General features: G+C 38.4%; 47 protein-coding genes, 1 tRNA gene, 1 pseudogene, 1 riboswitch and 1 other annotated feature (1 of these 51 running past the window's edge). Of the genes and pseudogenes, 15 read left to right on the plus strand and 34 right to left on the minus strand.

Translation table 11 applies throughout. The features are described from left to right. Positions 1-12 precede the first annotated feature (12 nt). Positions 13-939: a DUF1028 domain-containing protein gene (locus tag J2S74_RS21715; protein WP_307330038.1), complete on the minus strand. Its 927-nt coding sequence runs from the start codon at positions 937-939 to the stop codon at positions 13-15. Between the two features lie 258 nt (positions 940-1,197). Between J2S74_RS21715 and J2S74_RS21720 the strand changes: the two genes are divergently transcribed. Continuing rightward, entirely contained in the window at positions 1,198-1,437 is a 240-nt protein-coding gene (locus J2S74_RS21720; RefSeq protein WP_307330041.1) for a hypothetical protein, read from the plus strand. Positions 1,438-1,478: 41 nt separating this feature from the next. Here the strand turns inward: J2S74_RS21720 and typA are convergent, their stop codons facing one another. The 7 genes from typA to J2S74_RS21755 all read right to left on the minus strand — a co-directional run bounded on the left by typA (position 1,479) and on the right by J2S74_RS21755 (position 12,190). Then, positions 1,479-3,320, minus strand: coding sequence for a translational GTPase TypA (gene typA, locus J2S74_RS21725; RefSeq protein ID WP_307330044.1), 1,842 nt, complete (start codon positions 3,318-3,320; stop codon positions 1,479-1,481). A 548-nt stretch (positions 3,321-3,868) separates the two neighbouring features. Further along, positions 3,869-4,762 (minus strand): N-acetylmuramoyl-L-alanine amidase, encoded by an 894-nt coding sequence (locus J2S74_RS21730; RefSeq protein ID WP_307330047.1) that lies wholly within the window; start codon positions 4,760-4,762, stop codon positions 3,869-3,871. Between the two features lie 166 nt (positions 4,763-4,928). Next, a complete protein-coding gene (locus J2S74_RS21735) occupies positions 4,929-5,084 on the minus strand; it encodes a DUF1540 domain-containing protein (protein WP_307330049.1) in 156 nt (51 codons plus the stop codon). 99 nt (positions 5,085-5,183) lie between these two features. Continuing rightward, the gene (gene helD, locus J2S74_RS21740; RefSeq protein WP_307330054.1) at positions 5,184-7,535 is read right to left on the minus strand and encodes an RNA polymerase recycling motor HelD; all 2,352 of its coding nucleotides are present in this window, start codon (positions 7,533-7,535) and stop codon (positions 5,184-5,186) included. 255 nt (positions 7,536-7,790) lie between these two features. Further along, positions 7,791-8,963 (minus strand): sporulation protein YhbH, encoded by a 1,173-nt coding sequence (gene yhbH, locus J2S74_RS21745; protein ID WP_307330057.1) that lies wholly within the window; start codon positions 8,961-8,963, stop codon positions 7,791-7,793. Between the two features lie 283 nt (positions 8,964-9,246). After that, on the minus strand, positions 9,247-9,840 hold the full coding sequence (lepB, locus tag J2S74_RS21750; RefSeq protein ID WP_307330060.1) for a signal peptidase I: 594 nt from the start codon (positions 9,838-9,840) through the stop codon (positions 9,247-9,249). 454 nt (positions 9,841-10,294) lie between these two features. Then, positions 10,295-12,190 carry a PrkA family serine protein kinase gene (locus J2S74_RS21755; RefSeq protein ID WP_307330063.1) on the minus strand — a complete coding sequence of 632 codons (1,896 nt, stop codon included), beginning with the start codon at positions 12,188-12,190 and terminating at the stop codon, positions 10,295-10,297. A gap of 181 nt (positions 12,191-12,371) precedes the next feature. Here J2S74_RS21755 and J2S74_RS21760 point away from each other — a divergent pair, with 181 nt between their 5' ends. Next, positions 12,372-14,234, plus strand: a complete 1,863-nt coding sequence (locus J2S74_RS21760) for a transglycosylase domain-containing protein (RefSeq protein WP_307330065.1) — start codon at positions 12,372-12,374, stop codon at positions 14,232-14,234. A 16-nt stretch (positions 14,235-14,250) separates the two neighbouring features. Here J2S74_RS21760 and J2S74_RS21765 read toward each other — a convergent pair whose 3' ends face one another. Both J2S74_RS21765 and J2S74_RS21770 read right to left on the minus strand, forming a co-directional pair. Next, positions 14,251-14,808: a DUF5366 family protein gene (locus J2S74_RS21765; protein WP_307330069.1), complete on the minus strand. Its 558-nt coding sequence runs from the start codon at positions 14,806-14,808 to the stop codon at positions 14,251-14,253. A gap of 43 nt (positions 14,809-14,851) precedes the next feature. Beyond that, a complete protein-coding gene (locus tag J2S74_RS21770) occupies positions 14,852-15,157 on the minus strand; it encodes an antibiotic biosynthesis monooxygenase family protein (protein ID WP_307330072.1) in 306 nt (101 codons plus the stop codon). Between the two features lie 394 nt (positions 15,158-15,551). Between J2S74_RS21770 and J2S74_RS21775 the strand changes: the two genes are divergently transcribed. Continuing rightward, on the plus strand, positions 15,552-16,850 hold the full coding sequence (locus J2S74_RS21775; protein WP_307330074.1) for an acyl-CoA thioester hydrolase/BAAT C-terminal domain-containing protein: 1,299 nt from the start codon (positions 15,552-15,554) through the stop codon (positions 16,848-16,850). A gap of 52 nt (positions 16,851-16,902) precedes the next feature. Here J2S74_RS21775 and J2S74_RS21780 read toward each other — a convergent pair whose 3' ends face one another. The 5 genes from J2S74_RS21780 to J2S74_RS21800 all read right to left on the minus strand — a co-directional run bounded on the left by J2S74_RS21780 (position 16,903) and on the right by J2S74_RS21800 (position 21,457). Beyond that, complete coding sequence (locus J2S74_RS21780; protein WP_307330076.1) at positions 16,903-17,499, minus strand: hypothetical protein; 597 nt, start codon at positions 17,497-17,499, stop codon at positions 16,903-16,905. A 110-nt stretch (positions 17,500-17,609) separates the two neighbouring features. Further along, positions 17,610-18,515 carry an amidase domain-containing protein gene (locus J2S74_RS21785; RefSeq protein WP_307330079.1) on the minus strand — a complete coding sequence of 302 codons (906 nt, stop codon included), beginning with the start codon at positions 18,513-18,515 and terminating at the stop codon, positions 17,610-17,612. Positions 18,516-18,644: 129 nt separating this feature from the next. Then, complete coding sequence (locus J2S74_RS21790; protein WP_307330082.1) at positions 18,645-19,175, minus strand: methylated-DNA--[protein]-cysteine S-methyltransferase; 531 nt, start codon at positions 19,173-19,175, stop codon at positions 18,645-18,647. 102 nt (positions 19,176-19,277) lie between these two features. Then, the gene (gene queG, locus J2S74_RS21795) at positions 19,278-20,426 is read right to left on the minus strand and encodes a tRNA epoxyqueuosine(34) reductase QueG (protein ID WP_307330085.1); all 1,149 of its coding nucleotides are present in this window, start codon (positions 20,424-20,426) and stop codon (positions 19,278-19,280) included. A 957-nt stretch (positions 20,427-21,383) separates the two neighbouring features. Continuing rightward, a tRNA-Gly gene (locus J2S74_RS21800) sits at positions 21,384-21,457 on the minus strand. Positions 21,458-21,951: 494 nt separating this feature from the next. On the opposite strand from J2S74_RS21800, the gene J2S74_RS21805 reads away from it, so the two are divergent. The 4 genes from J2S74_RS21805 to J2S74_RS21820 all read left to right on the plus strand — a co-directional run bounded on the left by J2S74_RS21805 (position 21,952) and on the right by J2S74_RS21820 (position 26,489). Then, positions 21,952-22,830 (plus strand): SDR family oxidoreductase, encoded by an 879-nt coding sequence (locus J2S74_RS21805; protein WP_307330089.1) that lies wholly within the window; start codon positions 21,952-21,954, stop codon positions 22,828-22,830. Positions 22,831-22,916: 86 nt separating this feature from the next. Beyond that, positions 22,917-23,081, plus strand: a complete 165-nt coding sequence (locus J2S74_RS21810; RefSeq protein WP_307330091.1) for a hypothetical protein — start codon at positions 22,917-22,919, stop codon at positions 23,079-23,081. Between the two features lie 136 nt (positions 23,082-23,217). Then, a complete protein-coding gene (locus J2S74_RS21815; protein WP_307330094.1) occupies positions 23,218-23,862 on the plus strand; it encodes a GDSL-type esterase/lipase family protein in 645 nt (214 codons plus the stop codon). Positions 23,863-24,653: 791 nt separating this feature from the next. Next, positions 24,654-26,489: a UbiD family decarboxylase gene (locus tag J2S74_RS21820; protein WP_307330097.1), complete on the plus strand. Its 1,836-nt coding sequence runs from the start codon at positions 24,654-24,656 to the stop codon at positions 26,487-26,489. A 120-nt stretch (positions 26,490-26,609) separates the two neighbouring features. Here J2S74_RS21820 and J2S74_RS21825 read toward each other — a convergent pair whose 3' ends face one another. After that, a complete protein-coding gene (locus J2S74_RS21825) occupies positions 26,610-27,623 on the minus strand; it encodes a DUF3231 family protein (protein WP_307330100.1) in 1,014 nt (337 codons plus the stop codon). A gap of 311 nt (positions 27,624-27,934) precedes the next feature. Between J2S74_RS21825 and J2S74_RS21830 the strand changes: the two genes are divergently transcribed. Continuing rightward, on the plus strand, positions 27,935-30,049 hold the full coding sequence (locus tag J2S74_RS21830; RefSeq protein WP_307330103.1) for a catalase: 2,115 nt from the start codon (positions 27,935-27,937) through the stop codon (positions 30,047-30,049). A 53-nt stretch (positions 30,050-30,102) separates the two neighbouring features. Here the strand turns inward: J2S74_RS21830 and J2S74_RS21835 are convergent, their stop codons facing one another. The 16 genes and pseudogenes from J2S74_RS21835 to J2S74_RS21910 all read right to left on the minus strand — a co-directional run bounded on the left by J2S74_RS21835 (position 30,103) and on the right by J2S74_RS21910 (position 51,367). Further along, complete coding sequence (locus J2S74_RS21835; RefSeq protein ID WP_307330106.1) at positions 30,103-30,555, minus strand: DnaA N-terminal domain-containing protein; 453 nt, start codon at positions 30,553-30,555, stop codon at positions 30,103-30,105. 296 nt (positions 30,556-30,851) lie between these two features. Continuing rightward, a complete protein-coding gene (locus J2S74_RS21840; protein WP_307330109.1) occupies positions 30,852-31,613 on the minus strand; it encodes a DeoR/GlpR family DNA-binding transcription regulator in 762 nt (253 codons plus the stop codon). A gap of 635 nt (positions 31,614-32,248) precedes the next feature. Next, positions 32,249-34,351, minus strand: coding sequence for a bifunctional aldolase/short-chain dehydrogenase (locus J2S74_RS21845; RefSeq protein ID WP_307330228.1), 2,103 nt, complete (start codon positions 34,349-34,351; stop codon positions 32,249-32,251). A gap of 255 nt (positions 34,352-34,606) precedes the next feature. Further along, entirely contained in the window at positions 34,607-35,860 is a 1,254-nt protein-coding gene (rhaA, locus tag J2S74_RS21850) for an L-rhamnose isomerase (RefSeq protein ID WP_307330112.1), read from the minus strand. A 2-nt stretch (positions 35,861-35,862) separates the two neighbouring features. Continuing rightward, on the minus strand, positions 35,863-37,278 hold the full coding sequence (gene rhaB, locus J2S74_RS21855) for a rhamnulokinase (RefSeq protein ID WP_307330115.1): 1,416 nt from the start codon (positions 37,276-37,278) through the stop codon (positions 35,863-35,865). Between the two features lie 391 nt (positions 37,279-37,669). Then, positions 37,670-38,635 carry an AraC family transcriptional regulator gene (locus J2S74_RS21860; protein ID WP_307330120.1) on the minus strand — a complete coding sequence of 322 codons (966 nt, stop codon included), beginning with the start codon at positions 38,633-38,635 and terminating at the stop codon, positions 37,670-37,672. 87 nt (positions 38,636-38,722) lie between these two features. Further along, positions 38,723-38,917 (minus strand): hypothetical protein, encoded by a 195-nt coding sequence (locus tag J2S74_RS21865; RefSeq protein WP_307330123.1) that lies wholly within the window; start codon positions 38,915-38,917, stop codon positions 38,723-38,725. A gap of 172 nt (positions 38,918-39,089) precedes the next feature. Continuing rightward, on the minus strand, positions 39,090-40,334 hold the full coding sequence (gene tyrS, locus J2S74_RS21870; RefSeq protein WP_307330126.1) for a tyrosine--tRNA ligase: 1,245 nt from the start codon (positions 40,332-40,334) through the stop codon (positions 39,090-39,092). 43 nt (positions 40,335-40,377) lie between these two features. Next, positions 40,378-40,558, minus strand: a binding site (T-box leader). Between the two features lie 165 nt (positions 40,559-40,723). Next, positions 40,724-41,167 carry a MarR family transcriptional regulator gene (locus J2S74_RS21875; protein ID WP_307330129.1) on the minus strand — a complete coding sequence of 148 codons (444 nt, stop codon included), beginning with the start codon at positions 41,165-41,167 and terminating at the stop codon, positions 40,724-40,726. Between the two features lie 654 nt (positions 41,168-41,821). Next, positions 41,822-43,321, minus strand: a complete 1,500-nt coding sequence (locus tag J2S74_RS21880; protein WP_307330132.1) for a malate:quinone oxidoreductase — start codon at positions 43,319-43,321, stop codon at positions 41,822-41,824. Positions 43,322-43,572: 251 nt separating this feature from the next. After that, positions 43,573-47,328 carry an alpha-L-arabinofuranosidase family protein gene (locus J2S74_RS21885; RefSeq protein ID WP_307330134.1) on the minus strand — a complete coding sequence of 1,252 codons (3,756 nt, stop codon included), beginning with the start codon at positions 47,326-47,328 and terminating at the stop codon, positions 43,573-43,575. 356 nt (positions 47,329-47,684) lie between these two features. Then, positions 47,685-48,146: a UPF0158 family protein gene (locus tag J2S74_RS21890; protein WP_307330137.1), complete on the minus strand. Its 462-nt coding sequence runs from the start codon at positions 48,144-48,146 to the stop codon at positions 47,685-47,687. Positions 48,147-48,186: 40 nt separating this feature from the next. After that, the gene (locus J2S74_RS21895; protein WP_307330139.1) at positions 48,187-48,606 is read right to left on the minus strand and encodes an RDD family protein; all 420 of its coding nucleotides are present in this window, start codon (positions 48,604-48,606) and stop codon (positions 48,187-48,189) included. 72 nt (positions 48,607-48,678) lie between these two features. Further along, complete coding sequence (gene hepT, locus J2S74_RS21900; RefSeq protein WP_307330231.1) at positions 48,679-49,083, minus strand: type VII toxin-antitoxin system HepT family RNase toxin; 405 nt, start codon at positions 49,081-49,083, stop codon at positions 48,679-48,681. Further along, a pseudogene (gene mntA, locus J2S74_RS21905) lies at positions 49,073-49,426 on the minus strand (type VII toxin-antitoxin system MntA family adenylyltransferase antitoxin). Before mntA ends, hepT begins: the two are co-directional and overlap by 11 nt. Before the next feature lie 300 nt (positions 49,427-49,726). After that, positions 49,727-51,367, minus strand: coding sequence for an asparagine synthase-related protein (locus tag J2S74_RS21910; RefSeq protein WP_307330142.1), 1,641 nt, complete (start codon positions 51,365-51,367; stop codon positions 49,727-49,729). Between the two features lie 590 nt (positions 51,368-51,957). Here J2S74_RS21910 and J2S74_RS21915 point away from each other — a divergent pair. From J2S74_RS21915 to J2S74_RS21945, 7 genes are all read left to right on the plus strand, one after another. Then, positions 51,958-52,659 carry a response regulator transcription factor gene (locus tag J2S74_RS21915; RefSeq protein WP_307330146.1) on the plus strand — a complete coding sequence of 234 codons (702 nt, stop codon included), beginning with the start codon at positions 51,958-51,960 and terminating at the stop codon, positions 52,657-52,659. Continuing rightward, on the plus strand, positions 52,649-53,743 hold the full coding sequence (locus J2S74_RS21920; protein ID WP_307330148.1) for a sensor histidine kinase: 1,095 nt from the start codon (positions 52,649-52,651) through the stop codon (positions 53,741-53,743). Before J2S74_RS21915 ends, J2S74_RS21920 begins: the two co-directional genes overlap by 11 nt. Before the next feature lie 13 nt (positions 53,744-53,756). Beyond that, on the plus strand, positions 53,757-54,080 hold the full coding sequence (locus J2S74_RS21925) for an NINE protein (protein WP_307330151.1): 324 nt from the start codon (positions 53,757-53,759) through the stop codon (positions 54,078-54,080). Beyond that, entirely contained in the window at positions 54,071-54,334 is a 264-nt protein-coding gene (locus J2S74_RS21930) for a hypothetical protein (RefSeq protein WP_307330154.1), read from the plus strand. Before J2S74_RS21925 ends, J2S74_RS21930 begins: the two co-directional genes overlap by 10 nt. Before the next feature lie 80 nt (positions 54,335-54,414). Further along, entirely contained in the window at positions 54,415-55,005 is a 591-nt protein-coding gene (locus tag J2S74_RS21935; protein WP_307330156.1) for a molybdopterin-dependent oxidoreductase, read from the plus strand. Positions 55,006-55,035: 30 nt separating this feature from the next. After that, a complete protein-coding gene (locus J2S74_RS21940) occupies positions 55,036-56,028 on the plus strand; it encodes an LLM class flavin-dependent oxidoreductase (protein WP_307330158.1) in 993 nt (330 codons plus the stop codon). Between the two features lie 39 nt (positions 56,029-56,067). Then, positions 56,068-56,170, plus strand: a riboswitch (SAM riboswitch). Between the two features lie 91 nt (positions 56,171-56,261). Next, positions 56,262-56,588: a hypothetical protein gene (locus J2S74_RS21945; protein ID WP_307330161.1), complete on the plus strand. Its 327-nt coding sequence runs from the start codon at positions 56,262-56,264 to the stop codon at positions 56,586-56,588. Between the two features lie 122 nt (positions 56,589-56,710). Here the strand turns inward: J2S74_RS21945 and J2S74_RS21950 are convergent, their stop codons facing one another. Together J2S74_RS21950 and J2S74_RS21955 are read right to left on the minus strand one after the other, a co-directional pair. Further along, positions 56,711-57,511 carry a nucleotidyltransferase domain-containing protein gene (locus tag J2S74_RS21950; RefSeq protein WP_307330162.1) on the minus strand — a complete coding sequence of 267 codons (801 nt, stop codon included), beginning with the start codon at positions 57,509-57,511 and terminating at the stop codon, positions 56,711-56,713. A 62-nt stretch (positions 57,512-57,573) separates the two neighbouring features. Further along, positions 57,574-57,671, minus strand: partial view of an MFS transporter gene (locus J2S74_RS21955; protein WP_307330164.1) — the end only. It continues 1,297 nt past the right edge of the window; 98 of the gene's 1,395 nt are visible here — the last part of the coding sequence; its start codon lies beyond the right edge, outside the window; its stop codon occupies positions 57,574-57,576.

Here is a 57,671-nt window from a genome sequence, read left to right on the forward strand (position 1 = left end):
TCAACATCAAAGTTAATAAATCAAATTTTTTAACGGTATAACTATTATTCTGAGAGTGTTTGCTTTTTTAAAAAGTGAATTGTGAAATTCATTCACATAAGGATCCATTTTATTATCCTCACACCACCGCTCCTCGAAATTTTCTTGCATATAGAAGGTTTTCAAGCTATCCTTAACGACCTCGTTATATTCCCCATACACTTGATCAAGAATCCCCTCGGTCACTAAAAATTTCTGCACCTCACTCAACACATCACCTTCCATGTCTAAAAGCTCTACTTCATTAGGCCTTGAGAAATACAGTTGGTGCAGTTCAAATAAACGTTTTAGCTCTTTTATTGGGTCTGGATGATCATCTACCCTAAGATCATATTTCCTATCATTATAGCCGCCGTAGCCCCCTTCTTCCTGAACAATAAACAAAGCAGCAGATTGCTTACCTCTAGAATCTCCACCTGCAGCTTGTCCCTGATCAAGGGCCTCTAGAAGCCTTTTTGCTAATGTACCTTCCGTTTTTTCAAAAACAGACACCATCGTTTCCACTGTTTTTTCGCTCACTAATATATTTCCTTGTGCGGAGCAATATGTACCGGATCGATGCCCTGCCCAATCGTAACAATCCTTACCGGTATAGGCAGCACTGTTTCCGGATGCGTCAATAATAGCAAATTGACGTAAATCCCGAGCGTCATCATTTTCAATTAGTTTTTCTACAACTTCTTGTGGTGACAAACCTTGCTCTAATAACGTTAAACCATCCGGTCCAAAGCGTGTGTTCGCAAATGATTGAGTGGCTACTGCCCCGACGCCAGCTTTAGCCCAAGGAACAACAGCACCTACTCCTAAAAATTTCGATTGAACGGCAATACCAAGTTCATTCGTATCTGGATCGAAGGCCACAATGGAAAAGGTAGAAACAAAGGGACTCTTCTGTCTCATTAGTCAATCTCTCCTTTTTCTTTATCATTACTATCTTAATCTTCAGATAAAAATGCGTCAATTATTCCATTAATCAAATCTTTTTAGCATAGATAGTATATAAGATGGCTTAGAGTCGCCCTCTTTCGCTTCTCCACGCTTTTTTTAAAATAGGAACAAAGTTTGTGAAAACACCAACCCAACTTACAGTCATAATTGCAACTATATGGGTGAACCCTTATAATATAGCTAAGTTATCCAATAAAAAGGAGGAAATTCATGACAAAACTTAAGGAAATGAGCAAGGAAGAAAAGCGCGAATATATTATTGTATTCTCCATCTTTATTATTTCCATCATCGTTGGTTATTTCGTTGGACAAAACAGAGAATGGTTTAGACCTTCTTTTACAGCAGCAGGATACATGGCTGGATCACTGATGACATGTATGGCGTTATTCTCCATCTATAGAATCATTAGCTTCGTGGCCTCATTTTTTAATAAAAAGCCGGTACAATAAGAAAAGCAAGTACGTATCCAAATACGCACTTGCTTTTTTCTTTATGCTTCTTGACTTGCATATTTCTTTTTCTTAGCAATTCGCTCACGTTCGTTTTTATCAAGAATTTTCTTTCTTAGACGAATGGACTCAGGAGTTACCTCGCAATACTCGTCATCATTCAAGTATTCTAATGCCTCTTCTAAAGTCATTATTCTTGGTTTTTTCATGGTAACCGTTTGGTCCTTTGTGGCAGAACGCATGTTAGTCATTTGCTTAAGCTTAGTAATATTAACAGTGATGTCATTTTCACGTGTATGCTCTCCAACGATCATCCCTGCATAAATTTCCGTTCCAGGCTCCACAAAAATCGTACCACGGTCTTCCACTTGCATGATCCCGTATTGGGTAGCTTTGCCGGACTCCATGGAAACCATGACACCTTGACGACGTCCACCCACTTGGCCTTCGACCATAGGTTGATAGCTGTCAAATGTATGGTTGATTATTCCGTAACCTCTTGTTTGTGTTAAAAACTCAGTGGAATAACCGATTAAACCACGTGCTGGTACCATAAATTCTAATCGAACTTGTCCAGTACCATTATTAGTCATGTTCTGCATTTCTCCCTTACGCGCTCCAAGGGATTCCATAACAGCACCAGTGTATTCTTCAGGAACATCGATTTGAACACGTTCAACAGGCTCACAACGAACACCATCTATTTCCCTAACAATAACCTCTGGTTTAGAAACTTGTAATTCGAAGCCTTCACGCCTCATATTTTCAATAAGAATAGACAAGTGAAGCTCTCCACGTCCGGATACAATCCAAACGTCAGGTGAAGACGTATTCTCTACGCGTAAGCTTACGTCCGTTTCTAATTGAGCTTTCAGCCGCTCTTCCACTTTTCTGCTTGTAATCCATTTTCCTTCCTTACCTGCAAATGGACTGTTGTTAACTAAGAACGTCATTTGTAATGTAGGCTCATCAATACGAAGGATCGGCAGTGGATCTTGGTTCTCAACAGGGCAAACTGTTTCACCAACGTTAATTTCCTCCATACCTGAAACGGCAATTAAATCTCCAGCTTTCGCTTCTTCAATTTCAATTCGTTTCAATCCTAGGAAACCAAATAGCTTCGTTACACGGAATTGCTTAACAGATCCGTCTAACTTCATTAAGGCAACCTGCTGGCCAACCTTCATGGTTCCACGGAAAATACGGCCAATCCCAATTCTTCCTAAGTAATCATTATAATCAAGTAATGCTACTTGAAATTGAAGAGGTTCTTCACTGTTATCCACTGGAGCTGGGATATGATCAATGATCGATTCAAATAATGCTTCCATGTTCTCATCTTGCTTCTCAGGATCTAAGCTTGCAGTTCCATTAATAGCAGAAGCATAAACGACAGGGAAATCTAACTGATCCTCATCAGCACCTAAATCAATAAATAAATCAATGACTTCATCCACAACCTCTGCAGGCCTTGCAAAGTCACGGTCAATTTTATTCACTACAACAATTGGTGTAAGCTTTTGTTCAAGGGCTTTCTTAAGAACGAATCTTGTTTGTGGCATACATCCTTCGTAAGCATCTACTACAAGGAGTACTCCATCCACCATTTTCATAATTCGTTCCACTTCTCCGCCAAAATCAGCGTGTCCCGGTGTATCCATGATGTTAATACGGTTTTCTTTATAGTTTATTGCTGTATTTTTAGCAAGGATGGTGATTCCACGCTCTTTCTCAATGGCGTTGGAATCCATTGCTCTTTCTTCCACTTGTTCATTATTACGAAATGTTCCTGACTGGTGCAACAATTTATCTACTAACGTTGTTTTTCCATGGTCAACGTGGGCTATGATAGCAATATTTCTTATATCATTACGAATATTCATTCTAATTTGTTCTCTCCTTAGTAATACAAAATCATCACAACTGTACCATTATACCACTGTTTTGAAAAGATTAAAGGTTTTTATAATTTATTGCTTTACTAAATATACTATTTTTAGTATGTCATTGAATTTAGGACATTATAAAGTAAGGAGAACATATACTCTTTCCTAATAATCCCAAGAATAAAAGCGCAATGCGCCTGCCTATCGAAGCGGCAACGCGCGCGTTGCCTATTCGAACGGAAAATGCTCTGACCGATAAAAAGCGCTTTTTGCTTTTTATTCGGGCAGAAATTTTCTCGAGCCGATGGCGCATGAAGCTAGACGATTATTCAGCTACTGTTATCCACATTCAGAAAAAATATAATTGCCTGGTAAACAAAGAAAAAAGACCCCAACTTTGATTGGAATCTCTTTAATTCAGTATAATTAGTTTTAGAAGAAAAAAGTATTCGAATTCGTTACAGGCGGACGCTTTCCCCGGGCAACGCTGGAGTCGCCGCCTTTCACTCCTTCGAGTTAATAATCTATGCAAAAAGTACCTTTATTTAAGTTGATTTTATTACAACGTCGTATCCTAGTTCCCTTAATTCTCTTGCAAGGCTTTCCGCATTTTCTCTTTCCGAGAAAGCGCCTACTTGTACCCGGTGGATTGTATCTGAAGCATTCGTTAACACTTCTCGTAATCGCTGATATGTTTCTGGACCTGCTATTCCATCTATCGTTAATCCATGCTCCCGTTGAAATCTTCTTACAGCCCGCTCCGTCTCCTGTCCGAAAATACCGTCAGCACCAAATTGAGGTAAATTTACTCCAGCTTGCATTAATGCATTCTGCAACCTTCTTACTTGTTCACCATGATCTCCTCTTCGTAACGTTCGTGTTGGTAAATTTACCGGCATATCCTCTCCTCCATTTCCTTCCGGTTCTACTGTATCCCCAGGGGCTGGGGCTGTTGTTCTACCTGCTTCTACTTGATTCCTAATTCTATCCATGTTTAAGCTTGGACAAGCAGTTGTTTGATCCGGATGTTCATTATGTCCAAGCACTCTTCGAACTGGAACAGAAAGATCCATTCTTAAATGAACAATAAGTGTTACCAGGCGTTCTAATTGTTCATCCGTAAACTGCCCAGACCCAACTAAACAAATCCCAATATTTCCTGTATTTCTTCCACCAGTATGAAAGCTGGTTGTTTGTAAATCATTTGTCCATTGAATGGCACCATCCCGTAAAATAACAAAATGGTAACCTATCCCTGGCCAATTATTAAAATTTACATGATAATTTGCGAATGACTGAGCGTTGCCGCTAGTTGTCGCACTATGGTGTACGGTAATATAAGAAATTTGTTCCAAACGGTGACGGCCATAGGATCGATTTGGGTGTGTCGTTAATTGATTTCTTACATCAACTAAATTGGGTAAGTTTTGAAACTGCATTCTTATTCCCCCTTCCTTACTTGGAAAAGCTTTGTCTTAAAGCCTATTTATGCCTACAATAAATATGTATGCAAAAGTCATCAAAACGTATGTGATTTATTAAAATTTTGACAAAAAAACATGATTTGGACACAAAAATGGGCAGCATAGCGCTGCCCATTTTACTTTATACCCCTGGATCGAAGGTTTTACAATCCGTCTCTTCTTGTTTTTCAGCTTTTTTTCCTGTATGACTGACTACGTAAATACTGTCAGCAGCACACTTATTTCCGTGTTCCCAATACTTACAATTGTTTACTTCACATAATACATCTGCAGCCATTAGTAACACCCCCCTCCCTTAAGGGTTAGGGTTAACAAATAAGTAGACAAGATACGAACCAATAAATAACTACAACGACTTAAAAGCGCTGGAAAAATGTCACAAAATTGTACTGGACCCGGTCTCACAATAGGTACCTTGGTCTACATTATCTAAAAAGTGGGTGACATTACCTAGCGTGAATAAATGGAGCTCATGCATCGCTCTTGTACACGCTGTATAAAAAAGCTTTCTCTCCGATTCATCCCCGTATATTTCATTAGAAGCATTAAAAATAATAACAGCATCAAATTCAATTCCCTTTGCCAAGTAAGCAGGCAAAAGCAGTACGCCTTTATTAAATGTATGGCTTTCCTTATCCATTAAATGAATATCCAAATCATTTTTTAGATCTTCGTAGACTTCTCTGCTTTCGGCAGCGGTTTTGCACAAAATGGCGATCGTCTCATGTCCCTTTTTTAGCAAATCATGTACTTTACTTACTATGCCTTTATGAAGTTCATCCTTATAGTTAGACTCAGTTAAAGTTGGTAATTCCCCTTGTCTATTAAAGGCTTCAATGAAATGACCATTTGGATTTAATCCTTTTGTGAATTCTACAATTTGTTTGGTCGAGCGATAGCTTCTTGTTAAGGTAACACGGCCAGTTTCTTTACTATCATATAAACCTTCTGACAATAATGTAGGTGCCTCCATAGAGTGAGCGTAAATTGCTTGATTTATATCCCCTAATATGGTCATTTTGCTATTTGGAAACAATTGCTTCAGGTATTCCAACTGAAAGGGAGAATAATCCTGTGCTTCATCAATAAATAAATGTCGTATAACTGTATTTGTTTTTCGTCCTTCAATTTGATCTGTTAAGTATAGAAAAGGGGTTGCATCTTCGTATAACAATTCATTCTTTTCAAGATACTGTAAGGTTAAATTACTTATTTCTTTCCAATTCTTTAATGGCTTATATCCCAATTCTTCCACTAATTCAATATGAAACAGTTGCTTATATAAGCTTTTAATATCTATGAATTTTAATTGTTTTATCCTTTTCTTTACTGGATGGAAACGACGTCTCACTACTTTTTTCGCAAGTAAAGCCTGTTCTTCTTCTAAATCATTAAAGGTATCTTCATTATAGCTATCCTTTTGAAGCTCCTTGTACGTTTCTAAATAGTCTTCCTTATCTAATAGCTCACTTTCTTCTAGAACCCAATCCTTTTTTCTTTCTTCCTTTTCCATTTCTGCTAATCTCTTCAATAACCACTCTGCCGTTAAACGGACACGGTTTGGAATGGTAATACTACTCTCTAGTGAATAGAAATAGTTCTTTATGTCCTCTGCTGTGAACAAAACCTCGCCACGGGAAGTAATATCCTTAAATAATAGCCCACTATGGGAAAGATACTTTACGTACTTATCAAGAAGCTCCTTATATTTAAGACTTGCCTTAAATGTAATCCCTTGAATCCTAGAAGTGTAATCCTCTTCTTGTTTAGATGTGTGTAAATATTCTAATTGGGAAAAGGGGTCATCCAATGTAAATTTCTTCCCTAGTCTAAATTGCAAATATTCCTGGAAGGTGGATTGCTTCATATTTTCTTCTCCAAGCTCTGGAAGAACAGTGGCTACATAGCTGTTAAATAAATAATTAGGGGAAAACAGCATTATATTATCAGCATCCATTTTCCCCCTATAACGGTAAAGTAAATAAGCCACACGCTGAAGAGCTGCAGAAGTTTTTCCACTGCCCGCAACCCCTTGCACGAGCAAATATTTACTTTTTTCGTCTCGGATAATTTCATTCTGTTCCTTTTGTATTGTTGCAACGATGCTTTTCATCTGAGTGTTCGCTGTGTTGCTTAAAACTTCCTGAAGCATTTCATCACCAATGGTGACACCTGTGTCAAACATACTTTTCATTTCGCCATTTCTTATGATGTATTGACGCTTTAGCTCAATATTACCTTTGATGACTTCCTCAGGTACTTCGTATTGAGCTGGTCCTGGAGAGTAGTTGTAGTACAGGCTTGATATTGGTGCCCGCCAATCATAAATGAGAAAATCCTCATCCTTCTCGTCCATCAAGGAGGCAATTCCTATATAAACGGTTTCCGGCTGCTTCTCCCCATCCTCTAGAAAATCTATTCTTCCAAAGTAGGGAGAATCCTTCAGCCTCTCTAAGTTTTTCATTTGCTTGTAAAAATGTTTATGTGTTCGTTCTCGCTCGGACAGCATCTCAGCCTGTTGTTTAATACTTGTGAAGGTTTCCCCAACCTCATGGGCATCATCTAAGTTTATCGTAACATCCTCCCAAAAGGTTTTCCTTAGACCAATGATCCCTTCCTTCAGGTGCCCCACATTTTCAATTATACTTTTCATTCTTCTTTTAATTTCCTTCACAACAAAGCTGACATACTGTTGTTCCTTTTGCCATTCCTCATTCTTTTCGGTCACTTAATTCCACTCCCTAAAATAAAGTTTGACAAGTCAGGTGTTTTAAGATAAAATTATAATGGGTAATTTCGTCTACAATACATATGTATATTAAAATACAGTTTATATTAACACACTTTTTGTAGGTCATGCAACGAATAAACATAAATGAAAGGTGAACAAGGAAAACTTGTCCACCTTTTTTATTTTTCTCCAAATCCCCTTAAATTCATGCAAAATTGTGCGGGACCGGGTCCCGCACAATTTTGTGAACTTTTAATGAACAAGCGTTCCTTCCTCTTCTTTTCTGAAGAACCATTTCAAAGCTCGATATACATCTGCCTTTTCCCTTAATACGTAATGGCGGAAACGTTTGTCCTGAATATTTTTATAGGCACTCATTAAAGTAGATGGCCTGTTATATTGATTTACTTCTCCATAACCAAACATACTGGATACTTCCATTAATTCATTGACCAGAGCTAAACAACGTTGATTGTCAGAAGTTAAATTATCTCCATCGGAAAAATGGAACGGATAGATGTTATATCTTTCTGGTGAATATTTTGCTTCGATTAATTCTAATGCTTTTCGATAGGCGGAAGAGCAAATGGTTCCTCCACTCTCCCCTTTTTGAAAGAAATCAGTCTCTGATACTACCTTTGCTTCCGTATGATGGGCAATAAACTCAATATCAACTGTTTCATATTTTGTTCTTAAGAATCGAGTCATCCAGAAGAAGTAGCTTCTTGCCATGAACTTTTCCCAACGCCCCATAGACCCGGACGTATCCATCATTGCTAAGACAACTGCTTTTGAATCAGGTCTGATTTTTTCCTCCCAGGTTTTAAAACGTAAATCATCATTGTAAATTGGAGCAACTCCTGGTCTTCCTTCCATTGCATTTCGTTTGATTGCTTGAAGAATCGTTCTTCGTTTATCAATATTCCCCATTAGTCCTTTCTTTCGGATATCGTTGAACTCAATATCTTCAACCACAATATTGTCTTGTTCCTTTTGCTGGAGATTAGGCAATTCTAACTCTTGGAATAAAATCTCCTCTAAATCTGCTAAGGAGACTTCTGCTTCCACATAGTCCTCTCCCGGCTGATCTCCTGCTCCCTCTCCTTTTCCAGGACCTGCTTTATCAGGGGTTCCGTCTCTGGCTACCACATCACCAACTTCACTGTCCCCATTCCCTTGGCCCACATGCTTGTTTTTATCATAGTTATAACGAATTTTGTACTCATCTAAAGACCTTATTGGGATTTTTACTACCTCTCGGCCATTAGACATTATAATATTTTCTTCACTCACTAAATCAGGTAAATTCTTGTTAATTGCCTCTTGCACCTTTTCTTGGTGACGTTGTTGGTCTTGGTATCCTTTTCGATGGAGGGACCAATTCTCTTGAGAGACAACAAAATTCCTTCCTCTACTGCCTTTCATTCCAATTCCCTCCTTATTCTTTTTGGACATGCACAAGTTAACAAACGATTCATACACTAACCTTGACGGCACTTCTGCGTTGAACACCACGTTGGTGTTGTAAAAAAATAGCTTACTCTATCCTATGCAAAAAATCTATTCAGTTGACAAAAAAATCTGATAATAATACAAGCTATTTCATTATTTTTCATAGAAAAGAAGTGGACAAGTCCTTTCAAAACGCCATATAACAAGTTTTTGAAGCAACAAATTAAAAAAATACACTGAATAAAAAAATTCAGTGCTAGTTAAATATTCTTAAATTTTTAGGCGGCCAGTAAGCTAAATTAGCTTTCCCTACAATTTCCTTGAACTCTACAAATCCAATATGTCTACTATCAATACTGTTTCTTCTATTATCTCCCAGTACAAATACATGATCCTCCGGTACGATAGAAGAACCTGTTACAGATTCCAGTGTAAAGTTTTCTGTGAATAAACCAGTAGTGTAAGCATCTCGATGGGAAGCCAAAAACTCTTCCCTTACCGCTACATCATTAACGTATAACACATCATCTTTATACTCTATTGTATCTCCTGGCAGACCGATAACCCGCTTAATATAATCAGTATCCTGTGTTGCATGAAATATAATTAAATCAAATCGATCCGGTTCGTTCATTTCGTAACCTATTTTATTAACGATAATTCTTTCCCCATCCTCAATGGTAGGCATCATCGATTGGCCGTAAACAATATAGTTAGTAAAAAAGAAACCTCTAACAATAGAAACAACAAGGATCACCACGATAAATGTTTTCGTCCAGCTCCAAATTTCTTTCTTCCAGTTAATTTTATTTTCTACTTCCGACTCATAAACCTGACCTTCCATTTCCATTCCAGTTTCTCCTCCATATTTTTATTAGGTTTAACAGGTTCCTTTTTACTATATATTACCATCAGCGTTTTATTTCAAACCATTATAATCTAATCATTATATTTGTAAAAGAAATGTAATTAATACTATTCTTATGTAGCAATAACATAACCGTTACCAAGTGTGATTGTAATCAAACAACCATTCTTAGTTAGATTTTCTAATTGATAAATAGCGCGTCATGAACAACACTAATTTGATTATTTATAATATTCTGTATATTTATATTACTATATTCTAAAAAATAATTCCAAAGAAAAGACTTTTAAATAAAAAACGGTTGCTCGTGTTTCAATTCTGGTGTTTGTAGTAACGCGAAGTCTTCTTCCTTTCTCTTACTCCCGTTTCAACATCGGCTAAAAAAATTAAGGGAGCCCACCAAATTGGTGACCTCCCCATACTTATAACCTGTGCCCTAACGGTTTAACAGACTGCCCACATATCTTAATAGATCGTTAGCAGATGTAGAGTTATAACCGTATTCGTCAATGAGTCTTTCAATAACATTATTTATTTTCTTCAATTGGTTTTCGTCTGGTGTCTTCGTAGAAGTGGTAATTTTAACCACATCCTTCAAGTCTGCAAACAGTTTTTTCTGAATCGCTTCCCGCAAGCGTTCATGGGAATTATAATCAAATTTCTTCCCTTTTCTTGCATAGGCTGAAATTCGAATCAATATCTCTTCCCGGAATGCTTTTTTAGCATTCTCTGAGATCCCAATTTGTTCTTCAATAGATCTCATTAATTTTTCATCAGGATTCATTTCATCACCAGTAAGAGGGTCACGGATCTTGTTTTTATTGCAATAGGCTTCCACATTGTCTAAATAGTTATCCATTAACGTCTTAGCAGATTCTTCATAAGAATACACGAATGCCTTTTGAACTTCCTTCTTGGCAATTTCGTCGTACTCTTTCCGCGCTATGGAGATAAAGTTTAAATACCTCTCCCGGTCATCCTTAGATATAGACGCATGTTGGTCTAAGCCATCTTTAATCGATCGCAAAACATCTAAAGCATTAATAGCCGTAAGCTCCTTACGAATAATAGCGGAAGAAATTCTATTAATGACGTAACGTGGATCAATTCCGTCCATTCCCTCATCTGGGAACTCTTTTCTCAATTCTTCTACATCTTGAGCACTGAAGCCCTCCACATTTTGACCATCATATAGCTTAAGCTTTTTCAAAATATCTACACTATTATTCTTCGATTCCTTCAACCTTGTAAGTACCGTAAATATAGCAGCGATCCTTAAGGCATGAGGAGCAATATGCACGTCGGCAATATCACTTTCTTGAATCATTTTCTCGTAAATTCTCTCTTCTTCACTAACCTTTAAATTGTAAGGAATTGGCATTACGATAATTCTTGAATGTAAAGCCTCATTTTTTTTGTTGGATATGAATGACTTATATTCCGCTTCGTTCGTGTGGGCTATCACCATCTCGTCCGCAGAGATTAAGGCAAATCGACCGGCCTTAAAATTCCCTTCTTGAGACAAGGATAATAAATGCCAAAGGAATTTTTCGTCACACTTGAGCATCTCCTGAAATTCCATTAATCCTCGGTTAGCCTTATTTAATTCCCCATCAAATCGATAGGCTCTAGGATCAGATTCTGACCCATAATCGGCAATCGTTGAAAAATCAATGCTCCCTGTTAAATCGGCAATATCCTGGGATTTCGGATCAGACGGACTAAAGGTCCCAACCCCTACCCGACGATCTTCAGAAAGGAAAATCCTTTCCACTTCTACATCTTCAATGCGGCCTCCGTATTCCTGCTCCAATCGCATCATGTTTAAAGGCGATAAATTCCCCTCAATACGAATACCATATTCCTTAAAGAAATCATCTCTCAAATGATAAGGAATTAGATGTAATGGGTCCTCATGCATTGGGCAGCCCTTAATGGCATAAACGGCTCCACGATCGGTTCGAGAATATTCCTCTAACCCTCTTTTCAGCATCGTTACGATGGTTGATTTACCACCACTAACTGGTCCCATAAGGAGTAAAATACGTTTTTTTACATCTAAGCGACGTGCAGCCGAGTGAAAATACTCTTCTACTAATCTTTCAATTGCATCTTCAAGACCATAAATTTGATTTTCAAAAAATTTGTACCTTTTCTTTCCGTCCACTACCTCGACTCCCGCGTCTTTAATCATGTTATAAATACGGGAGTGAGCTGTTTGAGCCACTTCCGGTCGCTCTTTTACTATTTCTAAATAATCAGCGAATGTCCCTTCCCATTTCAGGCGTCCTTCTTCCTCCCGGTGTCTTTGAATTTTGTTTAAAATATCCATAATTTCCTCCTCTCAACACCAGATTTCCTATTAGACATCCATGATTCATCTTATGCAGTCAACTGTAATAAGATTCTCTTCCTTTTAAATTTATCCATTATAGATTTATGGAAAAAAGCTCTTCCCTCTCCTTGAAAGTCAGGTAAAATAAGAAGTAACCTCTAAGGAAAGTGGGTTAAGGATGCGAATAATTACCGGTAATCTATTCATTTTGATTCTAATATCTCTGTTCTCTTTTTTATTTTTAAAAACATCTCAGGAATGGAATAATGTCCAGTCCATCCAGGAGTTCCTTGACGAAAACATTTCCGTATCAAACGTACAATTATCCGAAAACAGTACCATGTATGATAAAGACGGAAAAGTTATAGTCGATATTTATGGGGAAATGAACAGAATCTATTTACCTTACGATCATATCCCTTCCTATGCTGTTGATGCTATTTTAGCTGCTGAAGACCAAACCTTTTTTCAACATCAGGGGTTTGATATGAAGGGAATTACCCGTGCTTTCCTGATTAATGTACAAAATCAATCATTAGATCAAGGTGGAAGTACGGTTACACAGCAGCTCGCCCGAAATTTATTTTTAACCCATGAAAAATCCTTTGAACGGAAGCTTACTGAGCTCTTGTACGCCTATCAATTAGAAAAGCAATATACGAAAGAAAAGATTTTAGAATTATATTTAAATGGGATTTATTTTCAAAATGGTGTATACGGTATTGAAGCGGCAAGTCGGTTTTATTTCAATAAACCTTCCAAAGAGCTGACATTAGCTGAAACGGCATTTCTCTGCGCCATACCTAATAATCCACAAAGATTTAACCCTTTAACAAATAAAGAAGAAACACATATACGGAAAAATTGGATATTAGAAAAAATGTACGAAACGAACAAAATTTCAAAGGATACTTACGAAGAAGCCTTAGGGGAAACGATTACCCTTTCCCTTGGTAAAAAAATGGATGGCTACCCGGACTATGCTACCTATGTTTTTCACGAGTTGGAGCTCCTTATTGGAGAAGTGGATGGATACAATCAGAAAATAGCGAGGGCAGCAACTCCAGAGGCAAAGGATGAACTTTTAGCATTAAGAAAAAACAGGGTAGAGACTTTACTTCAACAGGGAATTACGATTGAAACAGCTTTAGATACACATATTCAAAATAATGCAAAGGGAGTAATCGGTGACTTATTAGGAAATAGTGATTTGGAAGCGGCAACAGCCATTATCGATCATCGCAATCATGAAATAGTGGCTATTACGGGAGGAAAAAATTATCGTAAATTTGATTTTCATCGTGGATATCAGGCTTACCGTCAACCAGGTTCATCCATAAAACCCTTATTGGTTTTTGCACCGTACATAGAAAAAATGAACGTAACGGAAAAAAGTCCAGTAGATGCTTCCCCCTTTCGAAAAAACAACTATCAACCACAAAACTTTGGAGGAGCTGTTTACGGTAACGTCACGATGGAACAGGCTTTCAAACATTCCTACAATACTGCCGCCGTGAGAATGCTTGATATAATTAGCCCCGAGCATGGATTTGCCTACCTTGACGCATTTGAGTTTTCGCGGCTTAATCCAGAAGATATGATTTTACCCGCTGCACTAGGAGGGTTAACCCACGGTGTTTCCGTACTAGAAATGACACAGGCTTTTACCACTTTTGGAACAGACGGAGTATATCATTCCCCAAGAGCCATTCGATATGTTAAAGACAAGCACGGTCATATTTTGTATACGTGGAACAAAGCTGGAAAAGAAGTTTGGTCACAGGAAACCAATCATGAAATGAAGAAAATGCTCCGCCGTGTCGTAACAGAAGGGACAGGAAGACAAGCTCATTTTAATGCCACCTATTTAGGCGGCAAAACAGGAACCACCAACAACTATCACGACCTATGGTTTATTGGTGCAACGGAACATTACACAGGAGGAATATGGCTCGGCTATGATCAACCTAAACCCATCGCGAATAGAAATCGGAGCCTACATTTACAAATATGGAGGAGCATCATGACCCAAACCCCATGACGCTCCTTTTTCTTTTTTAAACTGGTAAGCTTGCAATAACACTGTTATATAATCTTAATAATGCATAAGCAACAGCCAATAAAAAGGTAAACCAAAAAAAGAGATGGAAAAAGACCATTCCAGCAACTGCTATATACGATAAAGACGGACTAACCTGATAGACAAAGAATATAAAATAAACAAAACATGTCACTAAAAAGCTCAGAACTAACAAAGATAACTGAAAGGATACCCCTAAAGACAGCAGCCCACCCCACAAAAAGATCCAAGTACCACCCCGCAGGCTTTGAAGCTCACTGCCTTCCACATCCTTAGAGAAAAATAATAAAGACAATTCATTAATCGTATCCGCGATCAATTTTAAAGCAGAAAATAACATAAAAAAGAATAACCACAGTAAAAACAGCAAGGTTAAAAGGATTCCTTGCTCTGAGAAAAATTCAGTCATTCCCATATAAAGACCAATATTCTCTAAATAATTTATCAATACTCTTGAAGTAAAAATGGAAAAGGATAAACTAAATAGAACAATAGAAATAAACGGGAAATGACTCGTTAAATAAGCATTTTTCATGGATTTCCCCTTCTAAGAAAAACCCGAGTGAAATCACTCGGGACTAAAGATGATATTTAGCTTCGTATGTAGAAATATTGTTACCCGTTGTCGGACTCTTTTCTAAATTGGCACGGCGTTCACGGTGGGCTGCCTTAAAGGCATCACTATTTACCCATGCTTCATATGCTTCCTTGGATTCCCATTTCGTATAAACGATTTGATAGTTACTATCATCTTCCGGATTAAGAAACATGAAATCTAGGCAGCCAGGAATTTCTTTCATTTTTTCTGCACTATTGGAAAACCTATTAGCGACACTTTCCCTTCCTTCTAATGGCACATGTAATTCGTTAAATACAACAAACATATTACATCCCTCCTTAAGCTATATGGCTATTATACGCCATCCTCATGACGAATGAAATAAGATACGGGACTTGCATTACGAGGAATTCTTTTCTTTCTTTTCAAAACGTGGTATATTGTTTTTTAGAAGACATCAAAGGAGGCATTTTTGATGGCAACAATGTTAATTTTGGGAGTTTGTGCAGCCTTTTTAGTGGCCATATTTACTGCTGGTTATAACGACAACCCAAATAAAAACTAATGTAAAGACTACTCTCCATCAATGGAAGAGTAGTTTTTTCGTTTTTCCATGAGAAAGTAAAAGTAGTTCCCACGATTTATTTTATAAATTTTGTCTTATTTTTTTGCTTGTACGAATAGGCTAGTAAAGAAATAAGTGATGAGGTGGGATCCTTATGAAATGTTTTCTATACCCTGATATTGGACGGGTCGATGAAGCCCTACAGCTTCATATGGACGGACTAGAGCCTAAAGAAACAGTTACGATTACCATGACAATGGTTAATGATGTTTCCGGACTTTGGAGCTCAAAGATGACAACGGAAGCAGATGTAAACGGAAAATTATTAATTGGTGACCATGGAAATAATGGCAAAAATATTTTTACAGAGCTCATTTGGGGTCTTCGTCCAGCAGACAGCCAGACAAGCAAACCAATGCCTGCAGACGATACACAGCCAATAACCTTACACATTGACTTGGAATCAACGATAAGTCAGAGAAAGGAAGCACGGACCGTTACGAGACTTTTTAAGGAAGATTATGTGCTGGAAGAATCCATCCATGCTGAAGAAATAAACGGTATTTTTTATTATCCTCAAAATAAAAGAAAGCTCCCTAGCATTATTTTACTCGGTGGATTGGATGGGATAGCCCCCAATCAAACAGCTGCTTTACTAGCTTCACATGGTTATGGTGTCCTGTCATTAGATTATTTGGGACAACCAAACCAACAGGAACTTCTTTCTGAAGTTCCAATTGAACAGGTGCATCAAGCGGTGGACTGGTTAAAACACCACCCTAAAGCTGACAAGGAGAAAATTTTAATTTTTGGCAGTTCGAAAGGAGCAGAGCTAGCTTTATTAGCTGCTTCAAAAAACAAAGATATAAAAGGCGTTATTGCCTATTCTCCTTCTCAATATGTTTTTCAAGGACTTGACCTTAAAAGAAAGAAATCTTCATGGTCTGAACAAGAAAAAGAAGTTCCGTATGTTCCCTTTTCCTATACTATTGGTGATTTCTTAAAGATAATAAAAAGTCGATTTTCAAAAGTGGAAATAGATTTTTCCAATATTTATAAGCGCAGTATTGAAAAGTATGAGCAAAAGGATAATCGTGCTGCAGAAATACCTGTTGAAAGAATTGGAGGACCCATCCTTTTTGTCAGTGGGGATGAAGATGCATTGTGGCCATCTGTTCAGATGACGGAACAAATGCTTAACCGGCTCCAAAAACACTCCTTCCCATTTGATATCAAGCATTTAACGTACAAACAAGCTGGCCACATATTAGTGCAACCGTATTTGCCCTCTCTTCCAGAAAATGGCGAGACGGCTAGCTACGGGGGGACCCCAATGGAGAACGCTATTTCAGGAGAGTCGGCATGGAAAGAAACGTTAAAATTTATAAAGGAGCACTTTCCTCCTGCACGAATTCCAACCGAATCCATTCCATTTCAAGTAAGCGGCAGATAAAAACTAAGGGTGGGACAAAAGGATTCCTTTTGACCCACCCTCCATTTACACTTTATTTCGAATATACATTTAATGAGTCTACAACTATTTTTATATCCTCAAAAGAAGCTTCCTTACCAATAACCTGATACACAGGAACCCTTTCTAACGAACCAAATAAATCCTGCTTTTTAACAAAAGTATATTGAACAGTAGGTACAGGCTGTTGAAAAAAGGTTAATTCACCAAGAAATGTTGAAATCTCTTTAATTTCAATCCCCTCCATATACAACTGTTCATTAACAGTTCCCGTAAGCATATAATCCCTTAAAAAAGCTACATTTAAGCCTTGGATATTTCTATCCTGAACTAAATCTACCTGATGATCATTTTCTGTTAAATAACTTATGACTAAAAGCTCATCCTCGTAAACGATTTCTGCTATTTCCCATTCTTCAGGGATGTTACTTGGAACTAAAACCGGAAATGGAAGTTCCCTTGAAGCTTGCATTAAGGTAGCATCAGAAGCTGTACAGGCAGAAAATAGAAAAAGGAGGCTTAGAACAGAAATAATTTTCAACTTGCCTTTAGTGACACGCACTTTTAACACCACTGCTTCCTCATAATCTATAATCCATTTTAGAATACTATAGATTAATGAAACCAGCAAACGAATCAAATTCCCCTGTATTTACAGACACCACAATATATGAAAACTAGTTTTAGCTGCTCGAAAATTGGAGGGTGATGATTTACGCTTCAATCAACTTTTTTGTAAGGTTATTGGTTATCTAAAATATGGAAAAATTTATATTTGATATTAGGTGTCCATGCGGTGGAATCCTCGTAAGCCCAATATCTCATTCTACTATTAGCGGTATGAGCATTTACTAACGGCATTCCCTCCCCATCTTTTGCAACGACGATCGTTGTATGTTGCCAATTTCCATCACCAGTAAAGTCGTAACAAATAACATCTCCCCTCAACAATTGATCTGCACTAGATACCTCTTTGACTCGAACGCCATGTTTAGTCCCACTTAAATACCAGCGCAAAGCATGGGCCACTGTCCAGCTATAGCTCCACTGATTATTACGATACCACCAGCCGTTGGAACGATCAGGATGTCCATTCATGGAAAGACCGCCAGCATACATACATTGGGAAACATAGTTAGTACAATCATTTTCAAATTTTCGGTATTCAGGGTTAAATTCATTCCACCAACGTTCTGCATATTGAACCACTGCTAAACGATCATAAGTATATCCCCGATTGGATCGCTGAGGACTTTCATGAAAAGTTTGTCTTAACCTTTCTTCCGGAACGCTTCCATCTCCATCGTTTTGCAGCTGATAATCATCAATAATTTCTCCATCCTCTAGGACGGCTCGACGAATCTGAACCTGTTCTTCAATATATAGCTTTCCATGATGACGGATAACATTTTGAAGCAGGAGTCCATATTCTACGAGAGACCTGTTCCCAAATGATTGCTCACGAATGATATGTCCATCGATTATGTTTTTTACAATTTCTGCCTGTCTATCCTTTAAGTTCTTTTGTTTCCTTTCTAAAGCGTCCCGCTCATTATTTCGGATAAATAGTTTTTTTCCTTCACCCCTGACATAACATTGCTGACAGCCCTGAATATACTCTTTTATTTTATTTATGACGAAACTCACAAGCCAACACCTCCTTACTATCTCCTATATATGTATTCCTGTAATGAACGAATAAATGAATAAATTAAGAAAAAAAGGATGTGTTTTAAAGGTTCATTTTCACCTTTAAACACATCCTTTTATAAGTAATTAAGAAATTTTTTCGATAGAGCCTTCTAATTTTAATAAATACTCTTTTTTATCAAGGCCTCCACCGTACCCTACCATGGATCCATTACTTCCAATCACTCTATGGCAAGGGATAATAATGGGGATAGGATTTTGATTATTCGCTCCCCCAATGGCCCGAACAGCCTTAGGAGCGCCAATTTCCATAGCGATTTGCTTATAAGACTTTGTTTCTCCATAAGCAATTTCCTTTACCTTGCTCCATACAAGCGTTTGAAATTTTGTTCCGATTAAATCTAAAGGAAGATCAAATTCCGTTCTTTCCTTCCGAAAATATTCTTCTAATTGTTTCAATGCTGGTTGAAGTTCAATGTCATTTTCCACTAACTCAACATTCATTAACTTCTTCTTTAGCCAATTGTCGATCGTAGAGCACGTTTTCTTAATGGAACCAAACTCAATAAAACAAATTCCCCTCTCCGATTTCCCCACCGTTAATAAACCGATCGGACTGTGCATTTCAGAAAAATAAATGTACGGTCTTACAGACATACTTTTACTAACCCCACTTTCCGTCCAGAAATATATCTATATTTTAATGTTTTCTAAGTTTATTTGATTTTCTATTCATGGTACTGGACGATGATTACACTTTCAACCTTGAATTTTGTCAAATTCTTTGTTTTTTAGTGCCTTATCTATTTCGTAGAGAACATTTGGATCCTTTTCTCTGTTTTTCGCTTGTATTAGTTTTTCCTCACAGGACTTCTCCGTAAATTCTCCTATGGCCCATGCCGCCGTTCCTCGTATTACTGGACGGGGATCACTCTCTAATAAATGGAAGAGTGTAGGTAATGCCTCTTTTTCTTTATAATGAGCTAGAGCAATAATAGCATTTCTCTGGATTGGTTTTTTCCCCCTCCAAGAACCTGATATCCTGCCAAACTTTCTCTTAAACTCTTTATTACTTATAGTTAATAAAGGGATAAGCTGAGGTTTCACTATATCAGGATCCGGTTCCATTTCAGGATGATGGTGGAAATCCTTTCCTTTATTCTCTGGACAAACTACTTGGCACGTATCACAGCCGTACAAACGATTTCCAATCTTCTTCCGGTATCTTTCCCCTAACATATCCTTCGTTTGCGTTAAAAAGGCAATACATTTATTGGAATCAAGCTGACCTCCTTGAACCAATGCACCAGTAGGACAAGCTTCCACACACTTATTGCAGGTTCCACACTGGTCTTCTATAGGGGTATCTGGAGGAATAGAAATCGTCGTGATCATTTCACCTAAGTAAACATAAGAGCCAAATTCAGGAGTGATAATCGCACAGTTCTTCCCACTCCAACCAATACCAGCCCTTTCTGCAACAGCACGATCCGACAACTCACCTGTGTCTACCATAGATAAACATTTTGCATCTTCTACTTTTGTTAAGATAAATTCTTCTAGAGCTTGTAATTTTCTTCGTAAAATATGATGATAATCTTCACCCCAAGAAGCCCGACAAAAAATTCCCCTTCTATCTCCTTTTTTTGATTTTGGAGCATTTTTTAACTTAGAAGGATAAGCAAGGGCGATGGAAATAATCGTCTTTGCCTCAGGTAAAAGCGTTGATGGGTTAGTCCGTTCTTCGATGGAACCCTTTTCAAAACCTGACTCAAACCCTAATTGTTGCTGCTCCAGTAGTCTATTTTTAAAGGATACAAATGGATCCGCTGCGGCAAAGCCTATTTTGTCGATGCCTATACGTTTACTGTATGCAATGATTTCTTCTTTTAATTGGGCGTTTGCCACAACCTTCACCTTCTTTCTAAAAAAAATTTATTTTTTAGCTATTTGAATGAATTTCATCATTCAGTTTCTTATGAAAACAACAAATTTAAAATAACATTTATATCTTTTTAAAACTTAATTAAATTTACGCGGTTCATGTATGCTTTTTGAGACAGGTATGTACCGTTTCCTTTTCCTTACGCGGTTCATGAATGCTTTTTGAGACAGGTAAGTGGCACTCCCGTTTCGTTACGCGTTCCATGAATGCTTTATGAGACAGGTAAGTGACACTTCCGTTTCGTTACGCGTTTCATAAATGCTTTATGAGACAGGTATGTGCCGGTTCCTTTTCCTTACGCGGTTCATGAATGCTTTATGAGACAGGTATGTGCCGGTTCCTTTTCCTTACGCGGTTCATGAATGCTTTTATGAGACAGGTAAGTGCCGTTTCCTTTTCCTTACGCGGTTCATGAATGCTTTATGAGACAGGTATGTGCCGTTTCCTTTTCCTTTCGCGGTTCATGAATGCTTTATGAGACAGGTATGTGGCACTCCCGTTTCGTTACGCGTTTCATAAACGCTTTTTGAGACAGGTAAGTCACGCTTCCATTTCGTTACGCGGTTCATAAACGCTTTTTGAGACAGGTAAGTCACGCTTCCATTACGTTACGCGTTTCATAAATGCTTTTATGAGACAGGTAAGTGGCGCTTCCCTTTCGTTACACGTTTCATAAATGCTTTATGAGACAGGTATATGCCGGTTCCTTTTCCTTTCGCGGTTCATGAATGCTTTATGAGACAGGTATGTGCCGTTTCCTTTTCCTTTCGCGGTTCATGAATGCTTTATGAGACAGGTAAGTCACGCTTCCACTACGTTACGCATTTCCTGATAGTTTTGGTTGTATACATGGAAAAAAGTAGCGTTCCTGTTTCGAAACACTACTTTAAATTTATATTCGTATATAAAGTTCGTTTTGTTGGAGCGGGTGATGAGAATCGAACTCACGACATCAGCTTGGAAGGCTGAGGTTTTACCACTAAACTACACCCGCATATAGATTTATTACAAATTTAGAATTGCTTACAAAGTTAGGGCCTTACATGTCTCTTCCTCTGCTAGCTCAGCTCCGATGTGGATCCGTCGAGACAACTCGAAGCTTACTCGAGATGCTTTGCTCGCGGCTGAGGTTTTACCACTAAACTACACCCGCATACAGATTTATTATAAATTTAGTATTGCTTACAAAGTTAGGGCCTTACATGTCTCTTCCTCTGCTAGCTCAGCTCCGATGTGGATCCGTCGAGACAACTCGAAGCTTACTCGAGATGCTTTGCTCGCGGCTGAGGTTTTACCACTAAACTACACCCGCATTTATTATTATTTACAAATTGTATTGTACTATTTAGTGATCGGGTTGTCAAATGGGTTAAACAAATTCCCAAAAAATGTTACAAAAGCGGTTTACTTATAACTTTATTTTATCCGTTTATTCCCCTTTTAAAATAGGCATTCTAAGAACGAATGATTAGGAGGGGGTGAATTAAGATGAAATTTAACGAAGTTAAAAATCAACAAAAGAATGGTCAACCTGCACAGCATCAAGATCACCAGCCTGGTTTTGAAAATGAAATGAACCCGCAGCCTATTTACGATGATCACAATTATAAGGGGAGCGGCAAACTTAAGGATAAGGTGGTGATCATAACTGGAGGGGACAGCGGAATTGGGAGGGCAGTTGCCATTGCCTTTGCTAAGGAAGGTGCCAAGCTTTCTGTTGTCTACTTGGATGAGCATGCAGATGCTGAAAAGACAAAGGCTGATGTGGAAAAATACAATGGCGAATGTTTATTGATCTCCGGGGATGTTGGGGAAGAAGCTTTTTGTCAAAAGGCGGTTCAAATGACAATAGATCAATATGGCACCTTGGATTGTGTCATTAACAACGCAGCGGAACAGCATTATCAAGAAAAGATTGAGAATATTACGTCCGAACAAATGGAACGTACTTTTAAAACCAATATATTCTCTTGCTTCTATATAACAAAAGCAGCAATGCCACATTTAAAACAGGGAAGCACCATTATTAACACAGCATCCATTGTCGCCTATAAAGGAAACCCTGTACTAATGGATTATGCGTCTACGAAGGGGGCTCAAATAGCCTTTACCCGCTCCCTGTCTGAAAATCTTGTTTCAAAAGGCATAAGAGTGAATGCAGTAGCACCAGGGCCTATTTGGACTCCGTTAATTCCAGCTTCATTTCCTGCAGACCAAGTAGCAAACTTTGGAACAAACAGCCCAATGGGAAGACCTGGTCAACCTGCGGAATTAGCACCTAGCTATGTTTATTTAGCATCAGATGATTCTTCCTACGTTTCCGGTCAAGTTTTGCATGTAAATGGCGGCTCCATCGTTAACGGATAATCTGTTATTCTCAAAAAAATGTAACAATTTTTTCCCGTATTAAAAAACGTTTTTTGGAAAAATTACAACTATGGGAGGTGATAATGATGGCAAAACGCAACAGAAATGCAAACAACAACAACAACAACAATAACAACAGAGACTTAAATGTTGATAATGCAAATGCTGAGTTCGCTAACGAGAATGATTTCAACAACAACGACAACCGCAACAACAGAAATAACAGAAACAACCGTAACAACAACAACTAATTAAATACTTAACTGTGCTAACCTCCACACATGACGTGTGGAGGTTAGTTATTGTATTGTAATCCTATGTGCCGTAACTTTTTATTCCCCCATCTCATACGATAAAGTAATTCGTGTATTGGGGAGGTACGTACCGATGCAATCTAACATCATTTACACGGCCATTGGGGATTCATTAACAGTAGGAGTCGGTGCTTACTTAAGTACTGGGTTTGTTAAACGTTATGAAAAATTAATTTATCAAAAACTACAGGCACCAGTGATTACCCGAGTTTTTGCAAAGCCACGTATCCATTCCAGTCAATTACTACAAATGTTTAGCAACCCAGAGTTACAGCGAAGTATTCAACAGTCTAATATAATAACTATATCTATTGGTGGTAATGACTTACTAAAAGCAAATAGAAAGTATAAAAAAAGTAAAGACCCAAAGATATTTGAAGAAGCAGAGAATATTTTTTATCATAATGTCCGTCAGATGCTCTTTGAAATTCAATATTTGAAAGAATATGACTATAGTCGTCCTTACATTATACAACTGATTGGCCTTTATAATCCTTTCCCTAAAATAAGCTACAGTGATTATTGGGTAAACAGATTTAACCATGTACTTTATTCGTTTACGGGAAATAACATTTATTTTACAGATATCCACTATTTATTTAAACACTATAATAAAAGGGTGTTACCTATTGGTATACACCCGAATGGAAATGGTTATCAAATCGTTGCGAACGAGTTAGCTAAAACATTAGAATATTATCCTCATCATACAAAATAACAGAATGGGACATAGACACAGCAGCTGCCTATCTCCTTAAAGCCCTTATTCTTCCCTACAATAGGCTGCAGTTACTAGCTGCTTGTGTGTGACTCCTTTACAACCGTTAAACAATATCTACAATAATTCCCATACATTTCAATCGTTGTTAGACAACCTGGACATGTCCAAGCTAAACATTTCGGACACTTTTTCCCCCTGTTGTATAAATAACTATATGGCAACGCCGTTTCACCACATTTTACACAAGTTCCCCTCAGCATAACAGTCCCCCCTAGCCTATATCTATGACAGGCCATTATAAGAAATGAAGACTATTTTAGAGACAAACTTAAAAATGCTGGCCAGGTTTACTGACCAGCATGTCAGACAGGAATGGTATTCATTAATACCCATTCGGCTTTAGTCTGAGGAGGTATAAAAAGCTGATAAAGTTTAACTGTATTTGATGGATCAAACGCATCCATGATGGAAAAAGTGATTTTACAATAAACTTTATTATTTGCAGCATTCTATTCGCCTCCCTAGTGTTAGAATGCTCCATTTTAAGATTAATTATAAGCAGTGTTATTCTTCCCATATTATATAGAAAGAAAAAATGAATTTATTTTCTTAATCATGTACATAGTTTAAGAAACTTGTCACAGCTAGGACAGGACATCTCTATGTAAAACAGGTATAATTTAATTAAAATATAGTATGCTTGGAGTCGCCGCCTTTGCTTCTCCAAGCTTATTGAAAAAATAAAGTATGCGAAAACAGCCTAAAATTTAGAAATGGGAGCTAGTAATATGTATCGAAATTTAGAAGAGTGTGTTCTTGATCTTGAGAAGAATGGTCATTTAATTCGAATAAAAGAAGAAGTAGATCCCTATTTAGAGATGGCAGCAATTCATTTAAAAGTATTTGAAGCAGGGGGGCCTGCATTGCTTTTTGAAAATGTTAAAGGTTCGAAGTTTCCTGCAGTCTCTAATTTATTTGGGACTTTAGAGAGAAGTAAGTTTATTTTTCGCGATACTTGGGAGTCAACGCAAAGTGTCATTGGTCTTCGCAATGACCCAATTCAAGCGATTAAAAATCCTTTTAAGCATGTTAGCACAGGTTTTTCCGCTACAAAGGCACTTCCTGTAAAGAAATCGAAGAATTTACCTGTGGGTGCACAAGAAATTAACATATCTGATCTTCCCCTTATTCATCATTGGCCGGACGATGGAGGCGCTTTTGTTACCTTACCTCAGGTTTACTCAGAGGACCCTGAGAAACCAGGCATTATGAATGCGAACTTAGGAATGTACCGTGTCCAGCTCACGGGAAATGAATATGAGCTAAATAAGGATGTGGGTGTTCATTATCAAATTCATCGTGGGATCGGTGTACACCAGCATAAGGCAAATAAGCTAGGAAAACCATTAAAGGTCAGTATTTTCATTGGTGGCCCTCCTGCCCATACATTAGCAGCAGTTATGCCCCTTCCTGAAGGCTTAAGTGAAATGACCTTTGCTGGGATGCTTGCTGGTCGTAGATTCAACTACACGTATGAGGATGGGTACTGTATCAGTACAGATGCTGATTTTGTCATTACTGGGGAAATTCACCCTGAAGATACGAAGCCGGAAGGTCCTTTTGGAGATCATCTTGGCTACTACAGTCTTGTTCATGATTTTCCTACTTTAAGGGTTCATAAAGTTTACGCACGTGAAAATGCCCTTTGGCCGTTCACCGTTGTTGGAAGACCTCCTCAAGAGGATACAGCCTTTGGGGCCCTTATCCATGAGTTAACTGGGAGTGCCATTAAAACGGAAATCCCTGGAGTGAAGGAAGTACATGCTGTAGACGAAGCAGGTGTTCATCCACTTCTATTTGCAATCGGGAGCGAACGTTACACTCCTTATCAAAAGGTAAAGCAGCCAATGGAGCTTCTCACGATTGCCAACAGAATCTTAGGGACTGGTCAGTTGAGTCTGGCAAAATATCTGTTTATTGCAGCGGAAGAGGACAAGCCGTTAGATACCCATAAAGAAGTGGATTTCATCACGTATATTTTAGAAAGAATGGATTTAAAGCGGGATATTCATTTCCAGACGAATACAACGATTGATACATTAGATTATACAGGTACAGGTCTAAATATCGGGAGCAAAGTAATTTTTGCAGCATGTGGAGACAAGAAGCGGGATCTATGTACAGAGGTTCCTGAGAACTTAAAGGGAATAAGAGAATTTAAGAATCCTCGGTTGGTCATGCCAGGGGTAGTTGCCATCGAAGGACCTGCCTTTACAAATCATGAAAATGCACAAAAGGAAACCGATGCCTTAAGTGCTGCCATATTGGAAAAGGGAGAAATGCCTTCCTGTCCGCTCATTATTCTTAGTGACGATAGTACGTTCCTCAGTGAGAAGTTGAGCAACTTCTTATGGGCTGCATTTACGCGGAGTAACCCATCTCATGATATTTACGGTGTAAATAGCTTTTATGAGCACAAACACTGGGGCTGCGACAATATGATTATGGATATTCGCAGAAAACCCCATCATGCACCACCATTAATTCCCGACCAAACGGTGGAAAAAAATATAGAACGCTTTTTTGCAAAGGGAGCAAGTCTGGAGAGTGTGAAAATAGATTAAAATCAAACCCAAGAATATAGTCAAAAAAACACATCTTATAATTTTAAGATGTGTTTTTTTCAGAGTGGGCACTTCCCTTTCTTCCAAATTTCATTAAATACAAACATCCCCTATGTTGTCTTAGCTTTTTTTACCTTGAGATAATTGCCTACGGTCGCTTGCTAATGGTGGTTGCTCTAACCAGCCTTCACTTATCATGAAGTTCGCACCGTCTTCAGCGTATAGTGCTAATTCCGTACAAAGCTTCAAATACTTTGCGGCAAGATCTCTTCTAGAATTCACACTAAAGGCCGTACCATAAAAAGCAATGGCAACCTGTGAAGACAATTGGATTTGGTACAACATAAACTTGTCTGAAAATGGAGGATCCGTGGAATCAGTGACAAACGATTGCCAAGACATTGGAGAGTTTAGCTTTTCTTCACCAAAAATATTTTGAAATTCATTAATATGCTTATTAGCTATCCTAATCCCTCGATTTACGTACTTACGAACTTTTTCAGAACTTGTAACTTGACTAAATCCAACCTTTAATGCAACGTGTAAATGCATCTTAGACATGTTAAAGGTAATATCACTAATTTCCATAGCAGTGAGCGGCCGCCGTTCTCCAAACCACCCTGTCAAAAAACTTTGCTCTTTAACAAAACTTATAGATTCAGGTGGAGAAAGTACCGGTGGACGTGTCAAAAGTCCTTTAGTAAGCATCATATCTATTGTTTTCTCGAACAGGTCCATTGTTTTCGAATTACATTCCATATAATACTTACGTATATCAGCACGAATCGAAGTACTAACAGAAAGGGCATATCCTGTTAAGCCTTGCAACGCCATAATATACAAATAAAAGAGGTAAAATGGATCTTGAAAAAGCCGTGGTGCATTCACATTAACATCTTTATCTGTAAACCCGAGGGGAACTGGATAGTTTTCACCTTTAAAAAATTCCGTTAATTTTGAAATATGGCTTTCAGATAATTTCAATGCTGTTTGGTAGAGGTGATGGATATCTTCATCTTCAATATGTTCAAGTGCATATTTAAAAAAACAAATAGACATAGAATCGAACATATATTGCGTCCAAATACTCGCCATTTCCGATGCTGTAAGTGGTAAATTACTACTAGATTTCATATACTGAGCATCTCCTTCACAATATTAATACTATGTTTTGAAGGTTTTATATTTTTTATGCTTCCCAATGAATCACGTTTTAGATATTAAATAGGCTGTTTTTTAATAGCATTAACTGCCTTTTGCATAAAATCAATTTATATATCTTTCTTCCTCCCCCCTCTTTATACCCATGCAATTGTTAAGTAACTCTCTTCTATTTAGCATATAAAACACTATTTCCCATAAGTATATTACAATGGAAATTTTAATTAATATTGAGTCCAGTAGAGTTTATACTTACTACTTTTTTTCAGGGGGGAGTTAAATAAATGAGTGATGAAAAAAGAAAACATCCTAAAGCTGAAAGTAAGAAAAAACAACAGCTAGAGGATGTTACTATTGATCACACGGGGAAAAAAATGACGACGAATCAAGGGATACGTGTTACGAATGATGATGATTCGTTAAAAGCGGGAACTCGAGGTCCTACCATTATGGAAGACTTTCATTTTCGAGAAAAAATGACCCACTTTGATCATGAGAGAATTCCAGAACGGGTTGTTCACGCACGCGGGACTGCAGCCCACGGCTACTTTCAAGTTTATGAACCTTTAACGGAGCTTACAAAAGCTAGTTTCCTTCAAGACCCAACTGTCAAAACACCGGTATTCGTTCGTTTTTCAACGGTAGTTGGCTCACGGGGATCAGCAGACACTGTTCGTGATGTTCGTGGCTTCGCTACTAAATTTTACACAGAAGAAGGAAACTACGATCTTGTGGCTAACAACATCCCTATCTTTTTTATTCAAGATGCCATAAAGTTCCCTGATGTGGTTCATGCCATTAAACCGGAGCCACATAATGAGATCCCACAGGCTTCCGCCGCACACGATACTTTCTGGGACTTTGTGGTCAACAATACGGAGACTGCCCATATGATCATGTGGCTCCTTTCTGATCGGGGAATCCCAAGAAGCTTTCGAATGATGGAAGGCTTCGGTGTTCATACTTTTAGGTTTGTTAACGATCGGGGAAAAGCTACATTTGTGAAGTTCCATTGGAAGCCAGTCCTCGGAACCCATGCATTAGTTTGGGACGAAGCACAAAAACTAGCAGGAAAAGATCCAGATTACCATCGTCGAGACCTGTGGAACGCTATTGAAATGGGAGATTATCCAGAATATGAGCTGGGTATTCAAATTTTAGAGGAAGAAAATGAATTTGCCCTTGATTTTGATATTCTTGATCCTACGAAATTCTGGCCTGAGGAACAAATACCTGTTAAGTACGTCGGGAAATTGACCTTAACGGAAAATGTGGATAACTTCTTTGCGGAAACGGAGCAGTCTGCTTTCCATGTGGGGAATATCGTACCAGGTATTGATTTTACCAACGATCCTCTCCTTCAAGGTCGTCTCTTTTCTTATTTAGATACGCAATTAATTAGACTTGGGGGACCAAATTTTCATGAAATACCGATTAACCGTCCCATAAAGCCACCAGTAAATAATCAAAGGGATGGGTTTCATCGAACAACGATTAACCGTGGGGTTACAAGCTACTCCGTTAACTCTCTCCAAGGGAATTATCCTAGACCTTCCTCGGAAAAAGAAGGTGGATATGCCCACTATGCGGAGAAGGTCGAAGGGAAGAAAATTCGTGAAAGAAGTCCTTCCTTTCACGATCACTACAGTCAAGCAACGGTGTTTTGGAACAGCATGTCCCCTATCGAAAAAAAGCACATCATAAAAGCCTTTCACTTTGAGGTTGGAAACGTGGAAAGTGAGGAAATTAGGCAGCAGGTTGTGGATATGTTTAATCACGTGGACCATACCCTTGCAAAAGAAATTGCAGCAGGGGTTGGTGCGAAGCCTCCTTCAGCACCTGCTGGTCCTAAAATTACTGCCAGTTCCCCAGCGGTGAGCCTTTTGACTACAAATTATACGGTGAAATCTAGAAAAGTAGCCATTTTACTAGAGGATGGATTTAATTTTCATGACTATTCTCAAATGGTAAATGAATTAAAAGGGGCTGGCATTCATCCAGAAGTTATTAGTCATCACTTAGGAACCCTAACAAGTAAGGAAGGGAAAAAGGTTCAAGTGGATAAAACCTTTGCAACGAGTGAATCTGTCATGTTCGATGCCGTTTTCGTTCCAGGAGGAGCTAAAAGTGTAAACAAATTAATCGCTAAAGATAAAGCAAATTATTTTCTAAAGGAAGCCTTTGATCATGCAAAAACAATAGGGGCTAGTAATGAAGGGGTGGACTTACTAGCAGATTCGGGAATTCGTGGAATTGCCATTGCCGGATCTGAACACCACCCAACGCCTGTAGAATCCATGGGAGTTATCACCATACAAAACGCAATGAACCTATCCAATTTTACACAAACCTTTATTAAAGCAATGAAAAAGCACCGCCATTGGGTAAGAGAAGCGTAAATCTATTGGATGGTCCTGCTCCCGCCGTAACGTTTGGGGGCAGGACCGTTTAATCAAACCCCATTACTTAATCGCCTTACGATGGACATGATATAATTTACATCTTCACGTGTTTTTACATCCATTTCTAAACAAATGTCTTCCATTGATTTTCCCTCTAATAACCAATTACTTATCTGTTCCTCATCTTTTAAATATTCTTCAAGTAAAAACTCCACGTTATGTCTCCTGCTCTCTTTTGATGATGGTGAAGGAATAGGCCGATCGGCTAAAATAAAATAGAGCTTCAGCTTTTCACCTGTGATTTGCTGTAAATTTGCCTCGAGTTGGTCCTTATATCGATTCTCTAACCAGTCTCTAGCAAATTCATTATGGGCTGATACAGTAAACTTATTGGATTCCAATCGAAAAGCTTCCGTTTCTTTAATCCATGTGTCATAAGCAGGTTCAGAGATTTCCACCTTTATAAGACTTTTTACTTCATTCCATATTTCTCGGATATCCATTAAATCACCCTCTTCTATAAAACTAAAATACATTTCTTCTATTGTTATCTACATTAAACCAGTTAGTCATCCCTACACTTTATCCCTATACATACAATTATTTTCAAATACTCTTCCTTTGGATTGCTTTTTTGCCATAAAAAAACAACCTTCCATTTTCATTTCACAGGATTATTCGACAAACATCCCATAATCCCCTTGCAAATAAAAAAGAAAATTGTGTCGTTTTTTTGAACTTTATAGTGGGACCTGCCCTCGTTACACTTAGGTATTATCGTACCAGGGGCAGGACCTTTTTATGTTGCAATGATCACCTTCACTCCACTATCTCTCAGACCTTGAACAATTGCTTCTTCCGTAAACGTATCGGTAATGATCGAATCGATACTAGTTACATCACTGATTTTTGTTAAGGCCCTTGTTCCGAATTTACTATAATCAGCCATATAATACACCTTGTCAGATAGCTCAATGACTTTATGCCTTAACCTGGCCTGTAATTCATTGTTATCACTTAAGCCTCTCTTCACATCAATGCCCTTACTTGAGATAAACGCTTTATCAATAAAATACTGGTCCAGTGCACTTTCCGCCAATGGCCCTACGAATGAAAGGGAAATAGTCGTTAAGGAACCCCCTAAACAAATGACATGAATCTTATCCTTCTCACTCAATTCCAATGCCACTTTCATGGAATTTGTTAATACCGTTAATGGCATATTCGGCAAGCTAGAAGCCACATACCAAGCCGTCGTACTTGCATCTAAAAAGACCCTTTCCTCTTCCTGTATATGGCTAATTGCCTCTAGAGCAATTGTCTTCTTTTCTTCTACATTAATAACTTCTCGTGTAGCATACGGGATTTCCGATTGATTAGATTCTACTGAAACCGCTCCCCCGTGACTTCTTGTTAATTTACCTTCCCCTTCGAGCTTCCCTAAGTCTCGTCTAATGGTTTCTTCTGTTACACCGAAGATTTGACTTAGCTCAGAGACACGAATACTTCCCCGCTCATTTACAAGTGCAACAATCTTCTTATATCTCTCTTCTGCAAGCATAAGAACCCTCTTCCCTCTAATGCGTTTAGCCAGAAAGTATGAATCTAGTTGTCATTCGCTACGGTCCCCTCGCTTTCCGTGGGTGCTCTGACAAGCCTCCTCACGACTTCGTCGTTGCGGGGTCTCGTCTTGATCATTCTCCCACAGGAGTCTCTCGGACCTTCGCTCATTCCAAGCAGACTAATATTTTAAAGCTCCATGGTGCAAATTTTTACTTGTATGGAGGTCTGCCCTGTAAATACAAATATTGTGTTGATATTCGCTGCAGCCCACTCCCTTTCCGCGGGCGAACCGCAAGCCTCCTCGGGCTTACGCCCTGTGGGGTCTTGCCTGGCTCGCTGTTCCCGCAGGAGTCTCGTGGGCTTCCGCTCACACCAACAGAAATAAAAACTTGTATTTTCATTCTCCATGGTGCAAAATTTCACTTGTATGGAGGTATACCTCCTAGTTTAAACGCCTCATAAATTATTTATCCATTACCACATATAGGTTACCTTAATTAGGCCTTGAATTCCAACAACTAAATGTATTTTGAGTAAGTACATTTACTGTAACCCGAAATGAACTTCACACAAAAAGGAAATTCCTGTGAGGAAATGCGTACCTTCACAGGAATTCTTTTTATTTTTTAACTATTAGCGTGTAAATGCGGCTGGTACTCCGCCGTCTACTGTGATCATGCAGCCTGTTGTTTTTTCTGCTTTGGAAGAAGAGAAAAAGGCAATGGAATCTGCAATATCCTCTGGAAGGATGTTAACTAGTAACGTTGTACGTTTACGATAATGCTCTTCTAGTTGATCTGGCTCGATACCATATGCTGCTGCACGTTCTTCTCTCCAACTGGAACCCCAAATTGCAGAACCTTGTAACACGGCATCTGGAAGGACAGAGTTGACACGTATACCATACTCGCCACCTTCTGCTGCAATACAACGGGCTAAGTGTGTTTCCATTGCTTTTGCTGAACTGTATGCCGCAGCGTTTTTCCCAGCATAGACAGAGTTTTTCGATCCAACAAATACCATACTTCCACCAATGGCTTGTGTTTTCATTTGTTTGAATGCTTCCCGTGCTACTAAGAAATACCCTGTTCCAAGAACATTCATGTTAAGGTTCCATTCTTTTAATGTCGTCTCATCGAATGGACTTGAAGTTGCAAGACCTGCATTGTTTACAATAATATCGACACCACCATAGGCTAATGCCGTTGCTTCAAAAGCAGCTTGTACCTGCTCCTCACTTGTAACATCCATTTTTACGGCAATGGCACGACCTTCACCATATTCTTCGTTAATTTCAGCTGCTAGTTTCTCCGCACCTTCTAAGTTTAAGTCAGCTAAAACGACATGTGCTCCTTCAGAAACGAATTTTCTAGCAGTAGCACTTCCAATTCCACCAGCACCACCTGTGATAAAGGCAACTTTTCTAGAAAACTCCGCTTCTGCAGGTGCAAGGGATAACTTGTAAAGCTCTAGTGGCCAGTACTCAATGTTGTAGGATTCGTTTTCATTTAGAGATACAAAGTTTCCTAGGGCAGTAGAACCTTTCATAACGGAAATGGCACGAGTGTAAAGGGCTCCACTAACATTGGCCATGACGAGGTTTTTCCCAGAGTTCACCATCCCAATTCCAGGGATTAAGATAACCCGTGGCGCAGGCTCCATCATTTGGTCACCATCGTTCTTATTACGCTCGAAATAGGCTTTGTACTCCTCTTTAAAGCTAGCAACCCCTGTTTTGATAGATTCGATTAATTGACCCACGTCTTTTGTTTGCGGATCCCAATCAATATAAAGGGGAACGCGTTTTGTATGAACTAAATGATCAGGACAAGCAGCACCGATTTGGGAAAGCTCTGGTGCATCGTAGCTATTAACAAACTCTAGTATATTTTCCCCAGTGTCATAGGTTAATAGCATTTTCTTCTCATCACTCACAGCTCCACGAATGACAGGAAGTACTTTCGCTAATATGTCATTTTTCTCTTCGGCAGGTAATGATGTATATTTTTGCCCACCAAAGACATTGTTTTCTTGGATTTTCGAGTTGATGTAAGCCTCTGCTTCATTAATAACAGAGATTGTTTTATCATAGCTTTCTTTCGCTGTTTCTCCCCACACCACTAAACCGTGCTTTTCCATTAATACAAGCTCTGCATTAGGATTATTTTGCACTCCCTCTGCAATCATTTTTGATAGAGTAAATCCAGGACGGATATATGGTACCCAAACAAAACGGTTCCCAAAGATTTCTTCCGCTAATTGTCTCCCATTATCTGCACAACACAGGCTAATTATCGCATCTGGATGCGTGTGGTCTACATGCTTAAATGGTAAAAATGCATGTAATAACGTTTCAATAGATGCTCTCGGATGCTTGCTATCAATCATGCAATGAGATAAGTATTCTACCATTTCTTCATCTGGCATTTCATCCCGTTCTATTAACGGACGAATATCCTCCATATTTAAACCAGTAAAGTTTTTGTGTTTCATTGTAGCTAAGTCAGATCCGCTTCCCTTTACCCACATTACTTCAATATCTCTGCCTCTGAAATCCTTTTCTATCGTTTTCATGGACGTATTACCGCCACCCCAGTTACAAACAGCACGATCCGATCCAATTAAGTTTGAGCGATATACGAGTTCATCTAATCCAGTCTGCAATTCCTTAACTTCTTCTTGAGACCATAAATTTTTAACCATAACACCCTCCGTATTTGTTTGTTTATTTTTGATTTATTTTGTATTTTCACTATAACACAAATTTGTTTGTGTTTGAATACTTTTAAACAGACTTTTTTCATAAAAAAATAAGTGGGGTATTTACCACTTATTTCCCGTTTATTTTTGATTTGTTATATAAATTCGATGCTAAGGTTTCCCGGTCACCCTTGCTTTGACACGCGTATTGTGGGCTATCTTTATAGGTCGCGCTTCAATCTGACTCTTTGGCACGCGAAGTCAATACCACTCTAGTCTAGGTAAAACCCTTTATCTTTTTAGTAGAACTTCTTGCTCATAACTTTTTACTTCTTCTAACCAAGTTTCTTTCACTGGCACTCCCATTTGCTCGCAATAATAATCCCAGATGGCTCCAAATGGATAGGTTTTAAACTCCTCCAACAATGCTAGTCTTTCCGTGAAATTACCCTCATCTTGCAATTGCTTTAGCTTATCATTTGGTATTAGCAATGCATACAGTAAAGACTTAATCATGTTACGTGTACCAATGGTCCAAGCAGCCACACGGTTGATGCTTGCATCAAAGAAATCTAAGCCGATAATGACACGATCTAATGCATCGTTCCTTACGATTTCAAGTGCAATTTCCTTTAACTCATCATCTAGGATAACTACATGGTCACTGTCCCAGCGGACTGGGCGTGAAACGTGTAAGGCTAATTTTTCACTAAATAGAAGCATGGATGATATTTTATTAGATACAGTTTCCGTTGGATGATAATGTCCTGTGTCTAGTAAACAAAGCTTATTATTTTGTAAAGCATAGCTTAAGTAAAACTCATGGGATCCTACTACATAGGATTCAGAGCCAATTCCAAACACTTTACTTTCAACGGCATCCAAGTTATATTTTTCATCTATTTCTTCTGCAAAAATCTCGTCCAATGCGTCCTTAAGACGTTTTCTTGGGGTCAAACGATCACTAGGAATATCCTTGTATCCGTCTGGAATCCAAACGTTTGTTAAACTTGGAGTTCCTAGCTCCTTACCGAAGTACTCCCCAATTTTACGGCTGACTTTACAGTGGTCAACCCAAAATTTACGGATCTCCTCGTCTGGATGAGCTAACGTTAATCCATCCGCCGCTTTTTCATGGGAGAAAAGGGTTGGGTTGAAATCAAGTCCTAAACCATTTTCCTTTGCCCACTTCACCCAGTTCGCAAAATGTTCTGGCTTCAGTTCATCCCTTTCCACCTCCACTCCATCTGTTTCTGCATAGATGGCATGGAGATTAATCCGATGTTTTCCAGGAATAAGGGAAAGGGCCTTATCTAAATCCATACGAAGCTGCTCCGGTGTCGTGGCTTTCCCTGGGTAGTTTCCTGTGACGTCGATTCCACCAGACAGTTCCCGTTGGTTTACTTCAAAGCCTGTTACGTCATCCCCTTGCCAGCAGTGGATGGAAATAGGCACTTTCTTTAACGTTTCTAAAGCCTTCTCAACATCAATGCCCCATTTTTCATAGTCCGCTTTTGCTGCTTCAAAATTTGCTTTAACTGACATCCTTATCTCTCCTCTATTAAACTAGTATATTTTTTAACCTCAAAGGAATCCTTAATCATTGTTCGTGCTTCATTAATATCCTTTAATTCATTTAAAGCTATAAGCTGGGCTGCGACATTTCCAATGGCCGTTGCCTCCACTGGTCCTGCATAAACGTCTTTCTTCGTTTTCTCGGCAATAAGTTGGTTTAACAATTCATTTTGGCACCCACCACCGATCACGTTTACCCGATCAAAATTTTGCTCATAGATTTCTTCAATTTGATCAATGGCAGATTGATAGCTTATGACTAAACTGTCAAAAATACATTTGGCCATTTCACCAGCAGTTTGTGGAATCTCCTGAGATGTTTCACTGCAATATTGTTGAATGGCCTCCATCATATTATCAGGTTTCAAGAACCTCTCATCGTCCACATTAACGGTGGAGGTAAAGCCGTCAGCCTCACGGGCGAGATCCACCAACTGAGCAAAGGAGTACTGATCGCCCAGGTTCCGCTTCACTTCTTGAATCATCCAAAGACCCATAATATTTTTCAAAAAACGGTAGCGGTAGTCGATACCGCCTTCATTCGTAAAATTATAATCTAGCGCTTTCATTATACAAATAGGAAAATGATTCTCTACCCCAATGAGTGACCACGTACCGGAGCTTAAATAGATGGTCCCCTCCGTTTCCGGTACGGAAACAACTGCAGATCCCGTATCATGTGTAGCAGGAAGGATTACATCTAAATCAAAGCCTAGCTCATTCACAATTTCTTGTTTCAAGCCACCTAACACTGTTTTTGGCAGCTTAATATCCTGAAACATGCCTTTGTTGATTCCTAAATGATCCAGTAATTGATGATCCCATTTTTTCGTAAAAGCATTTACTAGCTGGGTAGATGTGGCATTCGTATACTCATTTGCTTTAACACCAGTTAGTAAGTAGTTAAGATAATCTGGGATCATTAAAAATGTTTTTGCTTTCTCTAGTATTTCTGGATTGTTTTTCTTTATGGAATAAAGCTGATAAATGGTATTAAACTTTTGAAACTGAATACCCGTCTCCAAATACAGACGTTCCTTGGAGATAGTTTGGAAGACTTCTTCCATCATCCCATCTGTTCTTGGATCGCGATACGCCACTGCATCCGTTAATAAATGGTCATTTTCATCAAGTAATACAAAGTCCACGGCCCACGTATCAATACCGATACTGTCCGGTTGAATACCTAGTTCATGACATTTCTTTAGTCCGTTTTTGATTTCGTCAAAAAGCTTATCTATCTCCCAGCAAAAGTTTTCTCCATTGTGGACGATTTTGTTTTCGAACCGATGGATTTCCTGTAGCTTTAATTTCCCTTCCTCCACATAGCCGTGGATCAGTCTTCCGCTGGATGCCCCTATATCGACTGCTATACTAGATTTGCTCATTTTCTCACCTTCCTCGAAAACGCTTACTTACATTTATAATAACGAAGGATTACTGGTAAAAATATATCTTAATTTACTTATTTATTATCCTTATTTGCAAAAAGCAATCAGTGTGATAGATTCATGAGAGTACTAATTTGGTTGTCATTCGCTACGGTCCGTTCGCTTTCCGTGGGTGATCTGACAAGCCTCCTCACGACTTCGTCGTTGCGGGGTCTCGTCTTGATCATTCTCCCACAGGAGTCTCACGGACCTTCGCTCATTCCTCCATATAAAAATGCTATTTTCATTCTCTATGGTGCGAATTTCAATTTGCAAATGGGTCTACCTTAATATAAAAAAGACTCCATTCGTAGCTTTTCGCTTGAATGAAGTCAATGGATTGTTTCCTTTATTTCATATTTGCGTGTCTTAATTGCTTTGGTGTTTGTCCAAATTTTTCTTTGAAAATACGATAAAAATAACTGATATTGTCGTAACCAACATGATCTACCACTTCTCCAATGGGGAGGTCTGTGGTTTCCAATAGTTCTTTTGCTTTGGTGAGCCTTTTTTCCTGAAGGAGTTCTTTAAAGGTTTGGTTTGTTGCTTTTTTGATGCTTTTGCTCACGGCATATAGGGGTTGATTCCACTGCTTTGCCAGCTCATTTAAGGAAGCATGTTGGTAGTTTTCATCTATATACTTTAAACTTTGTATCACTAAATTCCGTTCAAAGGGAATATCCTTTTTTTGCACTAGCTTTTCGGAATGCTTAATCAACTGTACGATGAGAAGTCCCATATATAACTTCACCGTCGAATCGGAGAGAAGGGTGTGGTGGAACAGTTCCACAATCATTTTTTCCAAAATATCTTGAATTTCCGTTACTTCAGAAACCTTGAAATACAAATATTCTCCATTATGCGTATTGTTGTACAAGCTATTTAACAGGAAATCACTCACCATATTTTCCGAGGAAAGAAAGGAAAAGATGAATTTCAAAAAATCTGGGTGAACGATAAAGTTTAGAATAATGTCCTCCTCAGCACAAGCGTCTATTTCGTGCTCAATGTGCTGATTTAAAAATAATAATTCCCCCTGTTTTAAGGTAATCTCCTCATCCCCGACCCGCTGCTTTAACTGACCGTTTAGAACGTAATTAATCTCGATGTAGTCATGCTTATGCTTTGGAAAGTCAACAAACCTAGTATGTTTTCTTGCAACGATCTTTTTTTCATTGCTTAAAAACTTATCCCTTTCGATAATGAAATGGGTTTGAGTCGTATATAAATCCTTCACAACTTCCTTCTTTTGCTGCAGAATATTTTGCTCTTCCTCCGTTATTTCCATTAGTTCTTGCAGAAGTTGAACATTCATCGTACTCCCCACCTCATATTACTATTCTAATAATTAGAGTAACATAAGTTGGCCTTAACGGCTTTGTTTTTCAAAAATATAAATTAATTACCTAAAGAAAAAGTAAACAATGACGAAAATGAGTGCAGGGACAAACGTAATAATATATAACAGGGTTAATAATGTCATGCGGCTCTTCGTTGTTTTTACATAATCTTTGTCATTAGGTTTTAATCCAATGAAAATAGTTGCAGCAAGGGCGAAAATACAAATGATGGCGCTAACGCCTATCAGTATATTCATGTAAGAACCTCCTGTCTTCTTAACATTCATTCTACTAAAAAACCTTATGTATTACCGTACTCTTCTATATTAAATGGTATATATAATATCCTCAATGTATTTACTCTAATAATAATTCGAGGGTGACTCAATAGGTTTTAGAACTAACCTTTTGAGTTCACCCTCTTTCAATTTAAATATTTATTCTTAGGAACTTACGCTTTCCAACTTGGATGATTAAATCCTTCTTCATAGTAACTAGGTGTTGCATGTCTTCTACCTTTTCCCCATCTATTTTGACACCTTTATTTTCAATCATTCTACGTGCTTCACTTTTGGAGTTCAATAGTTTTAATCCTACTAATAAGTCGATGACCGGTACTTTCGCATCTCCTTCCCATTGAACCACAGGAATTTCTTCAGGCATGGTTCCTTTTTGAAAAACAGAGATAAATTGTTTTTCAGCCTTTTCTGCAGCTTCCTCTCCATGGTACATACGAACAATCGTCTTCCCTAAAAACATTTTTGCATCTCTTGGATGTAATTCACCGGATGCTAAGTCGTCTTTTATTTTTGTCAGTTGTTCAGGAGACAAGTCTGTTATTAATTCGAAGTATTTAACCATTAACTCATCTGGAATAGACATGGCTTTCCCGTACATCTCTTGAGGACTTTCATCAATACCAATGTAGTTTTTCTTTGATTTTGACATTTTTTCTACACCGTCAAGACCTTCTAATAACGGCATTAGCATGGCCACTTGCTTTTCTTTGCCGAACTTCTCTTGAAAATGTCTACCCATTAGAATATTAAAATGTTGGTCCGTTCCACCAAGTTCAATATCCGACTCTAATACAACGGAATCGTATCCTTGCATTAAAGGGTAGAAGAATTCATGCAAGGATATTGGTTTTCCAAGGGCAATCCGCTCTTCAAAATCATCTCTTTCCATTAGTCTTGCTACGGTTATTTTGCCGGCCAACTGGATGACATCTTCAAAATTTAATTTCGACAGCCACTTTGAGTTAAAGTGAAGCTCTACTTTATCCATGTCCATAACTTTGCCAAATTGCTCAAAGTACGTCTTCGCATTATGTTTTACTTCCTCATCCGTTAATTGTTTCCTAGCGACAGACTTCCCAGTCGGATCTCCAATCTTCCCAGTAAAGTCTCCAATTAGCAATTGAATGATATGACCGTTATCCTGAAATTGCCGCAGCTTGTTTAATACAACGGTATGACCAAGGTGCACGTCAGGTGCGGAAGGATCTAGTCCTAATTTTATTTTTAACGGCTTCTTTTCCATTACTGATTTCGCTACTTTTACTTCTAATTCTTCCGTAGGAATGATTTCTTGGGCACCTTGCGTGTAAGTCGCCATTTGCCTTTTTACTTCTTTATTTTGTTCTTCTGTTAGCTTCTTCCATACGCTTTCCATCTACATTACCCCCTATATAAAAATTAAAAAACCATATTCTTATCAAAGGGACGTGATTTTCACGCGGTACCACCCTTTTTGAAGATTATGGTCTTCCACTCATTGATTGCATAACAAAGCTCTAGGAATGTAATTCGTATTACCTTTGTATCGATTCACACCAACCATCGACTCTCTGTATACAGGGAGGTAAGTCCTACTGATTTTCCTGTCATCGCTTTACTATTATTTATTTATAATTTTAACCTGAAAATACAAATACTGTGTTGGTATTCACTGCAGCCCACTCCCTTTCCGCGGGAGTCTCGGGGCTTCCGCTCACGCCAACTGCAATAAAAACTTGTATTTTCATTCCCCATGGTGGGAATTTAATTAGTAGATTATTTATGTTAAAACTTATTTTCTCGTATTACTCGCCTTAATATTTCGGAGACGTTTTTTTGCTCCTCTACAGTTAAGCTGGAGACAATTTCAATTTCTCCTTTATGAAATTGTGGGTAGAGCTCTTCCATTATTTCTTTGCCTTTATCTGTAATCGTTACATAGGTTATTCTTCTGTCCCTAATGTCCGTTTTTCGATAACAAAATTCTTTTCTCTCCAGCGTTTTTGTAATGTTACTAATGGTAGCTTTGGATACGGCGGTTAACTCTGCCAGTTTTTTTGTTTCTACGGATTCCCATATCCATAAATCATAAAGGATCGAAAAGGAGGTCCACGAAAGTCCGTGTGTCGAAAGAACTTCCCGTTCCATTTTATTTCTCAACCCTTGTGCAACTCGATAGATATTCGTTACAACAGAAACAGCATCTAAATGAAGAGAATCCAAAGGCATTTTAGACAGACGGTTGATTGTATCTTTCTCTTCTTGTAGTAGCTCTCCGTCATCATTAAATGAATGTATAGCAACCAGCCCCTCTTAATTTTCAAAATCGTTAGCTATGAAACGATATTACTAAAAAAATAAGTTAATTGCAAGATATAAATTAGATGAATGAATTTTCATAAATTTAGGCCCTTCTATACCAAGGGGTTTAAAGTATAAAAAAGGAGTACCTCCCCTAATGTCTGATTACTCCTCTTCTATTTGTCTCATAAAGCTTTCATGAAACGCGTAACGAAGCGGAAGTGCCTCTTACCTGTACCATTAAGCTTTTATGAAACGCGTAACGTAATGGAGGCGCCGCTTACCTGTTCCATAAAGCTTTTATAAAACACGTAACGATGCGGAAGTGCCTCTTTCCTGTTTCATAAAGCTTTCATGAAACGCGTAGCGTAATGGATGCGCCTCTTACCTGTCTCATAAAGTTTTTATGAAACGCGTAAATTTAATTAAATATTATTCTAAATTTGTTGTCTTTGTAAGAAACTGAATGATGAAATTGATTTAATACAAAGAAATAAAAAAGTAACAAAGTTTGCATGATAGCCGCCTATAAAAAAGAACCTTTGATCTACGGTGGGATCAAAGGTTCTACCATTTAATGTATTAAGTGAAGACTAATTCTTTTTCCTTTAGGCCGAGGGTTTCGGCTGTTGAAGTGTGAATTTCTTGCAGGAGCTCCGGGTTCTCCATTAGTGACACGCCGTATGAAGGAATCATTTCCTTGATTTTCGGTTCCCACTCTTCCATATGTTGTGGGAAGGATTTTTTGATTACCTCAAGCATAACATGAACGGCAGTAGAAGCACCTGGTGATGCGCCTAATAAGGCTGCGATGGAGCCATCGGCAGCAGTAATTACTTCCGTACCAAATTGAAGGGTTCCTTTGCCCGCCTCCGTATCTTTGATTACTTGTACACGTTGACCTGCTACTACTAAATCCCAATCTTCGCTTTTCGCATCCGGGATAAACTCACGCAACTCTTCCATGCGCTGTTCCTTCGTTAACATCACTTGCTGGATCAAGTATTTCGTCAATGACATCTCTTTTGCACCTGCTGCAAGCATTGTCAAAACATTATTCGGCTTGATGGAAGTTAATAAATCAAACATGGAACCATACTTTAAAAACTTTGGTGAGAAACCGGCAAATGGTCCAAATAGTAACGATTTTTTATTATCGATAAATCTAGTGTCGAGATGAGGAACAGACATTGGAGGAGCACCAACTTTAGCTTTACCGTACACTTTTGCATGATGCTTCTCAACAACAAACGGATTGTTACATACCATAAATAGCCCGCTTACAGGGAATCCTCCAATATGTTTGGACTCAGGAATACCGGATTTTTGCAGTAAATGGAGGCTTCCTCCCCCGCTTCCGATAAAGACGAATTTTGCAGTCTGGCGTTCCACAGTACCGCTATCAAGATTCCGTACTTTCACTTCCCATGAACCGTCCTCTGTACGTTTTATATCCTCAACACTATGCTTATAGTTTATCTCTACGTTGTTATCTTTTAAATGATCAAATAACATGCGTGTTAAAGCACCAAAGTTAACATCCGTACCAGAGTCAATTTTTGTTGCGGCTATTGGTTCATTCGATGTACGCCCTTCCATGATAAGGGGGATCCATTCCTTTAGTTTCTCAGGATTATCGGAATACTCCATCCCTTTGAACAGGGGGTTATTGGATAACGCTTTAAAACGATTCTGCAAAAACGTTATATTCTTTTCCCCTTGTACAAAACTCATATGAGGTATTGGCATGATAAAGTCCTGCGGATTACGAATCAGATTGCTGTTTACAAGGTAAGACCAAAATTGCATGGATACCTGAAATTGTTCATTAATGTTTATAGCTTTACTAATATCTATAGATCCATCCTGTTTCTCAACTGTGTAGTTAAGTTCACAAAGTGCCGCATGCCCGGTTCCAGCATTATTCCATTCATTAGAGCTTTCCTCTCCGGCGTTTGCGAGCTTCTCAAACACTTTTATTTCCCATTCTGGTACTAACTCTTTCAGTAATGATCCCAAAGTCGCGCTCATGACTCCGGCACCAATTAGAATAACGTCTGTTTTCGTTTCTCTGTTGCTCATTTTTACCAACCTCTTAGACTAAGATTTGAAGATAGGATATAGGTGCTCCCTTAGGAAATACAAAAAGCCAATTCGCAACCCAATCACACATCTTTTATGATCAAAGATACACATAATCATAGTTTATCAGAATTTTTAATAGATTAAAATATTAATTTACGATAAAAATGATGGTAATAGTAGTATTTAGGGATAAAAAATGCGCCTGACCCCCAGTACAATAATACTGCATCAGGGGTCAGGCCTTCTTTTTATTCTATATTTAATACAATAATATTTACTGAATTTGCGGATAAAGTCACAACTGCACAGTTATTATCCAGTTTGATTTCCCCTTCAGTAGGTACTACCAATTCAGCGTTCTTCTTGTTGACGTTTGGTGTATGAACAAGGGATTCATCCCCAGTAACGGTAATGAATTTACCTTCTGCTGCTACGTTGAAATCCTTCAAAGAGATTTTCGTTGGTTTATCAAAGGCATCAGCATTAACAAGCTTAACATACACGTGATTATCGTCTTTCGTAACAGAGTTGAAAATGTCACGGTTATATACTTCTAATTTGTAATCCAACACCTTGCTTGTAAATGTACCATCTGTGTAAGAGCAGATGAGTCGGTCTCCAGTTTCTCCACCGTAATTAACAGAAATAGTGTAAAGAGTACCGTTTTCCAACTCTTCATACATGCTTGATCGTAAGTTACCGGCTGCTGTACTGGATGAATAGTCACCTAATGTGTATCCTTCAATGCCATCCTTGTAAACTTTTACAGCCGTGGCGTTTCCGTTATATCCAATGGCGTATTCATGAACATTCTTTTTCTCTGGTGAAATATCTGTCAAGCCCACGCCTACATAAATACCATCGTCGCCCGATACTTTTGTGGCATTTACCTCAACCCGATAGTTCGTCCAGCTTTCGTTTAGGATATATAGACCGTTCCGTCCTCCGTCCTGCGCTTGTAACACGAGACCTTTTTCAGGATCAATAGTGTATCCTGTCGAGCCTGGGATCACTTCCCATGCAGGATTTAGTTCCTTTGTAAAGTCTTGTTCAAGTAGGACCTCGTCACTTATATTATCCATCACTTTCACATGCTTCACATGAATTTCTGCATTGCCCGCAGCGATTTCAATTCCACCTCGTGGAGTGAACGCTGTCAGATTTCCGTTTTTGTAAGCCGAGAAGGAAGTACCAAGTAACTTAGTGCCAAGGTATTTCCCGAAAAGTCGCTGTACATAGTAATTTGGTGTGAACCAAACCGTTTCATCGTCAAACCAAATTAAATCCGGCGTCCATCGATACGTTCCATCCGTCAATACTTTATTAAATAACGGGGCATAGGCAGCTAACCTCACCACATCAGAATTTTTTTCATAACCGGTCATAATAGCAGCTTCCGCAATAGCGCCAGCTAATGTGTTCTTATCTGTGGAGGCAAATTCTCCAACGAAAACTTTCGAAGTCTCCCTTTCATTCAGGCTGCCGTCTGGCTGATAGGCTCTGTAGTAATAGTTGTATCTGTCCACATTGTTTAACAAATACTCGTTGGAGCGGTAATAATGCTCGTCAGCAATGGTATCCATGTAGTTCGGTTGTTTTTCATACCAAGTGACCGTCTCCTCCGTAACTGTCTTACCGTCCGTAAACTTTACGGTTGCTTCTCCTGTTAAATTACCACTTAAGAACTTCCAGCCTTCTTGATAAGCAATATCGTCTGCTTGTGCACCAACAGTGGAGATAATGTGCATTTCATAACCCGGATAATGCTTGTCCATATACTCATCAATTTTAGCTTTGAAGTATTCAAAGTTTGCGAAGAACTCTGTGCCCCAGTTTTCATTACCAACACCTAAATAGTGTAAGTCGAACGGCGCTTCATGCCCCATCTGTTTACGTAAAGCAGCCCACTCATTGTTTTCAAAGTCGGTGCTGATAGCAAAATCAATTAAATCAGTAAAGCTCTTCACATAATAATCTCTCAGCTCGCCGCCTGCCGGATGAACATAGTCGGAACGGGCCTGGCAGAGTACCCCACAAGCCATGACAGGTAGCGGCGTCGCATTCAGGTCTTCGGCTAATTGAAAATATTCCATATAACCTAACCCCATGGTCATCATGTAACCCCATACATTAAAGTTTTCTTTACGTATTTCCATATCTCCAACAGAGTCTTTCCATTCATAGACGTTATCCCAAATAAAGGAGCCTTCTGAAATACATCCACCAGGGAAACGGAAAAATGTCGGGTGCAAGTCAACAAGTGCATTCACTAAATCTTTTCTTAAGCGATAGTTGGGATTCCCTTTATAATTGGCATGTGCCGATGGTGACCCTTCTTCTTCACCTGCGCCCCATACGTCTTGTGGCATTAGAGAAACCATGTCGATGGAAGTGTCCCCATCAAAGGTTAAAGCTAACTGACCAAGGACCGTTTTGGAAGCGGTTAATACAATCTTTGAATCGACGCCGTATTTTTTCCACGTGTTACCGCCTTCTACTTCGACTGTTACAGTATCACTGACCGGCTCGCCGTCCTGATCTTGCAGTTGTAATGTGATACTACCTGCCGATTCGGCTTTCGCCCATATGGTAAAGTCGTATTTATCATCTTGTTTAATACTCATGGCACAATGATGATTCGAATCGGTAAATCCTTTGTTTATGATCGTGCTGCCATTCGGTACGGTTATATAATGAGAATTGACGTCTTTGTCGGAAATTCCATAAAACTCATTCAACCCTCCCGTATTCTTTACGGTTACTTTATCCACATCTCCAAACCAAGCATGCAATGGTTGATGGTTTCTTCCTGTGGAGCAGCCACACTCCCCTGAAGCGTGAGAATAGGTATCGAATACGAACGATTCAAAGGAACGGTTTTGAACAAGCTCCGCATAAATACCACCGTCCGCTGCGTTGTTAATGTCTTCATAAAATAGCCCATATAACGTCTTACTAATATCTAAAACCTCTTGGCTTCCGTCAATCGTTAATTGATGGGATGGAACGCCCTCAGGAAGTACAGTCACTGTAAATTCTCTTTCCGTCGTGTCATTCCCTTTACTTAAAGTAGCCGTTAGTGTTACCCCTTTTGGTGTTTGAATCTCTCCTACTACCCCATCATCCGATAACGATGCTTGATCGCTGGACTTCCAAGAAACAGTAACCTTTCCACCCATGAGAGAAGAAGGTAGCGTAAGATCCTTCGATACAATAGTAATTGGAAAAGATAAATATTTGTCTTTAGCAAGTTGAACAATTTCTTTATCTGTAAGGGATTCACACAACACCTCGATAACTTCATCTTGCGTTAAACCTGCTTTGTAAACACGGAAGTCAGATAGGGAACCGTTAAAATCCGCGTCCACCTCATGTTGTGACCTTCCAATATAATTATTGCTGTAAGCCGCCGAATCCGAGAATGTTTCAAACCAGTTGCGAAGTCTCTTATATGTACCACTGGAAGTCTGACTGATAGAGCCATCAGCAACTACTTCACCGTTCACATAAATAACAGGCCCCGCACTGCTTAACGTACCGCCTTCCGTTCCTGTAACGGACATGGCCACATGGATCCATTCTCCCGAAGAATACGTTCTTCCCGCATCAGCAACAATATCTGCTCCTGAAAAACAAACGCCCCGTAAATTCCGCGATAAGAAAAGATATGGTCCTCTGAAATCTTTACCGAAATCGAAAATTCTCTCCCATACATTCGTACCTTTTCTCAAGTAAACCCATGTACTCACGGTAATACCAGTAAGATCGTTAATATCCTTTAGAAAGCCAGAAGGAAGCTTCATATAAGAAGTACCATTTTTGCCACCGGCAAGCGTAACAGCGGTTCTCCCACCAACTGTTTCTACTGTAGGTTTTGTTATCCCCTCTGCTGTTGCATCATTACCACTACCTGAAATGTCTTTTCCCACATTGTCAGGATCATCAAAAGAATAATGGGCAATGATACGGTCTTTAGATGAAATATTTGTCTTGTTTTGTTCCATGGATACTCTCCTTTGCCGCATAATAACTACAACTTCCGTTAACGTTAACAAAAATGTTAAATAAATAATATAAATACAAATATGCAGTTATCCCTATTATAATAGCTAACTACCTAATTTCCCAATACTTTTCCCTAGTTTTTCAAAATTGTACGAAAAAACTTTGATGCAGTATGATGACATTGCTTGTTAGAGCCCTGGAAGAAGCGTAACAATGCAAACGAAAAGCACTGAAAAGTTTTCAGTGCTTTCGATTCGTCCAGACGCTTTTAATAGAGTAATTATTTTTTTAAAAAGCTAGACCTTATGGAATTAACTCCCCTTATGAAAAAAAGGTTAATTATCTTCACTAGCATTTATTCTACATAGTCAATATTATTGTTCTGACAAAATTCCTTCGCTATTTCCTTATAACAAAGATCACGGTAATCATACCATTGTTCCACAATTCCTAAACGAGTGACATTGTCCTTAAATCTACGAAATGCTCCCTTTCCCCTAATGGCCTGAAGTAATATGTCTTGTTTTTGATGATCAGAGAGGCTATAACAAAACCTTTCCATCATGTCGTATTCATGAATATCAAAGCTCGTAGGGAGTGAGTCATACTTATCAAAGTTTTCCACTATATCATACGCTACCTGCACTTCATCTTGCTGCCAATCGGGTAAATGTTCATATTCTTCCCCATCTTCCGCCATTAGTAATGCTTCACGTGAGACATAAACGATTTCTCCTGTTTCAAGATTTAGATAAGCATTATTCTCCTCTGATTGCAACTCCATTCCTTCCAATATATTTTCCAGTTTCACTTTCATAGACCTTGTCCTCCTCTTGACAACCAAGTTTTCCCCTCTGTCAACTATGTAACACATTTTGCTTATAAACTACATAAGTGTTGGCCAGTCTATCATGGAGACCTGTTTTTCTTTCTGTAAAAGCGATCATCAGATAACCAATAAAAAATACGAGGGAAAGAAATTCACCTAAATATCTTCCAACGGATTTAGCTAGAGTTAATTGATTACCTTTATGGTCTATAATTTTCATACCGAAGATCGCTTTACCAATGGTACCTTGAAGCTTGGTTGTAGGTAAAATGATTCTATACAAAGACCAGATTACTAAAATGGGGATGTTAAACCAGATTGTCTCCTGTTTCTCACCCAATCCTAATACAAGGTGGTTGAGTAGATTCAATGGATAAAGAATGAACAACGTGTCAACAAAAAAGGCAAAAAACCTTCTCAAGAACCCTGCATAAATATTGTTTACCATACAATCACTCCCCACAACTGATTAACTAAGGGTATTATTTGTCAGAAAACGAACTACTACACACCTTAAAGGTTAATAATCAAGAATTGTTTTCGTATACTCAGTGAAGTCATCTAAATGATCTTCAACAATCTTTTGTAATATTACAAGGTTAAGTTCTTGGTAATCGTGAACGGCAATATTTCTAAATCCCACCATTGCTTTCATTTTATTGGAAAGGTCAGACGTGAGAATCCCGTTTTCCTCTAAAAATGAAAATGCATCTCTACTAGTTTGTGGTAGACCAAGCTTTTTCTCTGCAATAATATGCATAGCAATATCTATACTAGCTTCACAAGCTCGTAATAAATTTAAAACAATGGAGTCTTGGGTCGTATAGTTATTTAAATTTGATGGTGTATTGGCATATTCCTCATTTATTCGTTTCATACACCGTTCAATCATACTTACTTTATTTAAGATAACATCATTTTTCATAGATAAAACCACTTTCATCTATATTTTTCAATATAGGTAAACGTTCTTCGTTCAATTTCGTATACATTTTGAGCGTTATTAATTCAAATTGAGCTTAAAAAACGGTACTGGCCTGATTCAAATCAATCAAATCTACATCACGATTAAGTTTAGTAGCAAGCTCTTGGGCAATCATAAATAATTGATATTTATCTAACTTCTTGTTACTTAAGAATGCAATATCCAAATCACTATTATTTTTCATGGTTCCTTTTACGGTTGAACCAAACAATATAATGAAAAACGGAGATACATGTTCGACCAAATGCTCAACAATGATTTGTTGCTTCTTTTCGATCATAATATCAATACCTCCATATCCACCTAAAAGATAGTGATTAGACGTTAATAAATCGGAAATCTAATTCTAATTTAATTGTACCAAATTTTTCAAAAGGGTGTATAGATTGGGATCATTTCTTTCGAGATCAATATTATTATGGGAACCCTACTGGCGAAGCCCAGATTGCCTGCCTGACCCCTCAATTACAAAGCCAGTACAGGAGTCCTATTGTACTGGCTTTTCATACTATACGTGAACCTATCCTTTTCCCAAGACCGGTTCAACTCTATTTCACCTTTTGTGGACAGTCCCCACTATCCATTAGAGTACCTTAGTCCCCGGAATAATAGTGATATTCGGATTTTTTAATATACGTTTTTGCCATATGGCATAAGTGATGAGAGCGGTTACAATATTGTTTGTTTCCAGCGTTGGATTTAATACTAATTTTCTATGGGTTGTTTCTAATATTTCCGGAAAATTATATTTTTGATTAACCACATGCAGTGGTACAGTTTGACAAAACTTGGCTTTCGAAATTTCTTCCAACCCTTTTTTCTTATTCCTATTATATAATGGCAGTTTTCGTTTCAATAGCTCCTTCAATATATACTTTGCTTCCCATTTTTCTTCAGAAAAATAACGTTTAGAAGCTGGAATTGCGACGGAAATACTTGCTATTCTTTGGGAAACAAACGGACTATATATCGTTTTCCTATTTAGATAGGCTAGTTGGCGCCATATACTCATTGCATCCCCACAAAAATAGTTAATCATACTTCCAAGTTCACAATGAGCAAAGAGTTTATTTTCCTCGTTTTGGTCTACTATTATTCTATCCCTCACATAGCTCAACCGATTGACCATTCTTTCTTGAACAATATTCTCTCCCAGAACATCCATTACCATGTCTAAATTGGGACTGTTTAAAAACCTCCTCACTGCATAACCGGAAGGATTTTCCGTATCCATTTGCAGCTCTTTTAATAGATGATAAGAAGTTCTCTTCTTATTAATAAGATAAGCATCTTTAATCAGATTCTCCCCAAACAATGATCCTGCTTTATTACCTGAAATATAGGTAGTATATGGAGCTTCTTTAAAGATAGCGTCAAATAGTACGTGATGAGGATTAATAGGGGGGAAGCCTAATGCATCAATCGTCGACTCTAAGGAGTTGAAATACTCCTCTTCTTTTAACACAAATTCATGGTGATTGGTATGGAGTAAGGAGCTAGCCTCTTTTGCATTTTCTATTTCAGATACGAGTTCCGTTGAATCCATCCCTATGGTAACGGAGGGGAGATAAGAAGGCAAAAAGGTTTGTATTAACGTGGAATCAATACCGCCAGATAATAAATTGGCGATTGAATTTTTCCCGTTAATAAGATTGTTTGTAACGGACAGTAGTTCTTGATCTAATTTAATCATCGCTTCTTTAACATTCAAGTTACTGTTTGTTAAATTAAGTTTTTGCACAATATGGGTCGTATACCTTTTATTTTTCACATTGTACTTCATTACTTCTCCTTTCCCTAATCGCTTAATACGCTCCACATAAGTATGATGACTAAACAAAAATGGAAAGATTAAATGATCATAGAAACTTACCTTGGACTCTATTCGGTCTTTTATGTTTAATTGAGAAATGGCATTCCTAAAGCTGTCCGTTAATACAAAATCCCCAAAGGAATCTATCAAATAATAAAGCTCATATTGGGATGTAATACTACGAAACCCTTGAATGATTTGGGGTTGACCATTCACTTTTTCCACTTTAATTACACAAGCATCGTCAGCAAAATGGATAAGGGCATTCTCTAAATCTCTCCTATGACCGCGAAAACCTGTAATATAATTCTTTATTTCCTTAGCATTTAAAGCAGAAACAATCCATACTAAGTGATCAGTCATCACCATTTCAAAGTCAGGATTGGAAATTAAAATTTTAACATTATCCATACAATATCCCTCTTCCATATAAGAAGTTGTAACTTTCTGATGCTAGGACAAAAGTATTTTATAATTAAGAAATCCGAACAAAATATAAATAATTATAGTTGGTGCATATTAATCGCTTCGGAAATATACTTCGCTTTCCGCGGGCGGCTGGTGAGCCTCCTCGTGCTAACGCACTGTGGGGTCTCACCTCTGCCTCTGTTCCCGCAGGAGTCTACGTATATTTCCTACGCTTTAGTAATGCATTGTTCGTATTTTCATTTAGACAACTTAGTTATGTCCCAGCCTCATTAAAATTTATATATTTTATGGGAGGGTAGATGTAAATATAACGATTTATTTCCTTTACTAAATTATGCAGATTTAACTATTAGAACTTTGGGCCGGACGGTTCCGGCGTTTCCCCTTCAATCTTAAGAAAATCTTAAGAATTTGTTTCCTATTTATTTAAGGTTTCCTGTTTATAGTGTAAATATAGAAATTACTGCAGGTGTATTAATGATGATGGAGAATAAGGTTATTGTTTCCAAAATCCATTACGATGGACGTTATACAAACAATCGGAAAGAAGTATGTTGGAAGGAAGGATAAACATGAACCCATACCACCTATTAATCGTTGACGACGATAAAGAAATTGCCGATTTAGCTGGAATCTATTTAAACAATGAAGGTTATAAAGTGATGAAAGCAGCAAATGGTAGAGAAGCATTACATATGTTAGAGACCTTTCCATTTAAGTTGGTGATTTTAGATATTATGATGCCTGAGATGGATGGATTAGAGGTATGCAGGAGAATACGGGAAAAAGGAAATATCCCGATTATTATGTTAAGTGCCAAATCAGAGGAAATGGATAAAATTCTCGGCCTTAGCACAGGAGCCGATGACTATGTGACGAAACCATTTCACCCCATGGAATTAGTGGCTCGGGTCAAATCTCAGTTACGGCGCTACTTGCTACTCAATAAAGTGGACCCTTCTGTAGAAGACGAAAATTCCCTCCATGTTCGGGGGCTTATGGTGAATAAGCGAACTAGACAAGTGACCATGGATGGGCAGGATATTACTTTAACACCTACAGAGTTCATGATTCTTCATTTAATGGCCAGTAACCTTGGAAAGGTGTTTAGTGCAGAAGAGATTTTCGAAAAGGTGTGGAAGGAACAATACTTTGAATCCAAGAACACCGTCATGGTGCATATCCGAAAAATTCGTGAAAAGCTCAAAACACATGCCAATGAAACGGAACTCATTAAAACGGTGTGGGGGGTAGGTTATAAAATTGAAAAATAGTCCATTGGATAGTATACGTTGGAAAATGTTTCTCTACTTTTGTTTTAGTATTCTATTAACGCTTTTAACAGTAATTGCTTTATGGATTATAGCAATGATTATTTATGAAAATCGCATGGACCCGTTCTACTCCATTATCTCGTATGTTTTTCATCTCCCAATTATTGGCATACTCTTTCTTTTACTATTAGCTGGTATGTTTTTTATGCTCTACTTTTTTGTTCTTACTTCTAGTTTAATGAAATATTTGCTAAGAATCATCCATTCGGTAAATGTGATTTCTTCCGGTAATTTAGACCATCGAATCCCCATAACACGAAATGATGAACTAGGCTTGTTAGCTAATCAAATTAATACGATGACTGAAAAGCTAGACAAATCGATGGAAGAAGAAAGGAAGGCGGCCAAAGCAAAGCAGGAGTTAATAACGAGCGTATCACATGATTTACGAACACCCCTAACTTCTATTGTTGGTTACATGGATCTTATTGAACGGGATCAATACAAAGACGAAGTAGAATTACGTCATTATACGAATATTGTTTTTTCCAAAGCCAAACGTCTCCAAAAACTCATCGAAGATTTATTTGAATACACAAGAACGTTACACGGGACGATGATTATTAAAGAAGAAAAGGTGGATGTGGGGCAACTGCTGGAACAATTGGTAGCGGAGGCTTTCCCTATGCTAGATAAAGCAGGCGTTCAATGTCGGTTGCATCCTTTTCCGGAAAAGATCATTGTCACTGCCGATGGAGATAAGCTCGCGCGAGTCTATGAAAATTTAATTTCCAATGCGATCCAATACGGTCAAAAGGGAAAATACGTAGATATTAAATGGAAGCTAGAGAAGCAAGAAGCAGTGGTAGAGATCATTAATTATGGCCAGCCTATTGCGGCACAAGACCTACCATTTGTTTTCGAGCGCTTTTATCGCGGTGAAAAATCAAGGGCGGACCATTTAGGTGGAGCTGGCTTAGGTTTAGCCATTGCCAAAAATATTATCGAGCTCCACGGTGGAACAGTGACAGCACGAAGTACTACGGATCAAACCGTTTTTGAAACGAGGTTAACAATAAATTAAGGAGGCATTATTCATGAAAAAAAGCTCCATAACAGCTTTATTCCTTTCTTTAATTTCAGGGTTAGGACACATCTATTTAGGGAGAAAAATATCCGGTTTTTTCTATTTATTATTTTTTGGTGGACCATTTCTAGTCGTGTTTTTTCTAACGTTTCTTTTTGGATATAGAGATCCCATGGTCTTACTTGTCATCTCTTTAATCGTCTGGATCATCTGTATGATTGACATTAGTATCACTCTCCTACGTAGAGGGGAAGAGCTTGGCCCGTTGCCAGTCACAAGCGGGGAAATAGAAGGGCAAGATCAACATACAGCTTCTTTGATGTTATGCAGCTGAAAGAAGGGCAGTCAGAAGATAACAAATGGTTCAAACAAATTCCAAAAGGCTTAGGTATCTCCTTGTTGATCGTGGGAATGTACTATTTCCTTGTACGTGTAGCCATTCCCATCATCGATCCGTATATTTCAATAAATCTCATGTATTTTGTTCACGTTTATCTCCAGCCTATCCTTGGCTCGATCATCCTCATCGTGGGAGGTTACATGATATTAAGATTAAATAAAAATACGAAGCCGGTCAGCGAAAGGTGAGGGACAGGTCTTGTCCCTCGGTATCATTTTTACTAAGATAAGTATACAAATACTATTTTTACATAGAAAGGAAAAAAACAATGGCAAAATTACCTCCAGGACAATTTGAAACAGAGAAATGGCCTGTATTACATCAAGGGGATGTGTATGAGTTTAATGAAGAAACATGGAGATTTAAACTGTTTGGGGAAGTGGAAGAAGAGAAGACGTTTACTTACTCTGATGTGATGGATTTACCAAAAACGATTTCTACGATTGACATGCACTGTGTGACGACATGGTCCAAATTTGGAATGGCGTTTGAAGGGATTACGTTACGAGAGTTAGTAAACAAAGTAAGACTTCGTCCGGACGTCCATTATGTGAAAATATTCGGTTACTATAATGGGGACCCATTTGGTTACTCAGCAAATTTACCGTTGAAGGATTTAATGGGGGATGATGCGTTGTTCGTGTATCGCTATAAGGATGTAAATCAGGAACAATGGTCGGAGATAACACCAAAGCATGGCTATCCATTAAGATTTATCCCCCCTGCCTCCTTTTACCTATGGAAGGGATCGAAATGGGCTACTGGCATTCAATTTATGAAGGAAGATGAAGCGGGATTTTGGGAGGAGTTGGGCTATTCTATGACGGCGAATCCATTTAAAGAAGAGCGGTATCGTTGATATTAATACGAAAAGAAAGGATATATTTCCATGAAGCTTAGCATTTTGGACCAATCCCCCATTTCTCCCGGGAAAACTGCGCAACAAGCCCTAAATGAATCCTTGAAACTAGCGCAGGCAGGAGAGGCCCTTGGCTATACACGCTTTTGGATTGCGGAGCACCACAGCATGGATGACCTTGCTTGCCCAGCTCCTGAAGTCATGCTCGGCTACATTGGTGGGCAAACAAACACGATTCGTATTGGAGCGGGGGCAGTGCTGCTTCCACATTACAGTCCTTATCGAGTAGCGGAGACTTATAATTTATTGGCAACCTTATTCCCTGGTCGCGTGGATTTAGGTATTGGTCGGGCGCCTGGTGGGTCAGCAGAAGCGACGATTGCCCTTTCCGGGAATTTCTTAGAGAAGGTGCGTCACCTACCGGAATCGTTAAAAACCCTTATTAAATTTATCCATCATGATTTTTCCCATGAAGAAATGTTTTCAAAAATCAAGCCAACGCCGGTTCCTGAAACCGCCCCAAAACTATGGTTACTTGGAACGAGTGAAAAAAGTGCAAAGCTAGCTGCTGAAAATGGAATTGCTTATGCCTTTGGTCAATTTATGAGTGAGAGCGATGGGAGGGCTATCCTACAAACGTATCTTGAAAACTTTCAAGGAAGAATGTCGAAAGAGAAGCCAGAAGCCATATTGGCCGTTTCCGTCCTTTGCGGAGAGACTACAGACGCAGCGGAAAAACTCGCATGGCGCAGTTACCTTAGGAAAAAACAGCTTCCTAAAGATAATGAGATAGAATACGACCAACTTCACAAGGATGAATTTGCCGCAATGAAAAAAAGCATGGTGATTGGTAATCCTCAAGAGGTTGTAAAATCACTTCGTAGTATGAAAGAGAACTACGGAGCAGATGAAATAATGATTATTACGATAACTGACAGCTTTGAGTCCCGTTTACGTTCGTATGAGTTGATTGCAAAGGAAATAGGAAAAGGCCCCCTGTCACCACCAGAATGTTACTGGTAAAAAATGTTGTATGTATGTTATACTATTCTTAATTCCATAAGGTTATCAAGAGTGAACGAGAGTCCTGGCTCCCTGACTTCACAGCAACCTGCCAAACGGTAAGGTGCTCCTACCAGCAAAGCATTGCTTTGGATGATAACGAACGGCGAAAGCTCTTTGTTGCATCCTGCAACAAAGAGCTTTTTTATCGTTCCATTACTCTTGATGCCTTTTGAAAAAAAGGAGGAACTACCATGAACACAACAGGTTTTATTCGCGGACTGATGTCCAAAAATGTAAGCAACGAGGATTATTTAAAGCATGTCACTAGTACAGTGGAACAGCAGTTGCAAGAGTGGGATCCAGAGTACAAAGTATTTGTCATGAAACTGTCTAACTATGAGATCATCGTCAAAAAGGAATTTCAGTATTATCAATTAAGCCTACCTGAGACTGAACTAAGTGCCCTGCAAAACAAATCACCCTATTCACTGGACAAGAAAATTTGGTCGGAATTAGTACATCAAGGTCTCCACTTGGAATGGGGTCCCGGGAATTATTTGGAATATGTGTTTCGATAAGAAGTAATGAGAATGCCCCAAATGGACCGAATTCACCTTTGGGGCACATCTTTAAGCTCATTTATATACAAATTCAAAATAACTCTTCAACTACCTTCATGAAGGTCTCTAGTAATTTTCCCTTACCATTCATTTATCAACGGTCTTGGTGTCATCCACCATTGTTCATAATCAAGTTGATACCTAGTGGTCACTGTGCTTATATCTTCAGGCATCTTATAACTCGTCCACTTAGTAAAAATATCAACTAACTGGTCACATGTATCATTATCTTGTGTTTCACAAAATTTCCTGCATAGTTCTACTATACCTTCAGGCTTGTTTGGTATATTTTGTACTGTTTCCTCCAGTCTACGATTTGACGGAAATAGAATGTGATTTTCCTGAAGAATCAATCGATAAACCATATATACAATTTCAGCAGCAACATGGGTTTTCATGTATCCTTCTGGTTCACACATCTTCCAAAAGTACATATAATTCATTTGTAATGCACTATAAAAAGAAAGCTGTTTATCTTCCTTTTCCCACATCTGAAAAACAGGAATATCATTAACTATGTTCTCGATCTCCGAATCTTTACTAAATAATACTCGAGAGCCAATAAAGGAATTTCTAGTAGGTTCACTTCCCTTTTCAGCGGCAGCCTTGATATAATCTTTTGTCATATATTTAATATCAAAATACCCACCTTCATAGGTGCACAAACCGTCTATTACTTCTGATGTTGAATTCATCTTTTTTCTTTTTGCGAAATATTCTTGTGTTACTATAACCATAGCATCAAGATCAGAATCTGGTCGTTCTATTCCTTTCGCTACAGAACCACCAAAGACAAGTGCAATGATGTGATCCCGATCTGGAAATTTGTTTTTAAAATAATCAATCATAATTTCTAAAGATTCTTCATGATGTTTATACATTTTAACCACCCACTTAACGTTCGCATTTCAACTATTTATTTTGACACCCTCTCCTCAGTCAATTAGGACTCTTTTCGTGCTTGTAGATCTGCTAAAATTTGTGGATACATTTTATCTAGTTTATAGAAATTAAGTATGGCCAGTTGTAATAATGCAATGA

The sequence above is a fragment of the Evansella vedderi genome, assembly GCF_030813435.1.
Lineage (GTDB): Bacteria > Bacillota > Bacilli > Bacillales > Salisediminibacteriaceae > Evansella > Evansella vedderi.

Coding starts and splice junctions, on each gene's coding strand:
- J2S74_RS21860 (WP_307330120.1), bottom strand. CDS start 38,635: ATGAATGTTCAACTTCTGCAAGAACTAATGGAAATAACGGAGGAAGAG.
- J2S74_RS21765 (WP_307330069.1), bottom strand. CDS start 14,808: ATGAAAAATGCTTATTTAACGAGTCATTTCCCGTTTATTTCTATTGTT.
- J2S74_RS21735 (WP_307330049.1), bottom strand. CDS start 5,084: ATGGCTGCAGATGTATTATGTGAAGTAAACAATTGTAAGTATTGGGAA.
- J2S74_RS21940 (WP_307330158.1), top strand. CDS start 55,036: ATGAAGCTTAGCATTTTGGACCAATCCCCCATTTCTCCCGGGAAAACT.
- J2S74_RS21790 (WP_307330082.1), bottom strand. CDS start 19,175: ATGTCTGTAAGACCGTACATTTATTTTTCTGAAATGCACAGTCCGATC.
- hepT (WP_307330231.1), bottom strand. CDS start 49,083: ATGAAAAATGATGTTATCTTAAATAAAGTAAGTATGATTGAACGGTGT.
- J2S74_RS21815 (WP_307330094.1), top strand. CDS start 23,218: ATGCAATCTAACATCATTTACACGGCCATTGGGGATTCATTAACAGTA.
- J2S74_RS21840 (WP_307330109.1), bottom strand. CDS start 31,613: ATGCTTGCAGAAGAGAGATATAAGAAGATTGTTGCACTTGTAAATGAG.
- lepB (WP_307330060.1), bottom strand. CDS start 9,840: ATGGAAATGGAAGGTCAGGTTTATGAGTCGGAAGTAGAAAATAAAATT.
- J2S74_RS21755 (WP_307330063.1), bottom strand. CDS start 12,190: ATGGATATTTTAAACAAAATTCAAAGACACCGGGAGGAAGAAGGACGC.
- J2S74_RS21825 (WP_307330100.1), bottom strand. CDS start 27,623: ATGAAATCTAGTAGTAATTTACCACTTACAGCATCGGAAATGGCGAGT.
- J2S74_RS21890 (WP_307330137.1), bottom strand. CDS start 48,146: ATGAAAGTGAAACTGGAAAATATATTGGAAGGAATGGAGTTGCAATCA.
- tyrS (WP_307330126.1), bottom strand. CDS start 40,334: ATGGAAAGCGTATGGAAGAAGCTAACAGAAGAACAAAATAAAGAAGTA.
- J2S74_RS21915 (WP_307330146.1), top strand. CDS start 51,958: ATGAACCCATACCACCTATTAATCGTTGACGACGATAAAGAAATTGCC.
- J2S74_RS21715 (WP_307330038.1), bottom strand. CDS start 939: ATGAGACAGAAGAGTCCCTTTGTTTCTACCTTTTCCATTGTGGCCTTC.
- J2S74_RS21895 (WP_307330139.1), bottom strand. CDS start 48,606: ATGGTAAACAATATTTATGCAGGGTTCTTGAGAAGGTTTTTTGCCTTT.
- J2S74_RS21945 (WP_307330161.1), top strand. CDS start 56,262: ATGAACACAACAGGTTTTATTCGCGGACTGATGTCCAAAAATGTAAGC.
- J2S74_RS21830 (WP_307330103.1), top strand. CDS start 27,935: ATGAGTGATGAAAAAAGAAAACATCCTAAAGCTGAAAGTAAGAAAAAA.
- J2S74_RS21760 (WP_307330065.1), top strand. CDS start 12,372: ATGCGAATAATTACCGGTAATCTATTCATTTTGATTCTAATATCTCTG.
- J2S74_RS21935 (WP_307330156.1), top strand. CDS start 54,415: ATGGCAAAATTACCTCCAGGACAATTTGAAACAGAGAAATGGCCTGTA.
- J2S74_RS21885 (WP_307330134.1), bottom strand. CDS start 47,328: ATGGAACAAAACAAGACAAATATTTCATCTAAAGACCGTATCATTGCC.
- J2S74_RS21880 (WP_307330132.1), bottom strand. CDS start 43,321: ATGAGCAACAGAGAAACGAAAACAGACGTTATTCTAATTGGTGCCGGA.
- J2S74_RS21930 (WP_307330154.1), top strand. CDS start 54,071: ATGCAGCTGAAAGAAGGGCAGTCAGAAGATAACAAATGGTTCAAACAA.
- J2S74_RS21865 (WP_307330123.1), bottom strand. CDS start 38,917: ATGAATATACTGATAGGCGTTAGCGCCATCATTTGTATTTTCGCCCTT.
- J2S74_RS21820 (WP_307330097.1), top strand. CDS start 24,654: ATGTATCGAAATTTAGAAGAGTGTGTTCTTGATCTTGAGAAGAATGGT.
- J2S74_RS21805 (WP_307330089.1), top strand. CDS start 21,952: ATGAAATTTAACGAAGTTAAAAATCAACAAAAGAATGGTCAACCTGCA.
- yhbH (WP_307330057.1), bottom strand. CDS start 8,963: ATGAAAGGCAGTAGAGGAAGGAATTTTGTTGTCTCTCAAGAGAATTGG.
- J2S74_RS21950 (WP_307330162.1), bottom strand. CDS start 57,511: ATGTATAAACATCATGAAGAATCTTTAGAAATTATGATTGATTATTTT.
- J2S74_RS21810 (WP_307330091.1), top strand. CDS start 22,917: ATGGCAAAACGCAACAGAAATGCAAACAACAACAACAACAACAATAAC.
- J2S74_RS21835 (WP_307330106.1), bottom strand. CDS start 30,555: ATGGATATCCGAGAAATATGGAATGAAGTAAAAAGTCTTATAAAGGTG.
- rhaA (WP_307330112.1), bottom strand. CDS start 35,860: ATGTCAGTTAAAGCAAATTTTGAAGCAGCAAAAGCGGACTATGAAAAA.
- J2S74_RS21910 (WP_307330142.1), bottom strand. CDS start 51,367: ATGGATAATGTTAAAATTTTAATTTCCAATCCTGACTTTGAAATGGTG.
- typA (WP_307330044.1), bottom strand. CDS start 3,320: ATGAATATTCGTAATGATATAAGAAATATTGCTATCATAGCCCACGTT.
- J2S74_RS21770 (WP_307330072.1), bottom strand. CDS start 15,157: ATGTTTGTTGTATTTAACGAATTACATGTGCCATTAGAAGGAAGGGAA.
- J2S74_RS21720 (WP_307330041.1), top strand. CDS start 1,198: ATGACAAAACTTAAGGAAATGAGCAAGGAAGAAAAGCGCGAATATATT.
- rhaB (WP_307330115.1), bottom strand. CDS start 37,278: ATGAGCAAATCTAGTATAGCAGTCGATATAGGGGCATCCAGCGGAAGA.
- J2S74_RS21730 (WP_307330047.1), bottom strand. CDS start 4,762: ATGCAGTTTCAAAACTTACCCAATTTAGTTGATGTAAGAAATCAATTA.
- J2S74_RS21925 (WP_307330151.1), top strand. CDS start 53,757: ATGAAAAAAAGCTCCATAACAGCTTTATTCCTTTCTTTAATTTCAGGG.
- J2S74_RS21775 (WP_307330074.1), top strand. CDS start 15,552: ATGAAATGTTTTCTATACCCTGATATTGGACGGGTCGATGAAGCCCTA.
- J2S74_RS21875 (WP_307330129.1), bottom strand. CDS start 41,167: ATGCCTTTGGATTCTCTTCATTTAGATGCTGTTTCTGTTGTAACGAAT.